Annotated in this window: 46 protein-coding genes (2 of these 46 running past the window's edge); 17 read left to right on the plus strand and 29 right to left on the minus strand. The window is 65.2% G+C overall.

What is annotated here, in order from left to right; translation table 11 throughout:
- Positions 1 to 214 carry the 3' portion of a TonB-dependent receptor gene (locus PEM_RS13295; protein ID WP_005418534.1) on the plus strand. Its footprint begins 2,174 nt before the window's first position, so the window shows 214 of its 2,388 coding nt (coding positions 2,175-2,388); the start codon falls outside the window, past its left edge; it ends in the stop codon at positions 212 to 214.
- A gap of 104 nt (positions 215 to 318) precedes the next feature.
- Here the strand turns inward: PEM_RS13295 and PEM_RS13300 are convergent, their stop codons facing one another.
- The 3 genes from PEM_RS13300 to PEM_RS13310 all read right to left on the minus strand — a co-directional run bounded on the left by PEM_RS13300 (position 319) and on the right by PEM_RS13310 (position 2,408).
- Positions 319 to 1,170: a hypothetical protein gene (locus PEM_RS13300; protein WP_240431549.1), complete on the minus strand. Its 852-nt coding sequence runs from the start codon at positions 1,168 to 1,170 to the stop codon at positions 319 to 321.
- A gap of 156 nt (positions 1,171 to 1,326) precedes the next feature.
- Positions 1,327 to 1,824, minus strand: a complete 498-nt coding sequence (locus PEM_RS13305) for a hypothetical protein (protein WP_109814736.1) — start codon at positions 1,822 to 1,824, stop codon at positions 1,327 to 1,329.
- 149 nt (positions 1,825 to 1,973) lie between these two features.
- On the minus strand, positions 1,974 to 2,408 hold the full coding sequence (locus tag PEM_RS13310) for a hypothetical protein (protein WP_240431550.1): 435 nt from the start codon (positions 2,406 to 2,408) through the stop codon (positions 1,974 to 1,976).
- Positions 2,409 to 2,889: 481 nt separating this feature from the next.
- Between PEM_RS13310 and ybaL the strand changes: the two genes are divergently transcribed.
- On the plus strand, positions 2,890 to 4,587 hold the full coding sequence (gene ybaL / locus PEM_RS13315) for a YbaL family putative K(+) efflux transporter (protein ID WP_053501185.1): 1,698 nt from the start codon (positions 2,890 to 2,892) through the stop codon (positions 4,585 to 4,587).
- A 672-nt stretch (positions 4,588 to 5,259) separates the two neighbouring features.
- Here ybaL and PEM_RS13320 read toward each other — a convergent pair.
- A complete protein-coding gene (locus PEM_RS13320) occupies positions 5,260 to 6,546 on the minus strand; it encodes an aminotransferase class I/II-fold pyridoxal phosphate-dependent enzyme (protein WP_111127264.1) in 1,287 nt (428 codons plus the stop codon).
- A gap of 180 nt (positions 6,547 to 6,726) precedes the next feature.
- Between PEM_RS13320 and PEM_RS13325 the strand changes: the two genes are divergently transcribed.
- From PEM_RS13325 to PEM_RS13335, 3 genes are all read left to right on the plus strand, one after another.
- The gene (locus tag PEM_RS13325; RefSeq protein WP_005418539.1) at positions 6,727 to 7,464 is read left to right on the plus strand and encodes a response regulator transcription factor; all 738 of its coding nucleotides are present in this window, start codon (positions 6,727 to 6,729) and stop codon (positions 7,462 to 7,464) included.
- Positions 7,461 to 8,750, plus strand: coding sequence for an ATP-binding protein (locus PEM_RS13330; protein ID WP_119706112.1), 1,290 nt, complete (start codon positions 7,461 to 7,463; stop codon positions 8,748 to 8,750). The genes PEM_RS13325 and PEM_RS13330 overlap by 4 nt, the downstream gene beginning before the upstream one ends.
- A gap of 140 nt (positions 8,751 to 8,890) precedes the next feature.
- Positions 8,891 to 9,691: a MipA/OmpV family protein gene (locus PEM_RS13335; RefSeq protein WP_069139331.1), complete on the plus strand. Its 801-nt coding sequence runs from the start codon at positions 8,891 to 8,893 to the stop codon at positions 9,689 to 9,691.
- A 39-nt stretch (positions 9,692 to 9,730) separates the two neighbouring features.
- On the opposite strand, the gene PEM_RS13340 is transcribed toward PEM_RS13335, so the two are convergent.
- From PEM_RS13340 to PEM_RS13350, 3 genes are all read right to left on the minus strand, one after another.
- Positions 9,731 to 10,282, minus strand: coding sequence for a hypothetical protein (locus PEM_RS13340; RefSeq protein WP_240431551.1), 552 nt, complete (start codon positions 10,280 to 10,282; stop codon positions 9,731 to 9,733).
- Positions 10,283 to 10,375: 93 nt separating this feature from the next.
- Complete coding sequence (clpB, locus tag PEM_RS13345; protein ID WP_005418568.1) at positions 10,376 to 12,961, minus strand: ATP-dependent chaperone ClpB; 2,586 nt, start codon at positions 12,959 to 12,961, stop codon at positions 10,376 to 10,378.
- Between the two features lie 181 nt (positions 12,962 to 13,142).
- Positions 13,143 to 13,964, minus strand: coding sequence for a DUF3014 domain-containing protein (locus tag PEM_RS13350; protein ID WP_111127262.1), 822 nt, complete (start codon positions 13,962 to 13,964; stop codon positions 13,143 to 13,145).
- Between the two features lie 169 nt (positions 13,965 to 14,133).
- Here PEM_RS13350 and PEM_RS13355 point away from each other — a divergent pair, with 169 nt between their 5' ends.
- The gene (locus tag PEM_RS13355; RefSeq protein ID WP_111127260.1) at positions 14,134 to 14,844 is read left to right on the plus strand and encodes a glutathione S-transferase; all 711 of its coding nucleotides are present in this window, start codon (positions 14,134 to 14,136) and stop codon (positions 14,842 to 14,844) included.
- 165 nt (positions 14,845 to 15,009) lie between these two features.
- Here PEM_RS13355 and PEM_RS13360 read toward each other — a convergent pair whose 3' ends face one another.
- From PEM_RS13360 to PEM_RS13375, 4 genes are all read right to left on the minus strand, one after another.
- A complete protein-coding gene (locus PEM_RS13360; protein ID WP_111127258.1) occupies positions 15,010 to 16,620 on the minus strand; it encodes a hypothetical protein in 1,611 nt (536 codons plus the stop codon).
- Between the two features lie 596 nt (positions 16,621 to 17,216).
- Positions 17,217 to 18,935, minus strand: coding sequence for a thiamine pyrophosphate-dependent enzyme (locus PEM_RS13365; RefSeq protein ID WP_005418578.1), 1,719 nt, complete (start codon positions 18,933 to 18,935; stop codon positions 17,217 to 17,219).
- A gap of 109 nt (positions 18,936 to 19,044) precedes the next feature.
- Positions 19,045 to 19,902 (minus strand): SH3 domain-containing protein, encoded by an 858-nt coding sequence (locus tag PEM_RS13370; RefSeq protein ID WP_111126879.1) that lies wholly within the window; start codon positions 19,900 to 19,902, stop codon positions 19,045 to 19,047.
- A gap of 36 nt (positions 19,903 to 19,938) precedes the next feature.
- Positions 19,939 to 20,421 (minus strand): DUF3574 domain-containing protein, encoded by a 483-nt coding sequence (locus PEM_RS13375; RefSeq protein ID WP_021202058.1) that lies wholly within the window; start codon positions 20,419 to 20,421, stop codon positions 19,939 to 19,941.
- A 213-nt stretch (positions 20,422 to 20,634) separates the two neighbouring features.
- Between PEM_RS13375 and PEM_RS13380 the strand changes: the two genes are divergently transcribed.
- From PEM_RS13380 to otsA, 4 genes are all read left to right on the plus strand, one after another.
- Positions 20,635 to 23,070 (plus strand): TonB-dependent receptor, encoded by a 2,436-nt coding sequence (locus tag PEM_RS13380; RefSeq protein WP_111126877.1) that lies wholly within the window; start codon positions 20,635 to 20,637, stop codon positions 23,068 to 23,070.
- Positions 23,071 to 23,277: 207 nt separating this feature from the next.
- Positions 23,278 to 24,036, plus strand: coding sequence for a trehalose-phosphatase (gene otsB, locus PEM_RS13385; RefSeq protein ID WP_061480563.1), 759 nt, complete (start codon positions 23,278 to 23,280; stop codon positions 24,034 to 24,036).
- A gap of 41 nt (positions 24,037 to 24,077) precedes the next feature.
- On the plus strand, positions 24,078 to 25,859 hold the full coding sequence (locus PEM_RS13390) for a glycoside hydrolase family 15 protein (RefSeq protein ID WP_053499222.1): 1,782 nt from the start codon (positions 24,078 to 24,080) through the stop codon (positions 25,857 to 25,859).
- Positions 25,856 to 27,220 carry an alpha,alpha-trehalose-phosphate synthase (UDP-forming) gene (gene otsA, locus PEM_RS13395; RefSeq protein ID WP_065178921.1) on the plus strand — a complete coding sequence of 455 codons (1,365 nt, stop codon included), beginning with the start codon at positions 25,856 to 25,858 and terminating at the stop codon, positions 27,218 to 27,220. Before PEM_RS13390 ends, otsA begins: the two co-directional genes overlap by 4 nt.
- 71 nt (positions 27,221 to 27,291) lie before the next feature.
- Here otsA and PEM_RS13400 read toward each other — a convergent pair whose 3' ends face one another.
- From PEM_RS13400 to rluD, 4 genes are read right to left on the minus strand one after another with little or no spacing between them, the layout of a single operon-like run.
- Complete coding sequence (locus PEM_RS13400; RefSeq protein WP_005418590.1) at positions 27,292 to 27,729, minus strand: thiol-disulfide oxidoreductase DCC family protein; 438 nt, start codon at positions 27,727 to 27,729, stop codon at positions 27,292 to 27,294.
- Positions 27,704 to 28,210 carry a DUF4166 domain-containing protein gene (locus PEM_RS13405; protein WP_111126798.1) on the minus strand — a complete coding sequence of 169 codons (507 nt, stop codon included), beginning with the start codon at positions 28,208 to 28,210 and terminating at the stop codon, positions 27,704 to 27,706. Before PEM_RS13405 ends, PEM_RS13400 begins: the two co-directional genes overlap by 26 nt.
- A 20-nt stretch (positions 28,211 to 28,230) precedes the next feature.
- A complete protein-coding gene (gene pgeF, locus PEM_RS13410) occupies positions 28,231 to 29,001 on the minus strand; it encodes a peptidoglycan editing factor PgeF (RefSeq protein ID WP_111126800.1) in 771 nt (256 codons plus the stop codon).
- Positions 29,001 to 29,990 (minus strand): 23S rRNA pseudouridine(1911/1915/1917) synthase RluD, encoded by a 990-nt coding sequence (gene rluD / locus PEM_RS13415; protein ID WP_083297626.1) that lies wholly within the window; start codon positions 29,988 to 29,990, stop codon positions 29,001 to 29,003. The genes pgeF and rluD overlap by 1 nt, the downstream gene beginning before the upstream one ends.
- 113 nt (positions 29,991 to 30,103) lie before the next feature.
- Here rluD and PEM_RS13420 point away from each other — a divergent pair, with 113 nt between their 5' ends.
- Both PEM_RS13420 and PEM_RS13425 read left to right on the plus strand, forming a co-directional pair.
- Complete coding sequence (locus PEM_RS13420; protein ID WP_032960726.1) at positions 30,104 to 30,991, plus strand: outer membrane protein assembly factor BamD; 888 nt, start codon at positions 30,104 to 30,106, stop codon at positions 30,989 to 30,991.
- Between the two features lie 199 nt (positions 30,992 to 31,190).
- Positions 31,191 to 32,396 (plus strand): lipase family protein, encoded by a 1,206-nt coding sequence (locus tag PEM_RS13425; RefSeq protein WP_111126802.1) that lies wholly within the window; start codon positions 31,191 to 31,193, stop codon positions 32,394 to 32,396.
- Positions 32,397 to 32,510: 114 nt separating this feature from the next.
- Here PEM_RS13425 and PEM_RS13430 read toward each other — a convergent pair whose 3' ends face one another.
- The 3 genes from PEM_RS13430 to sucC all read right to left on the minus strand — a co-directional run bounded on the left by PEM_RS13430 (position 32,511) and on the right by sucC (position 36,395).
- Positions 32,511 to 34,145 carry an NAD+ synthase gene (locus PEM_RS13430; protein ID WP_069139321.1) on the minus strand — a complete coding sequence of 545 codons (1,635 nt, stop codon included), beginning with the start codon at positions 34,143 to 34,145 and terminating at the stop codon, positions 32,511 to 32,513.
- Positions 34,146 to 34,325: 180 nt separating this feature from the next.
- The gene (sucD, locus tag PEM_RS13435) at positions 34,326 to 35,201 is read right to left on the minus strand and encodes a succinate--CoA ligase subunit alpha (protein ID WP_111128013.1); all 876 of its coding nucleotides are present in this window, start codon (positions 35,199 to 35,201) and stop codon (positions 34,326 to 34,328) included.
- Positions 35,202 to 35,225: 24 nt separating this feature from the next.
- The gene (gene sucC, locus PEM_RS13440; RefSeq protein ID WP_005418614.1) at positions 35,226 to 36,395 is read right to left on the minus strand and encodes an ADP-forming succinate--CoA ligase subunit beta; all 1,170 of its coding nucleotides are present in this window, start codon (positions 36,393 to 36,395) and stop codon (positions 35,226 to 35,228) included.
- 408 nt (positions 36,396 to 36,803) lie between these two features.
- On the opposite strand from sucC, the gene PEM_RS13445 reads away from it, so the two are divergent.
- Entirely contained in the window at positions 36,804 to 38,417 is a 1,614-nt protein-coding gene (locus tag PEM_RS13445) for an ATP-binding protein (protein WP_061480577.1), read from the plus strand.
- Positions 38,418 to 38,477: 60 nt separating this feature from the next.
- On the plus strand, positions 38,478 to 39,851 hold the full coding sequence (locus tag PEM_RS13450) for a sigma-54 dependent transcriptional regulator (protein WP_065178929.1): 1,374 nt from the start codon (positions 38,478 to 38,480) through the stop codon (positions 39,849 to 39,851).
- A gap of 208 nt (positions 39,852 to 40,059) precedes the next feature.
- On the opposite strand, the gene pilB is transcribed toward PEM_RS13450, so the two are convergent.
- The 3 genes from pilB to PEM_RS13465 form a co-directional block, all read right to left on the minus strand.
- A complete protein-coding gene (gene pilB, locus PEM_RS13455; protein ID WP_065185262.1) occupies positions 40,060 to 41,790 on the minus strand; it encodes a type IV-A pilus assembly ATPase PilB in 1,731 nt (576 codons plus the stop codon).
- 224 nt (positions 41,791 to 42,014) lie between these two features.
- Positions 42,015 to 42,422 carry a pilin gene (locus tag PEM_RS13460; RefSeq protein ID WP_111128014.1) on the minus strand — a complete coding sequence of 136 codons (408 nt, stop codon included), beginning with the start codon at positions 42,420 to 42,422 and terminating at the stop codon, positions 42,015 to 42,017.
- A 102-nt stretch (positions 42,423 to 42,524) separates the two neighbouring features.
- Positions 42,525 to 42,932: a pilin gene (locus PEM_RS13465; RefSeq protein ID WP_111128016.1), complete on the minus strand. Its 408-nt coding sequence runs from the start codon at positions 42,930 to 42,932 to the stop codon at positions 42,525 to 42,527.
- A 356-nt stretch (positions 42,933 to 43,288) separates the two neighbouring features.
- Between PEM_RS13465 and PEM_RS13470 the strand changes: the two genes are divergently transcribed.
- The 3 genes from PEM_RS13470 to coaE are packed head-to-tail and all read left to right on the plus strand — an operon-like array spanning position 43,289 to position 46,042.
- A complete protein-coding gene (locus tag PEM_RS13470; protein ID WP_111128017.1) occupies positions 43,289 to 44,548 on the plus strand; it encodes a type II secretion system F family protein in 1,260 nt (419 codons plus the stop codon).
- A 7-nt stretch (positions 44,549 to 44,555) separates the two neighbouring features.
- Positions 44,556 to 45,419: an A24 family peptidase gene (locus PEM_RS13475; RefSeq protein ID WP_005418626.1), complete on the plus strand. Its 864-nt coding sequence runs from the start codon at positions 44,556 to 44,558 to the stop codon at positions 45,417 to 45,419.
- Between the two features lie 11 nt (positions 45,420 to 45,430).
- Positions 45,431 to 46,042 (plus strand): dephospho-CoA kinase, encoded by a 612-nt coding sequence (gene coaE / locus PEM_RS13480; protein WP_111128019.1) that lies wholly within the window; start codon positions 45,431 to 45,433, stop codon positions 46,040 to 46,042.
- 1,267 nt (positions 46,043 to 47,309) lie between these two features.
- Here the strand turns inward: coaE and PEM_RS20310 are convergent.
- From PEM_RS20310 to PEM_RS13520, 8 genes are all read right to left on the minus strand, one after another.
- Positions 47,310 to 47,501 (minus strand): hypothetical protein, encoded by a 192-nt coding sequence (locus PEM_RS20310; RefSeq protein WP_134955241.1) that lies wholly within the window; start codon positions 47,499 to 47,501, stop codon positions 47,310 to 47,312.
- A 443-nt stretch (positions 47,502 to 47,944) separates the two neighbouring features.
- Positions 47,945 to 52,474: an RHS repeat-associated core domain-containing protein gene (locus tag PEM_RS13490; RefSeq protein WP_240431552.1), complete on the minus strand. Its 4,530-nt coding sequence runs from the start codon at positions 52,472 to 52,474 to the stop codon at positions 47,945 to 47,947.
- A gap of 705 nt (positions 52,475 to 53,179) precedes the next feature.
- Entirely contained in the window at positions 53,180 to 53,566 is a 387-nt protein-coding gene (locus tag PEM_RS13495) for a hypothetical protein (RefSeq protein WP_100473728.1), read from the minus strand.
- A 529-nt stretch (positions 53,567 to 54,095) separates the two neighbouring features.
- Positions 54,096 to 55,466: a HAMP domain-containing sensor histidine kinase gene (locus PEM_RS13500; protein WP_032954439.1), complete on the minus strand. Its 1,371-nt coding sequence runs from the start codon at positions 55,464 to 55,466 to the stop codon at positions 54,096 to 54,098.
- On the minus strand, positions 55,429 to 56,106 hold the full coding sequence (locus tag PEM_RS13505) for a response regulator transcription factor (protein WP_005410804.1): 678 nt from the start codon (positions 56,104 to 56,106) through the stop codon (positions 55,429 to 55,431). The genes PEM_RS13500 and PEM_RS13505 overlap by 38 nt, the downstream gene beginning before the upstream one ends.
- 162 nt (positions 56,107 to 56,268) lie before the next feature.
- Positions 56,269 to 56,730 carry a hypothetical protein gene (locus PEM_RS13510; RefSeq protein ID WP_111128023.1) on the minus strand — a complete coding sequence of 154 codons (462 nt, stop codon included), beginning with the start codon at positions 56,728 to 56,730 and terminating at the stop codon, positions 56,269 to 56,271.
- 115 nt (positions 56,731 to 56,845) lie between these two features.
- Positions 56,846 to 57,316 carry a hypothetical protein gene (locus PEM_RS13515; RefSeq protein WP_005418647.1) on the minus strand — a complete coding sequence of 157 codons (471 nt, stop codon included), beginning with the start codon at positions 57,314 to 57,316 and terminating at the stop codon, positions 56,846 to 56,848.
- Positions 57,317 to 57,410: 94 nt separating this feature from the next.
- On the minus strand, positions 57,411 to 57,671 hold the 3' portion of the coding sequence (locus PEM_RS13520; RefSeq protein ID WP_005418649.1) for a hypothetical protein. The gene runs 219 nt beyond the window's last position; 261 of the gene's 480 nt are visible here — the last part of the coding sequence; its start codon lies off the right edge, out of view; it ends in the stop codon at positions 57,411 to 57,413.

The following is a 57,671-nucleotide window of genomic DNA, read 5'->3' on the forward strand; positions in this document are numbered from 1 at the left end:
CTACGGCGATGCCTGGGTGGTGGATGCCTCGGCCAGCTACAAGCCGAGCAGCAACTGGACCCTGACCGTGGGCGCCGACAACCTGCTGGACAAGTACCCGGACCGCACCGAAGACCTGCAGAACTCCACCTTCGGCATGCTGCCGTACAGCAACTACTCGCCGTTCGGCTTCAACGGCGCGTATGTGTACGGGCGGATCAAGTACACCTGGTAAGCGAGTCTCTGGTAGTGCCGGCCGCTGGCCGGCAACTCCTAGCCACATCTCTCACACCCGCCGGAGTGATCCGGCGGGTGTTTTGTTATGTGCTGCGGGCAAGATCAGCCGCGCGGCTGGCAATTGGACGTGCGATGACCTTCTGCGATCATACGGACAGACTCGAGACAGTTGTCCAGACTGTCAAAATTCACGCTCACTTGAAGACCAGGCAGCGACCACCTCGCGCTGCCAAACGTTCCTTCATCAAGCCAACGACTGGCTCGTTGATCCATGCGCTCTTCGAGAATGGACGGCGGATCATCGAATTGAAGGCCGAATGGCAGCGGCCCAGCCCAGGCTCTTGAGTTTCCCAGTCGATCGCGGACGAAACTGATGCCGGTGCATACCGGATGGCTACCGGGCACGCCCTGCCTACTGTCAAAGTAAAGGATGAAGCCATGCTCGTCGGCTCTATCAACGACCTCGCTGCTCGCCTCCGCCATCAGACTCGCAAGACCAAGGTCCCGGAACGCGACCTGGAAATCGGGGTCATTGGTCGATCTGCCGAGGACAGCGAGCACCTGCTCCGCCGAAGGGTACTCGCGCGTTGCCGGTGCGCAAGCCAATGGATGCATGGGAATTCCCAAACTGATATCAAAGATCCCACACGCTCCTGCCTGTTTGATGCATCCAGCCTGATACGTCAGACGGATGCGGTAGTCAGGCAACCACCACGCGTCACGCCTGCCGGCGTGCAAGCTGTCCCCAAAGCCCGCCGTGGCGAGCCTTTCGCGCGCTGTCGTCCTATCGTCCTCCCATTGCAGGCCAAACAGCAGGTCGCCTTCGTACCTGCGCATGACATCCGGAATGCCGGCCGTCACCGCAACGTTGGTGAAGATCAGCTCACCGCTCTTGCCGTGCGAAGCAATGGATCGCCCGTTCCAGTAGTTGCGCTCGCTGAAGGAGAACAGCATGCCCCGCGCGCTCACACGCACAATCGCCTCGTAAGGGCTTTTGGCAGGACGGGCCAGCTCTGGCCTTCGCCTGACGCCAAGCCACTGCAGCATCGTTGAGACGGCTGGGTCAGTGGCGCTTCTGCCAAACAGGGCCGTTATCGCCTGTAGGTCCATTCATTCCTCTTGTGGCAGCCCCAGGCTGACGCAGCGGACTCCTCTTTCACCGTCGTAGTCGACAGCCAGCTCCAGCTTTCCGAGCATCCATGCGTCGACATTGCCAGACAGACCAAACACCATTGGCGCCCCCAGATCGGCAGATGCGTCCGACCTGATCTGGTCCCTGGACATCAGGAAGTTCAGGCCGAAAGGCATCGGCCCTTCATACTGGGTGCCGGTGTCATTTCGCCAGCCCCAGAAGATCACGTCGGTGAGCATCCAGGGGCCATCATCGATGTCGTGATAGGCGGTCTCTGAGACCAGACCGGCATCCTTGAATTCAAGCTGCAGTCCAGCAGCGTCATCTGCCCAGATCCGGTGACCACTGACACCCAGGCGGTAATCATCCAGATTCTGAAGCTGGATTCCGATCCTGGAAAAGATGGTTTCGAGCTCCTTCGATTCCGAATCTCTACCGATCGCGGCGATGAACTCTTCAACGGTGGGATGATTCATGAAATTCCGCCTATCTGTATGGGCGAGATGCGCCTACGTAGCGCTTACGGATGGTGATCGCTACGCTTGATGGGGATGCTCAACGAGATGCAGCGAATCGAGTCATCTGGACCAGAGAAATCAACCGCAAGCTCCAAGCCACTGATGCACTAGACATCCACCTCACCATCAAGTCCCATTTCAACAGCATTCCCTGCACTCAACGCGGCGAGTCGCTCCCTTACATGCTGGCGCAGCATGGAAAAGCTCAGTCCACAGGGCAACGGGCCTGAGTAGGCAGGCTTCTCCTTCCTGACTTTGTTCTTCTTACTCACTCTCGCTCCCCAGAGCGCTACGCTTGTCAGTACCCAGGGCCCTTCGTCCAGGTCGTGGCAAGGAATGCCCACCAGCAGCCCGACGCCCTTGAATTCCAACTGCAGCGTATTTTCCTCGTCAGTCCAGAACCGCATTCCCGCCAACTTCAACGGATAGTGACGAAAGTCACGCTCACCAATTTCCAGATCAAGGATCAAGCGGGACAGGGGCGCCGAGCTTGTGTCTTGACCTATCGCCTGAATCACTACGTCAATGGCGGGAAGCTTCATGTGGTCGTTCGCCCATGCGGTCTGGAGAGAGCAGGCCCCTCTGATTGGTCAGCAGAACGGAGTAGCGGACACATGGTGACGTGTTCCGGACTCGAGGAACCCTCCGCCAGATTGCAAACTTCAGCCCCGTCGCCTGCGCCTCCCGGCCGGCCACCGGCCCTTGGATGCTGTCGCATCGACTGAAAACCTTGGCGCACAGGGGCAAAGGGTCCTGCGATGGCACCGCCGCGTATCGAACCCATCCCCTTCCCGTGCCTTTCTCGGCTGGCGTCGGCCTGGCTGCGGTTCACTGTCCAGAGCCACTGGCCACCCCAAATAGGTCCGATCCCGACAGCGCCACCCTCGACCGCCCCGCACACGCCAGGTCGGACGCCGACCACTGATGGCTCCGCCCACGCAACGATCCGATACGCTGGCCGGGTTTGCCGTATCTGGCCTCATCGGTGAAAATCGGGGCACCCCCGATTTCCTGCGAGTGCCGATGCACCATGACACCGACCTGATCAACATCGTGGCCGTTGGCCTGGGGCTCGCCTTCATCTTCGGCGCGCTGGCCAACAAGCTCCGCTTGTCTCCCCTGGTCGGTTACCTGGTTGCTGGCATCTGCGTAGGCCCGTTCACCCCCGGCTTCGTCGCCGACCAGGCGCTGGCCAACCAGCTGGCCGAACTGGGCGTGATGCTGCTGATGTTCGGCGTCGGCCTGCACTTCTCGCTGAAGGACCTGATGGCGGTCAAGGCCATCGCCATCCCCGGCGCCATCGGCCAGATCGCGGTGGCCACCCTGCTCGGCTGGGGCGTGGCCTCGCTGATGGGCTGGCCGGCCATTCACGGCGTCATCTTTGGTTTCTCGCTGGCCACGGCCAGTACCGTAGTACTGCTGCGGGCGATGGAGGAACGCCGTCTACTGGAAACCATGCGCGGCAAGATCGCGGTCGGCTGGCTGATCGTGGAAGACCTGGCCTGCGTGCTGGCACTGGTGATGATGCCGGTGATGGCCGGTGTGTTCGGCCCCGACGCGGCCAAGGAGTCGCACTCGCTGGGCAGCGTGCTGGCCGACATCGGCTGGACCTTCGTGCAGCTGGGCCTGTTCGTGGCGGTGATGCTGGTGGTCGGGCGCCGGGTCATCCCTTGGATCCTCGAACGTATCGCCGGTACCGGTTCGCGCGAACTGTTCACCCTGTCGGTGCTGGCAATCGCGCTGGGGGTGGCGTTCGGCTCGGCGATGCTGTTCGGCGTCTCGTTCGCGCTGGGCGCGTTCTTCGCCGGCATGCTGCTCAACGAATCGGAACTGAGCCACAAGGCCGCGCACGATTCGCTGCCGCTGCGCGATGCGTTCGCGGTGTTGTTCTTCGTCTCGGTCGGCATGCTGTTCGACCCCAACATCCTCGTCCAGCATCCGTGGCAGGTGCTGGCCACGGTGCTGATCATCATGTTCGGCAAGTCGGCAGCCGCGTTCTTCATCGTGCGTGCGTTCGGCCACCCGACCAGCACTGCGCTGACCATCTCGGCCAGCCTCGCCCAGATCGGCGAGTTCGCCTTCATAATCGCCGGCCTCGGCGTGGCGCTGCAGATCCTGCCGAAGGAAGGCCAGTCGCTGGTGCTGGCCGGCGCGCTGGTATCGATCATGCTCAACCCGCTGGTGTTCGGCCTGCTCGACCGATGGCAGGCCAAGCAGGAAAAGCAGCCGCAAACGCCGGAGCCGGAGGAGGCGACCGGCCCGTCGCGCGACCTGCATGACCATGCCATCGTGATCGGCTATGGCCGGGTGGGCAGCGAGCTGGCCCAGGTACTGCGCGATCGCGGCGTGCCGGTGCTGGTGATCGATGACAACAAAGAGCACGTCGAGCAGGCGCACGCCAGGGGCCTGGCAGCGATCCGTGGCAGCGCCGCCGCCGACCGGGTGCTGGCCGAGGCCCATCCGGAGCGGGCCAAGATCGCAGTGCTGGCGATCCCACAGCCGCTGGAAGCCGGCGAGGCACTGGCCAAGCTGCGTGCGATCAACCCGGACCTGACCCTGCTGGCACGTGCGCACAGCGATGCCGAAGTGAAGCATCTGCTGGAGCATGGTGCCGATGGCACGGTGATGGCCGAGCGCGAGCTGGCCTATTCGCTGGCGGAGATGGTCATGTCCACGCCGCCGTACCGGAATCTGGGGCAGCACAGCATTCCGGTGGTATGAGGGGTGTGCTTGCGGCGGGGCTTGCAGCCCTGCACCTGCCAAGGCAACGGCAAAGGCAAAGGCAAAAGCTGACTATCCGTGGGATGGCGGGGTGGGTCCGCTTGCAGGGGCCGCTGCAAGTACCCCTCCGGGGCCCGGCCCAGCCGCTGGCGGCTGTGCGTTCGGGCGCTTGCGAAGCAGTGCTTCGCAAGCAAAGCGCCCTCACCCATGTAAGCTCGGTCGCCGCTTGCTCGTGTGCGCAATCCTGCGCACACGGCAAGACCGGGGTTGGGCGTCCTGCCCAACCCGCCCGAGGCATGCCTCGGGCCCATGCGGCTCACGCCCCCGCAACCGGACCCACCCCGCCTTCGACAATTTCCCGCGATCTGCAGTAGATCCACGCCATGCGTGGATGCTGTTTGATGAACTGTCGGAATGTTCGATTCCGATGGTGATCCATCCACGCATGGCGTGGATCTACCAGGATTGATGCCGACCGTCGGCACATGGGGTCAGATCCGTTCTCCACAGGAAAACGGATCTGACCCCGGAAACAAAAAAATCCCCGGTCGACCCGCATCGACCGGGGATCTGGATCGCCACATTGCCACGCCTTGGAGAGGCAGTTCCACCCTAGCGCATCGCGTGGCCGGCGGTGATCGCCTGTGGCGATGACGACCAAGCGCGTGGCTATCAGGCGGCGGCCAGGGCCTGCTCCAGGTCGGCGCGCAGGTCGCCGATGTGTTCGATGCCGATCGACAGCCGCACGGTGTCCTCGCTGACGCCGGCCTTGGCCAGCTCCGCGGCATTCAGCTGGCGATGGGTGGTCGAGGCCGGATGGGTGGCCAGTGACTTCGCATCACCCAGGTTGACCAGGCGGGTGAACAGCTTCAGGGCATCGAGGAAGCGCGCGCCGGCTTCACGGCCGCCGGGCAGGCCGAAGGTCAGTACGCCCGAGCCGTGCCCACCCAGATAGCGCTGCGCGGCGGCATGCTCGGGATCGTCGGCCAATCCCGCGTAGCGCACCCAGGCGACCTTGTCGTGCGCCTTCAGGAACTGCGCGACGGCCAGTGCATTGGCGTTGATGCGCTCCATGCGCAGGGCCAGGGTCTCAATGCCCTGCAGGATCAGGAACGCATTGAACGGCGACAACGCGGCACCGGTATTGCGCAGCGGGACCACCCGCGCGCGGCCGATGTAGGCCGCCGGCCCCAGTGCTTCGGTATAGACCACGCCGTGGTAACTGGGGTCGGGTTGGTTGAGGCGGGCGAAACGCTTCGGCTGCGCCGCCCAGTCGAAGCGGCCGGAGTCGATGATGGCACCGCCGAGGCTGTTGCCGTGGCCACCCAGGTACTTGGTCAGCGACTGCACGACGATGTCGGCACCGTGCTCGAACGGGCGCAGCAGGAACGGCGTGGCCACGGTGTTGTCGACGATCAGCGGCACACCCGCGGCATGCGCGACCTCGGCAATGGCGGCGATGTCGGTGACGTTGCCGCGCGGGTTGCCGATCGATTCGACGAACACCGCCTTGGTGCGCTCGTCGATCAGCGCGGCGAACGCAGAAGGATCGGCCGGGTCGGCGAAGCGCGCCTGGATGGCATACTGCGGCAGCGTGTGTGCCAGCAGGTTGAGGCTGCCGCCATACAGCGCGCTGGAGGCGACGATGTTGTCACCGGCCTCGGCGATGGTCTGGAGGGCATAGGTGATCGCGGCCTGCCCCGAGGCCAGCGCCAGCGCACCGATGCCACCTTCCAGTGCGGCCAGGCGTTGCTCCAGCACGTCGGTGGTAGGGTTCATGATGCGGGTGTAGATATTGCCGGGCACCTTCAGGTCGAACAGATCGGCGCCGTGCTGGGTGTCATCGAAGGCATACGCCACGGTCTGGTAGATCGGCACCGCCACCGCGCGGGTGGTCGGGTCGGGACGGTAGCCGCCGTGCACGGCCAGGGTTTCCAGTTGCCACTGCGGTTCGCTCATTGCACCAGGCTCCATCCGGGGAAACCGCCACCATAGGCCAGCCCGCGCCCGCCACTGAAAGCCACTGGCGATGACGCCCGTACCGGCGGTTATCAGGTTGGCCGCGATTCAGGCAGTCGTCATGGGGCGCTGCTAGGCTGCGCCGCCGGGCGCTGCTGCCCGGGCACGGAGGCCCCACCCATGCAGCCATCGCCCTGGCATCCCACCACCAGCAGTTCGCCTACGTCGGTCATGCTGGTAGAGGACGACCGTCGCCTGGCCGAACTGGTGAGCGACTACCTCCACCAGCATGGCTTCGCTGTGCAGCACATCGCACGCGGCGACCTGGCCGGCGCCGCCTGCCGCCAGCACGCGCCGGAGCTGGTGGTGCTGGACCTGATGCTGCCCGGCCTGGGCGGCATCGACGTGTGCCGCCAGATCCGCAGCTTCTCCGATGTGCCGATCCTGATGCTGACCGCCTGCGAGGACGACATCGAACAGGTGCTGGGCCTGGAATCGGGCGCCGACGACTATGTGCACAAGCCCATCGAACCACGCCTGCTTCTGGCCCGCCTGCGCGCCCTGCTGCGCCGCCGCCACGGCAGCAGCAACACCGGCACGCCCAGCCGGCTGATGCACGGTGAACTGCTGATCGACCGCATGCAGCGTGAGGTACACCTGCACGGTGCCACGGTGGACGTGGGCACCACCGAATTCGAGATCCTGTGGCTGCTGGCCAGCCAGCCGGGGCAGATCCTGTCCCGTGACCAGATCCTGCAGGCGGTGCGCGGTATCGGCTTCGACGGCCTGGACCGCAGCGTTGACGTCTGCATCGGCAAGCTGCGTCGCAAGCTCGGCGACGATGCGCGCGAGCCGCGGCGGATCAAGACCGTGTGGGGCCGCGGCTACCAGTTCAATCCGTCGGCCTGGACGGCATGAAGCGGCTGTTCCTGTGGCTGTGGTTCATCACCGGCGCCTGTTTCCTGGCCTCGGTGTTCTTTCTCAACCGGGTGCTCGACAGCATCTATACGCCCGTGCAGGATCGCGTTTTCGTCCAGCAGGTGCGCGGGCAGGTGTACGCCCTGCGCAGCGGCCTGGCCGGCCTGGACGGTAGCCAGCAGCGTGAGCGCCTGCAGCAGTGGCAACCGCACTATGGCATCGCATTGACCCTGCTCGACAAGCCTCCCGCGCTGACCCCGCAGGAACAGGCAGCCGTGCAGGCCGATGGCTTCATCGTGCGCGATCAGTACCAGCAGGTCCTGCTGCCCATCGAAGGCATCGATGGTCGCTGGTTGCACCTGCGCGTGCCTGGCGCGGTGCAGATGACCACGTACATGACCATCGCGGCCTACCTCAGCATTCTGCTGCTGGTCGGCGCCAGCCTGTACGCCTGGGTACGCCTGCTCTGGCGCGATCTGGAAGCCCTGCGCGTGCATGCCGACCGCATCGGCGCCGGCGATCTGCAGGCACGCGCGCAGGTCTCGCCACGCTCGCAGATCCGGGTCATCGTCGACCATTCCAACCGCATGGCCGCGCGCGTGGCCGAACTGGTACAGCGCCAGCGCGACCTGACCCATGCGATCTCCCACGAACTGCGTACGCCGATCGCGCGCGTGGCCTTCGGCCTGGACCTGATGCAGGACAGCGATGACCGCGAGCGCCGCGAACGACTGGCGCAGGGCCTGCATGGCGACCTGGCCGAGCTCAACCGGCTGGTCAGCGAACTGCTGGCCTACGAACGGCTGGAGCATCCCAGCGAGGGCGAACCGATGCAGCGGATCGAAGCCAACGACTGGCTGCAGGCCTGCCTGGCCGATGCCCGCCGCGATGCCGAACGTGCCGGCCTGGTGCTGCGCGTGCAGCCCAGCGCCCTGCCTCGGCTGGAAGCGGAACCGCGCCTGCTGCAGCTGGCGCTGAGCAATCTGGTCGGCAATGCCCTGCGCCACGCGCGCTCGCAGGTGGACGTGTCGCTGGTGAGTGTGGGCGGGCGCGCCTGCCTGCGCGTGGACGACGACGGCCCCGGCATCGCCGAGGCTGACCGCGAAAAGGTGGTCCGCCCGTTCACCCGCCTGGATGACAGCCGCAGCCGCGACACCGGCGGCTTCGGCCTGGGCCTGGCGATCGTCGGCCGCATTGCCGCACGCCACCACGGCGAACTGCGCATCGGTCGCGCCGCCCTCGGCGGCGCACGCCTGGAAATGCACTGGCCGCTGGCTGCCAGCTGAACGCCCACGGGCGCAATTACAGTTGATTACAACTCCCGCACAACTGCGGACGGATCGGTCGCCGGCGTATCGCCACGCTAGCGACCCTGCAGCACTCGCCGGATGCGCGCGCTGCTTTCCTCCCATTGTCGAGAGTTTCCATGTCCCAGCTTCGCCGTTCCCCCGCCCTGCTCCACCTGGCCCTGTTGCCGCTGTTCGCCGCCCCGATCGCCCACGCCAAGGATGACCACTGGACCTTCGAGCTCGCCGCCGGCGGTGGCGTGGCGCCGCGCTACAGCGGCAGCGAGGAGTACCGTGCGACGCCTTCGCTGTCCTTCGATGTCACCTCGCCGGGGGGCTGGTTTCTGGGCACCAGTGGCATCGGCTGGGGCACGACCCTCGGCGAGCACACCCGCGTGCGCGCCTATGTCGGTGCCAGCGGTATCCGCAGGGACAAGGATTCGCTGCTCGGCGGTTCGGACTTCCTGCGCGGCATGGGCGATATCGATACCCGTCCCCTGGTCGGTGTCTCGGCTGGATATACGCTGGGCGAGGCCGTGCTGAGCGGCTCCTGGCAGTTCACCCGCAAGGACGAGGACAAGGCTGAGAACGGACTGGCTACCCAGCAGATCCACCTGAACCTGAGCATGCCGCTGTTCGACCTGGCCGGTGGCGTGGTCAGCGGCAGCGTCTCCACCGACTACGGCAACCGTGGCTACATGCAGACCTGGTACGGCGTCAGTCCGGAACAGGCCGCGCGCACCGGCTTTGCCGAGCACAAACCGAAGGCGGGCCTGGTCAGCGCCGGTGTCGGCCTGAAGTGGAGCCACCGCGTGGGCCGTAATGGCAACTGGTACATCTCGGCCGAAGGCACGCGCCTGCTCGGCGATGCCGCCGACAGCCCGATCGTGCAGAAGGCCAACCAGTTCGGCGTGATGAGCGGCTATACGCACCGCTTCTGATGCATGAAGGGCGCCGCGGGGCGCCCTCTTTCGCTGCGATCAGTGGCAGGCTTGTGCGGCGCCGCTGCCGCACAAGCCGACCTCGCGCAGCCAGCCGATCCACTGCACGACGTCGTCCTTCTCCGGCTCGGCGCGGAACGACTTCTGCACGGTGTGGAAGCCCTGCCTGCCCTGCATGCCCTTGATCCAGGTGAACTCCGGTTTGCCGGTGCCGGGGTTCAGCGGGCAACTGAGCATCAGCAGCGCGAATGGCCGTCCGCCCTCCTCGCCTTCGCGGATCCAGTGGCTCTGCGCTGCCGGACAGGCCACGCGCCACCCCGCCTCGATGATGCCGAGGAACTCGCGCGGACTCACATGGCCACTGTTCGGCGCATCATTGACAGTGACCATGTCGGTCCAGTCCTGCACGGTCTGGCCCTGCGGCACGTACTCGGTGATGCGGTTGCCTTGTGCGTCGGTGCTCTGGTGGGCCTGCTGGTAACCCTTCATCGGCGGCAGCTGGACCTGTTCGACGGCTGCAGCGTGTCCAGAAACAGCAGCGAGCGCCAGCGCCAGCGCCATGCAGAGTGAAACCCTTCGGGTAACGTCCATGCGGTTCTCCTCGTCCTTGCGAAAGTGAAACGGGATCATTGTGCCTTGCCAGGGCTTTGGTGGCGCGCCAGCCAGGGCAGGAGCGCCACCGGTTCAAGCCTTGGCGAAGACCAGGCGTCCCCCGTCGTTGCCGACTTCGATGGTGTCACCGTTGACGAAGGCACCGGACAGGATCTGCTGCGCCAGCGGATTCTCCAGCTGCGACTGGATCGCGCGCTTCAGCGGGCGCGCGCCATACACCGGGTCGAAGCCGACGTTGCCGAGCAGATCGAATGCCGCATCGGAGACCGCCAGCTTCAAACCGCGCTCGGCCAGGCGCTTCTCCAGCCCGCGCATCTGGATGCGTGCGATCTGCTTGATCTGCTGCTTGTCCAGCGGGTGGAACACGACGATGTCATCCAGGCGGTTGATGAACTCCGGACGGAAGTGCGCCTGCACCACGCCCATCACGGCCGCCTTCATCTGCGTGTAGGCCTCCGGGCTGTCGTCGCTGCTCATGTCCTGGATCTGATGCGAGCCCAGGTTCGAGGTCATCACGATGACGGTGTTGCGGAAGTCCACCGTGCGGCCCTGGCCGTCGGTCAGGCGGCCATCGTCCAGCACCTGCAGCAGGATGTTGAACACATCCGGATGCGCCTTCTCCACCTCATCGAGCAGGATCAGCGAATACGGGCGACGACGCACGGCCTCGGTCAGGTAACCGCCTTCCTCGTAGCCGACGTAGCCCGGGGGCGCACCGATCAGGCGGGCGACGCTGTGCTTTTCCATGAACTCGCTCATGTCGATGCGGATCATCGCGTCGGCACTGTCGAACAGGAACTCGGCCAGCGACTTGCACAGCTCGGTCTTGCCGACGCCGGTCGGGCCGAGGAACAGGAACGAGCCGGCCGGACGATTCGGATCGGACAGGCCGGCACGCGAGCGGCGTACCGCATCGGAGACGACCTTGATCGCCTCTTCCTGGCCGACCACACGGTTGTGCAGCACTTCTTCCATGCGCAGCAGCTTGTCGCGCTCGCCTTCGAGCATCTTGTTGACCGGGATGCCGGTCCAGCGCGAAACGACCTCGGCGATCTCCTCATCGGTCACGCGGTCCTGTACCAGCTTGAAGTCCTTGTGCTCGGCTTCCTGCGCGGCGGCCAGCTGCTTTTCCAGTTGCGGCAACAGGCCGTACTGGATTTCGCTCATCTTGGCGAAATCCTGGCGGCGCTGCGCAGCTTCCAGCTCCAGCTTGGCCTGCTCGACCTGTTCCTTGATCTTGGTGGCGCCCTGCAGCGCCGCCTTCTCCGACTTCCAGATTTCATTGAGATCGGAGAACTCGCGCTCCAGCGCATCGATGTCCTTTTCGAGATCGGCCAGGCGCTGCCGCGAGGCTTCGTCCTTTTCCTTCTTCAGCATCTCGCGCTGGATCTTCAGCTGGATTACCCGGCGTTCCAGGCGATCCAGCTCCTCCGGCTTGGAATCGATCTCCATGCGCAGTCGCGAGGCGGCTTCGTCCATCAGGTCGATGGCCTTGTCCGGCAGCTGGCGGTCGGTGATGTAGCGGTTGGACAGCGTGGCGGCAGCCACGATGGCCGGGTCGGTGATTTCCACACCGTGGTGCACGGCGTACTTTTCCTTCAGCCCGCGCAGGATCGCGATGGTGTCCTCCACCGTGGGTTCGCCGACGAACACCTTCTGGAAGCGGCGCTCCAGCGCGGCGTCCTTCTCGATGTATTTGCGGTACTCATCCAGCGTGGTCGCGCCGATGCAGTGCAGCTCGCCACGCGCCAGGGCGGGCTTCAGCATGTTGCCGGCATCCATCGCGCCATCAGCCTTGCCGGCGCCGACCATGGTGTGCAGCTCGTCGATGAACAGGATGATCTGTCCTTCGTTCTTGGCCAGGTCGTTGAGCACGCCCTTCAGGCGCTCCTCGAATTCACCGCGGAACTTGGCGCCGGCGATCAGCGCGCCCATGTCCAGCGACAGCACACGCTTGCCGCGCAGGCCTTCGGGCACTTCGTCATTGATGATGCGCTGGGCGAGCCCTTCCACGATCGCGGTCTTGCCCACGCCGGGCTCGCCGATGAGCACCGGGTTGTTCTTGGTCCGGCGCTGCAGCACCTGGATGGTGCGGCGGATTTCCTCGTCACGGCCGATCACCGGGTCGAGCTTGCCGCTCTCGGCGCGCGCGGTCAGGTCGATGGTGTACTTCTCCAGCGCCTGCCGCTGCTCCTCGGCGTTCTCCGACTGCACGTTCTCGCCGCCGCGCAGCTTGTCGATAGCCGCCTGCAGGCGGGTCTTGTCGGCACCGGCGGCGCGCAGCGCCATGCCCAGCGTGCCGCCGTCTTCCAGCGCCGCGAGCACGAACCACTCGCTGGCAATGAAGGCATCGCCGTGCTGCTGGGCCAGCTTGTCGGTCTGGTTCAGCAGGCGCCCCAGGTCATTGCCCATCGAGACGTTGCCGGCCTGGCCAGACACCTTCGGCAGTGCATCCAGCGCCTCGGTCAGGCGCTCGCGCAGCACCGGCACGTTCACCCCGGCCTGGGCCAGCAGCGGGCGCGTGCTGCCGCCCTGCTGGTCCAGCAACGCGCTGAACAGGTGAACCGGTTCGATGATGCTGTTGTCGCGGCCCACGGCCAGCGACTGTGCGTCCGCCAGCGCCTGCTGGAAACGCGAGGTGAGCTTGTCCATCCGCATTGCGAATCCTCATCGGTCATCAGGGCCGGCCCGCGCCGGCGATGCTGGGAAGATGCGGTTGCCCCACCCCGTTTCAAGGGTGGCTGCGACTGCACCCCGAGGCCAGTCAGCCTGCGGCCAGCATGCCGGAACGGGTGTGGTCGGCGCGTTGATCCCGATCAGTTCCGCGCGGTGCGCGGACTCAGCCGGTGATCGCGCTGCGGATCGCCCGCAGCTGCTGCTTGACCGCCCGCGCCTGCACGGCGTCCATGCGCAACAGCGCCTTCTGGCCTATCGAGCGCGACTGCAGGGTGGAATCGACGAAGCGGTAGCGACCGCGCTCATCACGCTGCACCAATGGCGCCTGCACCAGTTCCGGGGTCTCCAGCAGATGGTCGATCACCGCCACCAGACGGTCGTTGAAGTAGCCCTCGGGCCGGCCCAGGTCGACGTAGGCCTGCTGGATCAACGGATAGAAGCGCTTGTACGCCGTAGCCGTTGCCGCTGGATCCAGCGCAGTGAAGGCCTGCACATAGGGCGCGTAACGCGCCGAGTTGCTTGCCGCAATGCGTTCCCCTCCCTCGCCAGGCTCGACCTGCAGGTTGCCCGGCAGCGGCCGTGCGGCCAGCGCCGTCGGCGGCACGCTTGGTTTGTCCAGGTTGTCGACCTGGGTGACCAGGCGCTGGATCAGGTGATCGCGCAGCAGCAGGGTCATCGGGCCCTCGCCCTGGAACAGCTGGCTCAATGCGCCCCAGGCAGCCGCATCACTGTCGGCCAACTTGGGCAGCGCCGGGTCAGCGGCGGCCTCGGTGTCCAGCGGATGCCTGATCGGCGGCGGTGCTGGCGCGGGGTCCGCGGCCGCCTGCGGTTGCGGCGGTGCGCTGGTGCTGGCGGGGGTTGAGTGCACCGGCACCGAAGCACCGTCTGCCAGGTGCCTCAGCTGATCGCGGAACAACCAACCGCCCGCGCCGCCGATCACCACCACACCCAGCACCCAGGGCCATACCGCCTTTCCACTCTGCATGATGCAGCACCTCGTTTCACACGCATGGAGAAGGTGTGACCCCACCGGTTCCAGCCGGTTCCCTGCCTGTTCCGCTGCCGTTCGGCTTCGGCCCACGCCAAAGCCGCGCTCACGCCTGCTTTGCGTGCCGCGCGCGAGGCTGTGGGCCTTGTCCTGCGGAGACACTGCCATGCAGTATGCGCTGTACTACTGGACCGGTATCCAAGGCCGTGGCGAGTTCGTGCGCCTGGCGCTGGAAGATGCCGGCGCCGACTACATCGACATGGCGCGGGTGCACGGTGATGCGGTGATGCAACCGTTTCTCGACGGCAGCAGTGACGGGGCACAGCCCTTCGCGCCGCCGTTCCTGAAGGCCGGTCGCCAGGTCATTGCGCAGGTTGCCGCGATCCTGGACTTCCTCGGCCCGACGCTGGATCTGGTGCCGCAGGCCGCATCGAGGCGGATGCAGGCGCTGCAACTGCAGCTGACCATCGCGGATCTGGTGGCCGAGGTGCATGACACCCACCATCCGATTGCCGCATCGAAGTACTACGAAGCGCAGAAGACCGAGGCCAAGACACGTGCCGCGTCGCTGCGCAGCGAGCGCCTGCCGAAGTTCCTGGGCTACTTCGAACGGGTGCTGGCCGCCAACGGTGGCCGCCATGCACTGCGCGAGCATTCGTACGTGGATCTGTCGCTGTTCCAGCTACTGAGTGGGCTGGACTACATGTTTCCACGCCGCATGCAGGCACTGGCGTCCACCCTGCCCCTGCTGCGCGCGCTGCAGGCGCGGGTGGCGAAGCGGCCGAACATCGCCGCCTATCTGGCCTCGGAACGACGTCTGGCGTTCAACACGAATGGCATCTTCCGCCACTACCCGGAGCTGGACGCCGAGCGGTAGTGCCGGCCGCTGGCCGGCAGAGCGCGCTGTAAGCATTCGCCGCCTGCAACACGCCCCTGTAGAGCCGAGCCATGCTCGGCTCAGAGCAGCCGAGCGCAGGCTCGCCTCTACAGAGCACCAGAAGTGGAAGAAGCGGTAGCGCCGGACCATGCCCGGCGTCACCGGTCAATGATCGGTGCGATCGCCCAGCGGCTTCACCGGCTGCTTCTGCAGCGACAGCAAGCCCAGCAGCACCGCCAGGGCCACGTAGGCACCGGCAAACTGCACACTGATGATGCGCGCCAATCCTTCCAGCTCCCACGGCAGGTAGATGCCGCCGCGCGGATCCACCGAGTGGATCAGCCCGAACAGTGTCAGCACCGCCGCCACCAGCAGGAAGCCGCAGGCACGGCGCAGGCGGCCATCGACCATCGCCGCCACCGCCGAAATCCACAGCATGGAGGTGATGATGAAGCCGTTGCCGAGGGTGAAGATCACCGCCAGCTCCGGCAGGCCGTGGCCGTCGAGCTTGGTCAGCAGCTGGGGCAGCTGATCCGGTGTGATCCAGCCGGGTGCCTTGATCGCCAGCAGGTAGGCCACCGACGGCAGGAAACCGAACACCATCGCGCCGGTATGGTGGCGCGGCGTGGCCTGGAAGGCCTGGGTGGTGATGTCGATGGCCACGTACACGATGATCGGTGCCAGCACCGCCAGCGGCAGCCACTGCACCAGCCCGGAGATGATGCCAAGCATGCCGCCGATGCCGACGAACAGGCCAGTCAGCAGCGTATAGCCGCTGCGCGCGCCCATGTGCTTGTACGCAGGCTGGCCGATGTACGGCGTGGTCTGCGCCACGCCGCCACAGACGCCTGCCACCAGCGTAGCCACCGCTTCCACCAGCAGGATGTCGCGGGTGCGGTAGTCGTCGCCGGCTGCGCGCGCGCTTTCAGAAACATTGATGCCGCCGACCACCATCAGCAGGCCGAACGGCAGCAGCAGCGGCAGGTAGGTCATCGCGGTGGGCAGGCCGTCGAGGAAGCCCAGTGTCGGCAGCGGCAGCACCACCTGCGGCGGCACCCACTCCGGCACATGGAATCCCGGCGCGCCCAGCCCGGCCAGGCCCAGGCCGTAGTACAGCGCGGTGCCGAACACGAAGGCCAGCAGCACGCCCGGGCCACGCACCGGCAGCTTGCCCTTGGCGATCAGCACATACAGCAGCAGGCCCAGCGTGGTGAAGCCGACCAGCGGCGAGCGCAGCGTTTCCAGCAGCGGCAGCAGGCCCATCAGCACCAGCGCGATGCCGGCAATGGAACCCAGCAGCGCGGCACGCGGCAGCGCGCGGGTGACTGCTTCACCGAAGAACGACAGAACGAACTTGAGCACGCCCATGATGACCAGCGCCGCCATGCCCAGCTGCCAGGTGGCGATGCCCGCCGCGTGCGGGTCCATGCCCTGCTGCTTGAACGCGATGAAGGCCGGGCCAAGCACCAGCAGGGCCATGCCGATGCTGGTGGGGGCATCCAGGCCGAGCGGCATGGCGGTGACGTCGTCACGGCCGCTGCGCGCGGCCAGCCGGCGTGCCATCAGGGTGTACAGCAGATTGCCTATCAGCACGCCGAAGGCCGTGCCTGGGAACATGCGGCCGAACACCACGTCGGCGGGGAACTGGAAGATCCCGACCAGGGCCATGGCGATGAAGCCGAGGATGGAAAGGTTGTCGACGACCAGGCCGAAGAAGCCGTTGAAGTCGCCGGCGACGAACCAGCGACGCGGTGCGGCGGAAGCGGGAGCGGACATGGAAGGGGCGGTGGGGGTGGGGACCGCCGATGGTAGGCCCAGCGGCGCCTGGGCGCCAATTCCGTCGTGGAATGATGGGTTCCAGCCAACGGCGGGGCCCCTCGTGGCTGGGTTGGTCGCGGACGGCGATTTCCTGGGTTAGGCCGGTCGGGTAGGTGGCGCGGGGGACGCCGTAAACCCATCCCTGGGGGCTTGGCCGCGGCATCCATGCCGCGGACTGATCTGGCCCCCTGAAAACGGACGCCATGAAGCCGTTTCAGGCGGCAGCCCGGACATGGGCCCGAGGCATGCCTCGGGCGGGTTGGGCAGGACGCCCAACCCCGGTCTTGCCGTGTGCGCAGGATTGCGCACACGAGCAAGCGGCGACCGAGCTTACATGGGTGAGGGCGCTTTGCTTGCGAAGCATTGCTTCGCAAGCGCCCGAACGCACAGCCGCCAGCGGCTGGGCCGGGCCCCGGAGGGGGACTTGCAGCGCCCCCCGCAACCGGACCCACCCCGCCATCCCACGGATACCCAGCTGTTGCTGTTGCTGTTGCTGTTGCTGTTGCTTCGACCTTCGCCTCCGCAGATGCAGGGCGCAGACCTGCATCGCCCCCCTACTTCTTCAGGAAGTTGTCCACCAGCAGATGCTTCACGTCATCGAAGCGACCGTTCAACACTGCCTTGGCCGCATACAGCGCCGTGCCGGCGACCTGCTTGGCCTCGATCTGTGGTGGCATCACCAGCTCGGCGCGGCTGGTGTGCACATCCAGCAATGCCGGGCCGCGCTGCGACAGGAAATCCTGCACCGCTTCCTCCAGATCCTCGCTGCGGGTGACCGTGCGGCCATGGAAGCCGATCACTTCGGCCAGTCGGCCGAAGTCCGGGTTCTTCAGGTCGGTGTAGTTATCCAGAAGGCCTTCCACCTTCTGCTCCAGCTCGACGAAGTTCAGCGAGCCGTTGTTGAACACTACCACCTTGATCGGCAGATTCTCCTGTACCGCAGTCAACAGGTCGCCCAGCAGCATCGCCAGGCCACCATCGCCGGACAGTGAAATCACCTGCCGGCCGGGGAAGGCCTTCTGCAGTCCCAGCGCCTGCGGCATCGCGTTGGCCATCGTGCCGTGCAGCAGGCTGGTCAGCGTGCGGCGGCGGCCGTTCACGCGGATATGGCGCAGCACCCACACCATCGGCGAGCCGCCGTCGGCGGTGAACAGTGCATCCTCGGTAGCGTGCTTCGAGAGCAGCGCGGTCAGGTGCTGCGGATGGATCAATTCGCCTTCGCCCGGCTGCTCTTCCTGTTCGCGCTTCTTCAGCGCCTTGTCGCGATGCTCGATGCACTCGTCCAGGAAACTGCCGTCCTCGCGCGGCGGCAGCATCGGCAGCAATGCATCCAGCGTCGGTGCGATATCGCCGACCACGCCGAGGTTCACCGGGTGGCGGCGGCCAAGGTGGCTGCCATCGCGGTCGACCTGGATGATGGTGGCCTTGTCCGGGTAGAACTGGCCCCAGGCGAAGTCGGCGCCGAGCAGCAGCAGCGTGTCGCACTCCATCAGCGTGTGGAAGCCGGACTCGATGCCGAAGATGCCGGTCATGCCCATGTTGTACGGGTTGTCCGGCTCGACGAAATCCTTCGCGCGCGAGGTATGCGCGATCGGGGCCTGCAAGCGCCGGGCCAGCTCCAGGAGCTGCGCGTGCGCACCCTGGCAACCGGCACCGGCGTAGATGCCGATGCGCTTGCCCTGCCCCAGCAGCTCGGCGATGCGCTGCAGCTCGGCGTCGGAGGGGCGCAGTACCGGCTGGGTGTAATGCACCGAGAACGGCACGTCGTGCTTCACCTCGGCCTGGCTGATATCGGCCGGCAGGATCACCACCGCCACGCCACGGCGGCTGATCGCGGCCTGGCAGGCCAAGGCCACCACGCGTCGCGCCTGCTCCGGGCTGTGCACCTGCTCGCAGAACACCGTGCAGCTGCCATAGACCGCCTTGAAATCCACTTCCTGCGGGAATTCCATGCCCAGCTCGCTGGTCACCACCTGGCTGGCGATCAGCACCATCGGCGCACGGTTGCGGTTGCTCTCGAACACGCCGTTGATGAAGTGCAGGCCACCGGGACCACAGGAACCCGCGCAGGCGGTCAACTCGCCGCTCACCAGCGAATCGGCGCCGGCAGCGAATGCGGCCACTTCTTCATGGCGCACATGCACCCAGGCGATCTCGCTGCCATGCATCGCATCGGTCACATGGTTGAGCGTATCGCCCACGATGCCGTAGCAACGGCGGACACCGGCCTGCTGCAGGGCGTCCACCACGATTTCGGCTACGCGCTTGCTCATCGGATACATCCTCGAACGGGGGAACGTCCGAGGCTAGACCCGATGAAGTGATGCCTACGTGGGCAAGTTGCCCATCGCCTCAATGTGCAGACTGCGGGTAGACCTCTCGTCAATCATTGACGTTGATCCAACCCTCCACTGCACCGCTTTTCGGGTTGCGGTAGCGCAGCTTCACCCAGCCGTCCTGTTCATCCTGCAATTCCACGCGATCGCCCTGCACCAGGTAACGCTTGGTGCTGGACGCACCAGGCCGGTCGAACAGGAACAGCCGCGCGGGTACCACGGTGGCCTGCTGGCCGCGCAACGGTCCATCCGGCGGCGCGCCCAGGCCATCGGCAATGGCACTTTCCAGCACACGGCCAGCGGGATCATAGGTGCGCCAGACGGCCAGCGGACCCTGCTCGTCGGTCTGCTCCCACTGCAGCGCGGCGTTTACCGTATCGCCCAGCATCAGCACGCTCTCGGCGCGGTACAGATAGAGTGTCGCGCCTGCAAAGCGATACTGGTCGGTGTACCACATCGGGCCGCTGCGGCAGCTGCTGGTCAGGGTGCGGCTCAGGTGGTCGACCATCAGGCCCATCAGCTCGCCGCAGCTCTCCCTGCCGTGGGTTGCAGCCCGCAGCGCGCGGAACCCGGCACTGGCGGGATCGAACCGGTACACCGCCACCGCTTCGTTGACCATGCCGACCGGGGCGCGTGCGACCAGTTCCGGGTAACCATCGGAATCGACATCTTCGAGCGACCATCGCGAAGTGCCGTCGGCATCCGCCGCGCCGGCCAGCGTCTGCCGCTTGCCCGACGGTGACAGCTGCACGGCAATGCTGCCGTCCTGCAGGGGATCGGCCTGTGCCTGCACGTGCGCGGCCACCTGGAAGCGCAAGGTTTCGCCGTCGTCCCCACCGGCGTGCGCCGTCGGTGCCAGCGTGCTGGCCAACACCAGGCCCAGCAGGCATTCCCTGTAGTTCATCATTGCTCCCTGCGGCACCGCAGCGGCACCTTCAACTCAGAACGATACCTCGACCGGCTGCCGCGACCACAGCACCGACTGATGCCTGGTCTGCTGCTTCCACGCCAGGCGGATCGCTTCGATATCGGCGCGGCGCTGCGGGGTGTCCTCATGCAGCACCACCAGCACCTTGGTGCGCAGGCGGTTGGGCGCGGCATCGCCGCGGAACAGCCACTGGCCATAGGCATCGAACACGGTCAGGCCATCCGGGAAGCGCGGGGTCACTTCCTTGTCCAGGAAGGTGCGCCACTGCGCGTCGCTGATGGTGTCGGCCTGCGGGCGGTTGCCGGCGCCCTGTTCCTCGCCCACGCCGAAGTACAGCTCGCTGCGCACCCAGCCGTGCGCGGAAGACGGGCGCGCGGCGTCGCCCTTCAGTTCGGCGGTAGTGGCCGTGGCATAGGCGCTGGGCGCCTGCGATGAGAGGCTGGCGCAGCCGCTGGTGGCCAACAGCACGGCGAAGACGAGGCCAAGGTGTTTCATCGGTACAGCTCCGGGGAAGGGGGACAAGGCGAGCCGGCAGCGTACAGCGCCACCGGCCCGGCGTGCTGATGCCACCCGGGCATCAGCTCATGCCGGACCGGCAGGGCTTGCATCCGCACCGGTCATCACGCGAAGATAATATATCGCTTCATCCGGATGGATGTAAGTGAAAATATCTCCCCTTCCCCCGTCGTCGTTGTTGCTGGAGCCCCCATGTCCGCCCGCCTGCTCGCGTCGCCGCTCGGCCTCGCCATCACCCTCGCGCTTTCCTCCGCCGCCGCCCCGGCCCTGGCCCAGGACGCCACCAACCTGGATACGGTGATCGTCACCGGCACCCGTGCCGCCGACCGCACCGTGCTCGAATCCACCTCGCCGGTGGATGTGCTCACCGCCGAGGACATCCGCAAGGCGGGCGTGGTCAACGGTGAGCTGGGCAGCGCGCTGCAGGCGCTGCTGCCGTCGTTCAACTTCCCGCGCCAGTCCAACTCCGGTGGCGCCGACCATGTGCGCGCCGCGCAGCTGCGTGGCCTGTCGCCGGACCAGGTGCTGGTGCTGGTCAACGGCAAGCGCCGCCACCACACCGCGCTGGTCAACACCGACAGCAAGATCGGCAAGGGCACCACCCCGGTCGATTTCAATTCGATTCCGGTCAGCGCGATCAAGCGCATTGAAGTGCTGCGCGATGGCGCCGGGGCGCTGTACGGCTCGGACGCCGTGGCCGGCGTGATCAACGTGATCCTCGACAACGGCGGTGACGGCGGCGAGATCGAGGCGAGCTACGGCGCCAACCACACCGACCTCAAGCCGATCGGCCGCACCCTCACCGATGGCCAGACCGGCAACCTCAGCGCCAAGGTCGGCACTTCGCTGGGCGAAGACGGCGGCTTCCTGCGCGTCGGCCTGGAATACAAGCACCGCAACGGCACCAATCGCGCCGGCTTCGACCAGATTCCGCCATGGGACCAGACCCCGGGCAACCTGGCGCTGCAGGGCAAGCGCAACTATGTGCTGGGCGATGGCAAGAGCAAGGACATCAACCTGTGGCTGAACACCGAGATCCCGGTGGGCCAGACCTCGACGTTCTACGCGTTCGGTACCTTCAACCAGCGCGATACCGAAGGCGCCAACTACTTCCGCTATCCCGATGGTGATGCCAACTGGAAGCAGGTCTATCCGAACGGCTACCGGCCGATCTCCGAAGGCGAGAACCGCGACGTACAGGCCGTGGCCGGCGTGCGCGGCCAGTGGGGCGAGTGGAGCTACGACGGCAGCCTGGATTACGGCCAGAACGACTTCACCTACCGCCTGCGTGATTCGCTCAACGCGTCGCTGGGCCCGACCAGCCCGACCCGCTTCAAGACCGCCGACTACGAGTACGCGCAGACCGTGGGCAACCTCGACCTGAGCCGCGTGTTCACCCAGAGCGACAGCATCAGCCACACGCTGGGCCTGGGCGTGGAAGCGCGCCATGAGCGCTACCAGACCCGCCCCGGCGACCCGGCCAGCTATGCGGCGGGCCCGTACACCGACCGCCCGACCGGCTCGCAGGCCGGTGGCGGCCTGACCCCACAGGACGCCGCCACCCTGTCGCGCGACGTGGCCAGCGCCTATGCCAGCCTGTCCAGCCAGTTCGGCGAGAAGTTCTCCACCGATCTGGCCGCGCGCTACGAGCACAACGACGACTTCGGCGGCGAGCTGACCGGCAAGCTCGGCCTGCGCTACGAGTTCACGCCGGCGTTTGCATTGCGCGGTGCCATCTCCAACAACTTCCGCGCACCTTCACTGGCGCAGATCGGCTACGAATCCACCTCCACCGGCTATAACGCTGGTGGCCAGCTGGTGCAGGGCCGACTGCTGTCGGTCAACAATCCGATCGCGCGTGGCCTTGGCGCGCAGGACCTGAAACCGGAAAAATCCCTGAACACGTCGCTGGGCTTCACCAGCCGCATCGGCGAACACTTCGACCTCTCGCTGGACTTCTTCCAGATCGACATCGACGACCGCATCGCACTGTCGGAGAGCATCACCGGTGATGCACTGACCGGCTACGTGGCCGCCAACTACGGTGTCAGCGGCCTGCAGAGCGCCAGCTTCTTCGTCAACGCCGCCGATACCCGCACCCGTGGCGCCGAGCTGGTGAGCAACTGGCGCCAGTCGCTGGGCGATGGCCAGCTGCTGTTGACCGGCACCTATGCGTATACCAAGACCACGCTGAAGAACGTGCTGGCCACGCCGGCACAGCTGCAGGCGCTGGACCCGGATTATGTGCTGTTCGGGATTGAAGAGACCAACACGCTGACCGATGCCACACCGCGTACACGTGGCAGTTTCTCGGCTGCCTGGAGCAACGACCACTGGTCGCTGAGCAGCCGCGTGAACCGCTACGGCAGCGCCACCCGCGTGTTCAACTTCGGTGATGGCTACATCCCGCGCCAGACCTACCAGGCCAAGTGGCAGCTGGACGCGGAAGTCGAATACCGCATCAACCCGCAGTGGAGCGTGGCCATCGGCGGGCAGAACCTGACCGACAACTATCCGGATCGATCCAACAGCGATATCCACTACTTCGGCAACCTGCCGTACGACGTGCTGTCGCCGATCGGCAGCAACGGTGCGTACTACTACGGCCGCGTCCGCTATACGTTCTGATTGCATTGGACCAATCACTCCCGGTGGGTGCGGACCGTTGGTCCGCACTGCCTGGCTTCCATGCAAGCCTCCCCTTCGTGCCGACCAACGGTCGGCACCCACCGGAGGTGATCGCTCTGGGTGGGTGCCGACCGTTGGCCGGCACTAGCCCGATCCGTAGCCTGCCCTCGACCCCACGTACACGCCCGCGCTGGCAAGCTGGGCTTCATGGCTGAACCGCTCCCCCTGCGTCCGCCGCCGCCATTGCTGGATGACGCCTGCGCGTTGTTCCTTGATGTCGACGGCACCCTGATCGAATTCGCTGCACGCCCGGATGCCGTGCAGCTGCTGCCGGATGTGCGCGAAGCCATCGGCCGCATCAGCGACCGCCTGGAAGGTGCCGTGGCACTGGTCAGTGGTCGCCCGCTCGAACAGCTGGATCAACTGTTCGCTCCGCTGCAACTGCCTGCTGCGGGCCTGCATGGCCATGAACTGCGTGGGCAGGATGGTCGCGTACTGCGCGACGAACACGACGACGACACCGCCGAATGGCTGCACGCACTGCACCAGCAGGCGATGCGCTTCGCCCACGGCCATCCCGGCGTGCTGGTGGAAGACAAGGGTGTCGGCCTGGCTCTGCACTGGCGCGGCGCGCCGCATGCAGCCAGGGACGTCCGCGCCTTCGCCGACCGCCACGTGCGGGGCCGTGCCAGCTACCGCCTGCAACCCGGCGACCATGTAGTCGAATTCGTGCCCGTCGGCACCGACAAGGGCCGTGCGGTGCTTCGGATGATGCAGTACCTGCCCTTCCGCGGTCGCCTGCCGGTGTTCCTCGGCGATGACCTGACCGATGAGTTCGGTTTCGATGCCGCCAACGGCCAGCATGGCTGGAGCGTGCTGGTGGGTGAACGTGAACCCAGCGCGGCGGTGTTCGCGCTGCCCGACATACGCAGCGTGCACGCCTGGCTGCGTGAGAATGCCTATTGACCCGGCCTACCCCCACGGCCGCAACCGAGATGTACCGCGTGATGACCCAACCCGATCTTGATCTGGGCGTGGTCGGCAACGGCAGCTTCGGCGCCCTGGTCGACAAACGTGCCCGCGTTGTCTGGAGCTGCCTGCCCACCTTCGACGGCGACCCTACCTTCTGCGCGCTGCTCGGCCCCAACCAGCAGACCGGTGGCGACTTCGCCATCGAGCTGGAAGACTTCGCCAGCAGCGAGCAGGAATACCTGACCAACACGGCGATCCTGCGCACCGTGCTGCGCGACATGCACGGCGGCGAACTGGAAATCCTCGACTTCGCCCCACGCTGGCGCCAGAACGACCGTTTCTACCGCCCGGTCAGCCTGATCCGCCAGGTGCGTCCGCTGGCTGGCAGCCCGCGCATCACCGTACGCGCACGCCCGCTGGCGGACTGGGGCGCGCGCGTTCCGGAATCCACCTGGGGCAGCAACCATGTGCGCTGGGTGCTGCCCGAACACGTGCTGCGGCTGACCACCGACGTGCCGGTGCGCTTCGTGCGCGATGGCCTGCCGTTCGTGCTCAACCATCCCATCCACCTGATCCTGGGCGTGGATGAATCGCTCAACCGTTCGATCAGCGGCTATGTGCAGGAGGCCTTCCAGCGTACCCGCGATTACTGGCGCGAATGGGTGCGCTACCTGTCCATTCCGCTGGAATGGCAGGACGCGGTGATCCGCAGTGCGATCACGCTGAAGCTGTGCCAGTACGAGGACAGCGGCGCGATCATCGCGGCCATGACCACCTCCATTCCTGAAGCCCCCGGCAGCGTGCGCAACTGGGACTACCGCTACTGCTGGCTGCGTGATGCGGCGTTCGTGGTGCGGGCGCTGAACCGCCTCGGCGCCACGCGCACGATGGAACAGTTCCTCGGCTACATCTTCAACCTGGCCACCACCGACGGCACGCTGCAGCCGCTGTACGGCATCGGCTTCGAAGCCAAGCTGGACGAAGATGAGGTCCCCAGCCTGTCCGGCTACCGCGGCATGGGCCCGGTACGGCGGGGCAATCTGGCCTGGGTGCAGCGCCAGCACGATGTCTACGGCAGCGTCGTGCTGGCGTCCACGCAGCTGTTCTTCGACCGGCGCCTGCAGGACCCGGGTGATGCGCACACCTTCGCCCGCCTCGAACCCCTCGGCGAGCAGGCCTTCGCCCTGCACGACGTACCCGATGCCGGCCTGTGGGAGTTCCGCGGCCGCACCGAGGTACACACCTACACCAGCGCGATGTGCTGGGCCGCCTGCGACCGCCTGTGCAAGATCGCCGTGCGGCTGAAGCGCGATGACCGCGCCCACTACTGGCGCACACGTGCCGACACCATCCACGCGCGCATCATGGCCGAATCGTGGAGCGAAGAGCTGGGCCACTTCACCGATACCTTCGGTGGCCATCGCCTGGACGCCTCGCTGCTGCTGCTGGCCGACATCGGCTTCATCGACGCGATGGACGCCCGCTTCATCGCCACCGTCGAAGCCATCGGCCGTGACCTCAAGCACGGCAATTCGCTGTACCGCTATGTCGCTCCGGATGACTTCGGTGAGCCGGAAACCAGCTTCACCATCTGCACGTTCTGGTACATCGACGCACTGGCCGCCATCGGGCGCCTGGACGAGGCGCGCGAGATGTTCGAGCTGCTGCTGAAGCAGCGCAATCACCTGGGCCTGCTGTCGGAGGATCTGGCCTTCGACACCGGCGAGGCTTGGGGTAACTTCCCGCAGACCTATTCGCATGTCGGCCTGATCACCGCCGCGATGCGCCTGTCGCGGTCCTGGCAGGAGGCATCGTGAGTCGTCTGGTCGTGGTATCAAATCGTGTGGCCGTGCCCGGCGAGAACCGCGCAGGCGGCCTGGCGGTCGGCCTGCTGGCCGCCCTGAAGGAGCGCGGCGGCCTGTGGTTCGGCTGGAGCGGCAAGACCGTAAAGGAAGGCAGCGGCACGCTGCACCGGCAGAAGGACGGTGACATCGACTACGTCACCATGGACCTGAGCAAGCGCGAGGTCGATGGCTACTACAATGGTTTCGCCAACCGCACGTTGTGGCCATTGCTGCACTTCCGGCTGGACCTGGTCGACTACGACCGCGGCACCCGCGAGACCTACCACAAGGTCAATGCGCTGTTCGCCGACAAGCTCGCACCATTGCTGCGCGAGGACGACATCGTCTGGATCCACGACTACCACCTGATCCCGCTCGGCGCACTGCTGCGCGAGCGCGGCATCGGCTGCCGCATCGGCTTCTTCCTGCACATTCCGATGCCGTCGGCCGACCTGCTGCAGGCCATGCCCGACCACCTGCGGTTGTTCTCCGCGCTGTACGCCTACGACCTGGTCGGCTTCCAGACCCAGCGCGATGCCGATCGCTTCCAGACGTACCTGCGCCTGTTCGGTGGTGGCCGCGTGCTCGACAACGGTGAGCTGGAAGCACCCGGTGGGCGCCGATTCCGCGCGGCGGCCTTCCCCATCGGCATCGACACCGACCTGATCGCACGCCAGGCCGGCACCGCCGCGACCAAGGCCGCAGTGAAGAACCTGCGCAGCAGCCTGCGGGACCGCCAGCTGGCGATCGGCGTGGATCGCCTGGATTACTCCAAGGGCCTGCCCGAACGCTTCCTCGGCTTCGAACGCTACCTGCAGCGTCACCCCGACCAGCGCGGCTCGCTCACCTACCTGCAGATTGCGCCGGTCTCGCGCGGCGATGTCACCGAGTACCGGCAGCTGCGCAGCCAACTGGAACAGATCGCCGGCCACATCAACGGTGGCCACGCCGAGCCGGACTGGACGCCACTGCGCTACGTCAACCAGAACTTCACCCATGCCACGCTCACCGGCTTCTACCGAGCGGCGGCGGTCGGCCTGGTCACGCCGCTGCGCGATGGCATGAACCTGGTGGCCAAGGAATACGTGGCCTCGCAGGACCCGGAGGATCCCGGCGTGCTGGTGCTGTCACTGCTGGCCGGCGCCGCCGACGAATTGAAGCAGGCACTGCTGGTGAACCCGCACGACCTCGACGGCGTGGCCGACGCAATCGCCACTGCAGCGACGATGTCGCTGAGCAGGCGCAAGGAACGCTGGCACGCGATGATGGAACATCTGCGCACCTACGACATCAACCACTGGCGCCGCAGCTACCTCGACGCGCTGGAAGGCTGAAGAAAAAAGGGGACGGAGGGGATTAAGTCGTTTATGCACAAACGACTTAATCCCCTCCGTCCCCTTTTTCGTCAATCCAGGAACCGCGCGGCCTGTTCCGGTGCGGGTAGATGGCAGGTGTCATGCCGACCGAACCAGCGGTAGCGGTTGCGTGCCAGCGCGCGATACGCCGCATCACGCCAGCCGCGCGGCACGAGCCGCAGCACGCCGGCCAGGCGCCAGGCGCCGCCCAGCCCCGCAAGTACGCGCAGGATCGCATCGGTGTCGGTCCAGGCACCCTGTGCATCCAGCAGCAGGAACGACATCGGGTCCTGCGGATCCAGCCCGTGCGCGCGCAGCATCGCGCTGCCCTTCTGCCCCTGCATCGCTGCAAAGCGGTAGCGCCCCCTGCGGTCGAAACGCAGCAGGAACCGCACCCAGCGATTGCACAGTGCGCACACGCCATCGAACACGACCACCGCGCTGCCCGCCTCGGCGGCAGCGTCACTGCGGTTCGAGCCAACCTTCATAGCGGATCAGGGCTCCGGCCCAGGGCAGCGTCACATCGACCAGGAAAGTGTAGCGCTCGCCCTGCCAGGCTTCACGGCAGCGCACACCGCCGAACCAACGCGTCGGCAGCGGCAGCAGCCCGAACGCCCAGACCCGACGCACCGACCAGTCGATACCACCGTCGCGGGCCTGCAGCGCGAACTCGAAGCGCACCGCGCCCAGCTGCTCGCGCAGATGCCCGTCGTGCGCCCACAGCCGCGACACCATTGGCCAGCGGCCGAACCGCCGCGCCCACTGCTCACCCTGCCGGTAGCGGTTGAACGCCACCTCGGTGGGCAGCGCGTCACCGTCCTGTGGCAACCGCGCCAACGCAGCCAGCAGCGGCACCAGCCAGTGCCGCCCCCTCACGATGCAGGCCTGCCCTGCGTAGCGGCACGGCAACGGCGCGGCATGCAGCGCCTGCACCGGTCCTGCCAGGGTGGCAAAGGCCGGCCCCAGCACACGCGCGAACAGCGGCGCAGTCAGGGCGCGATCCAGGCCAGGGTCGCCATGCGCCCGGTGCGACGATCGCGCCGATGCGAATACAGGTCCGGGTCGGCCATCGTCGACACCGTGCCACCATACACCTGTGCCGGGTCCATCCCCGCAGACTGCAGGCGCTGCCGCGCCAGCGCGAACAGGTCCACCTTCCAGTGTCCGGGACGGGTCGCGACGAACGCCCGCTCAGCAGCGGGATCATGGCCGACGAAGGCGTGATAGACCTCCTCGCCGATCTCATAGTCGGACGGCCCGGCGGCCGGGCCCAACCAGGCCCGCAGCTGCGCCGGCGACGTCTGCATGGCGGCCACCGTGGCCTCCAGCATGCCGTCGGCCAGCCCCCGCCAGCCGGCATGGGCCGCGCCCACCTCGCTGCCGTCTGCGGCGGCGAACACCACCGGCAGGCAGTCGGCGGTCAGGATCGCCAGCACCACGCCCGGCACCGAGGTTACCGCCGCGTCGGCCACCGGCTCGCTCGCGCCGGGCGCCGGCGGTGCATCGAAGCGCAGCACGGTGCTGCTGTGCACCTGGCGCAGCCAGTGCGGTGCCGACGGCAGCGCCAGCCCCTGCTGCAGCAGCTGGCGGTTGTGCTCAACGTTGGCTGGGGTATCACCATCGGCCGCGTGCCGGTTGCCCAGGTTGAACTGCGCGAACGGCGCCGGCGAGATGCCCGCACCGTGCCGGCGCGTGGTCAGCGCATGTACGCCTGCGGGCGCCGGCCAGTCGGCCTGCAGCAACGGCAGCGCGGCCGCCATCACCAGCGGTCCCGCTCGCGGGCGGCGAAGGCTTCGCTGTCTTCGCGCAGCACCTTCATCAGGTGCAGCATGTCCTCCGGCACCGGCGCGGTGTTGCGCACCGGTTCACCGGTGATCGGGTGCATGAACTCCAGGGTCTCGGCGTGCAGGGCCTGGCGCTTGAAGCCGCGCAGCGCGGCCACCAGCTCGTCGCTGGCACCCTTGGGCAGCTTCAGCGCGCCGCCATACAGCGGGTCGCCGATGATCGGATGGCGCACGTGCGCCATGTGCACGCGGATCTGGTGGGTACGGCCGGTTTCCAGGCGGCACTCCAGCGCGGTGTGTGCCCGGAAGCGCTCGCGCAGGCGGTAGTGGGTCACCGCTTCCTTGCCGTCCTCACGCACCGCCATCTTCAGGCGGTCGCGCGGGTGGCGGTCGATCGGGGCATCGGCAGTACCACCGGCCACCAGTGCGCCCATCACGATGGCCAGGTACTGACGGTGCACGTCACGTGCCGCCAGCTGCTCGACCAGCGCGGTCTGCGCTTCCAGGGTCTTGGCCACCACCATCACGCCGCTGGTGTCCTTGTCCAGGCGGTGCACGATGCCGGCGCGCGGCAGCACCGCCACCGACGGATCGCGGAACAGCAGCGCGTTGACCAGGGTGCCGCTGTGGTTGCCGGCACCCGGATGGACCACCAGGCCGACCGGCTTGTTGATCACCAGCAGGTGCTCGTCCTCGAACAGCACGTCCAGCGGGATGTCCTCCGGCTGGGCATCGGTCTGGGTTTCCAGCACCGCGTTGAGGGTCACCACCTCGCCGCCGCGCAGCGGATCGCGCGGGCGCACCTGGGCACCGTCCAGCAGGACCTCCCCGGCCTTGATCCACTCGGTCAACCGCGAGCGCGAGTATTCGGGGAACAGTTCGGCCACGACCGCGTCGAAACGGCGGCCGGCGGCGGTGTCGGGGACGATGGCCTGGCGGGCCGATTCAGAGGGTTGTTCAGACATGGCAGGGGGCATTCTTTGAAATTTTGGGGTCCCGGCGGCCGGTTTCAGTCGCTGGACAGGACACTAGGCTATCATCGACCCTTCGTATTCCAGCCGCGTCCCGCCTCGACCCCATGATCCGACGCTCCGCCATGCTCTCCGCGCCCGTCCGCCTCACCGCCCTGCTGCTGGTGCTGGTCATCGCCGCAACCGGCTGCCATCGCGGCGCCAAGAAGGGTGATCGCCCCGATGAAGGCGTGCCGGTCGAACAGCTGTACGAGAAAAGCCACAAGCTGATGCAGGGCGGCAACTGGAGCGGCGCGGAAGCCAGCTTCCGCCGTCTGGTGGCCCAGTATCCGTACGGTCCGTACACCGAGCAGGCGATGATCGAAACCGCCTACGCCCAGTACAAGGCCGGCAAGCACGATGACGCGGTGTCCAGCATCGACCGCTTCATCCGTACCTACCCGACCCACCGCAACATTGCCTATCTGTACTACCTGCGCGGCCTGGCCAACTCCAACCGCAGTACGGTTTTCCTGCGCCGCGTATGGTCGCTGGATGCCAGCCGCCGCGACCTGTCCACGCCGCACCAGGCGTACTCGGACTTCAACATCGTGGTTGATCGTTACCCGAACAGCCGCTACGCCGCCGATGCGCGCCAGCGCATGCTGGAGCTGCGTGACGTGTTCGCCCAGCACGAGCTGGACAACGCGCTGTACTACATGCGCCGCGGCGCCTGGGTGTCAGCCGTGGGCCGCGCCAACTACCTGCTGGAAACCTACCCGCAGAGCGCCTTCCAGTACGACGCCGTGGCCGTGCTGGCCGATTCCTACACCCACCTGGGCAACAAGACCCTGGCCGACGACGCCCGCCGCGTCCTGCAGCTGAACCAGCCGGACCACCCGTGGCTGGAAGGCAAGTGGCCGAAGTACCCGTGGATGATCCGCAAGCTGAACCCGTTCGCCGGCGAGAAGTCCGCCAGCACCGGCCAGCGCAACGCGCGACTGGAAAAGAAGTAAGCGAGGGCCCCGAAAGGGGCCCTTCTTCTTTGTAGAGTCAAGCCATGCTCGACTGCTTTCCTCGTCCGCCTCCCCGCGCCGGGGCCGGCACCTAGGAATGCTACGAATCCACGGCGGATGCGACGCCGGTCGCAGCCTGCCCGGGCACGGCCATCCACACTGCAGCGCCACGGCCACACCGGCCATCACGGAGCGCCCCATGGCCCGTCTGCCCTGCTGCAGTATCCGCCCTCTGTCCTGCCTCCTCGCCATCGCGCTGCTGGCGCTGACCTCGGCGCCGCCGGCCGCCGCACAGGACGCAGCGGGCGATCTGCTGTCCGCAGCCCCCTATCGCGCCACCTGGGTGCCGTCCCAGGCCGCCCAGGCCTACAAACTGCACTACCGCACCCCTGACCACCGCGGGCAGCTGGCCGAAGGCACCGGCCTGCTGTACCTGCCCGCCGGCACGCCGCCCATCGGCGGTTGGCCGGTGGTGTCGTGGGCGCATGGCACCCAGGGCATTGCGGATCGTTGTGCGCCCTCGGTCTCCGGCCCCTACCAACCCGAACGCGACGGGCGCTTTCTCGATCGGTTCCTGGCACAGGGCTATGCAGTGGTCGCCGCGGATTACCAGGGCCTCGGAAGCTCAGGCGACCATGCCTATCTGCATGTGCGCACTGCCGCGCGCAACGCCATCGACATGATCAAGGCCAGCCGCCAGTACCTCGGCAACGGGACGCTGTCGCCGCGCTGGGTCTCGGTCGGCCATTCGCAGGGCGGTGCCGCCGCGCTCACGGCGGGCCACATCGCCCCCACCTATGGTGGACCGTCGCTGCAGTACCGCGGCAGCTTCACCACCGGCACGCCCACCGCAGTCGAACTGACCGCGCTGGTGATGAAGCCGGACAACCGCACCGCCAATCCGGGCGCGCTCAACGCGTATCACGCGTATCTGCTCGATGGCCTGCTGCAGGTCGCGCCGCAGATCGACCGCGTCCTCAGCGATGAAGGCCGCGCGCGGGTGGCGGTGGCACGCGAGCAGTGCCTGGGCGAACTGGCCACCACGCTGGACGGCGCCGACACCGGCAGCATGTTCACTGAGCCGCTGGCCAGCGTGCCGGGCATCTGGGCGGTGCTGTACGACTATCTCGGCGTACCGCGCCGCGGCTTCAGCCAACCGCTGATGTTGGGCCATGGCAGCCAGGACCGCGATGTGCCCTACCTGACCACCCTGCTGTACGCCGCTGGGCTGGCCCTGCGAGGCGAGCCGGTCGCGTTCCGGCGCTACCCCGTCGACCACCGGGGCACGCTGGACGCAGCGGCGGCCGATGGCCTGCGGTTCGTACGTGCGCGACTGGGGGACGATCCCTTCAACGACGCTGCGGAAACCGCCGGTCTCGAACAGTTGCTCGACGGAGTCCGGTAGATCCACGCCAAGCGTGGATGATCTTCGACCATCGTGCGGACCAAGCTCCGCACCCACCGGGGAGGGGCCAACGGGTTGCCGGCCAGCGGCCGGCACGACCCGCCAAGCGCTGCCTCAGCCCTTGTAGCCGTTGCTGATCGGGTAGCGCCGCTCGCGGCCGAACGCGCGGCGCGAGACCTTCGGCCCCGGCGCGGCCTGGTGCCGCTTCCACTCGCTGATGCGCACCAGGCGCAGCACGCGGTCGACCACGGCTGCGTCGTAGCCGGCGGCCACGATCTCGCCGCGCGACTGCTCCTGGTCGATGTAGCGGTAGAGGATGCCGTCCAGCACGTCATAGGCCGGCAACGAGTCCTGGTCCAGCTGGTTCTCGCGCAGCTCGGCCGACGGCGGGCGACTGATCACCGCCGGCGGGATCACCGGTGCGCCGCCCACGGTATTGCGCCACTTGGACAGGCCGAACACTTCGGTCTTGTACAGGTCCTTCAGTGGCGCATAGCCACCGCACATGTCGCCGTAGATGGTGGCGTAGCCGACCGCGTACTCGCTCTTGTTGCCGGTGGTCAGCAGCAGGCCACCGAACTTGTTGGCCAGCGCCATCAGGATCACGCCGCGGCTGCGCGACTGCAGGTTCTCTTCGGTCACGTCCGGCGCGGTGCCTTCGAACATCGGCGCCAGCGATTCCATCAGGCCCTTGAACGCCGGCTCGATCGACACAGCCTCAAGCTTCACCCCCAGCGCCCGGCACTGCTCGGCGGCCAGGTCGTTGGACAGGCCGGCGGTGTAGCGCGAGGGCAGGCGCACGGCGGTCACGTTCTCCGCGCCCATCGCATCCACGGCCAATGCCAGCACCAGGGCCGAGTCGATGCCACCGGAAAGGCCCAGCCACACCTTCCTGAAGCCGTTCTTGCGGCAATAGTCCTGGATGCCACGGGTCACCGCGCGCCAGGCCAGCGCGTCCATGCTCTCGTCGCCGTCGTCCATCCACACATGCGGCATGAAGCGGCGGGTCTCACCGTCATACTCCACCACCAGCCACTGGTCGACGAAGGCAGCAGCGGCCGGGTGCACCGTGCCATCACCATCCGCCACCACCGAAGCACCGTCGAACACCAGCGCATCCTGGCCGCCCACCACGTTGAGGTAAGCGATGGCCACCCCGCTCTCGCGGGTACGCGCGGCCAGCACGGCGTCGCGCTGGGCGTGCTTGCCACGCTCGTAGGGCGAAGCATTCGGCACCACCACCAGCTGCGCACCCGCGCGCGTGGTGTCGGCCAGCGGCTCGGCGAACCACAGGTCCTCGCAGATCAGCAGGCCGACCGGAATGCCATTGACCTCAAACACGCAGCTGCCACCATCCGGATCGACGTCGAAGTAGCGGCGCTCGTCGAAGACCGCGTAGTTGGGCAGTTCGCGCTTGCGGTAGGTCTGCTCGACCAGGCCGTCACGCAGTACGCTGGCAGCGTTGTAGACCACCGCGCCAGCCGCCTGCGGCCAGCCGACCACGGCGGTGATGCCACGGCAGGCGGTGGCGATGCGGGTCATCGCCTGCTCGCACTCGTACAGGAAACCCGGGCGCAGCAGCAGGTCCTCCGGCGGGTAGCCGCTCACCGCCAGCTCGGGGAACATCACCAGCTCGGCGCCGTACTCATCGCGCGCCTGGCCGATCATCTCGATGATGCGCTCGGTGTTGCCGGCGACGTCGCCGACTGGGAAGTCGAACTGCGCCATCGCGATGCGGATCGAAGCCATGGGAATCCAGCCTGTGGTTGCAATGCTTCCATTGTAACGCCGGGGTCAGATCCCTTTTGCATGGCAAAAGGGGTCTGACCGCATGCCAGACGCAGAAAGGCCGCCCAAAGGCGGCCCTTCTGTTTCAGGCAGCCGGCCAGCGGCCGGCTCTACAGCGTCGTCTGCGCGAGGCAGTCGATCTTATTTCATCAGCTTGGCGATGGCGGCGCCCAGGTCGCCCGGCGAACGGACGGTGACCACGCCAGCCGCTTCCATCGCGGCGAACTTGCCTTCCGCGGTGCCCTTGCCGCCCGAGGCGATCGCGCCCGCGTGACCCATGCGCTTGCCGGCCGGAGCCGACGCACCGGCGATGAAACCGACGACCGGCTTCTTCACGTGGTTCTTGATGTACTCGGCGCCGGCTTCTTCGGCGTCACCGCCGATCTCGCCGACCATGATGATGCCTTCGGTCTGCGGGTCTTCGTTGAACAGCTTCAGGCAGTCGACGAAGTTCAGTCCGTTGATCGGGTCACCGCCGATGCCGATGCAGGTGGACTGGCCCAGGCCGACTTCGGTGGTCTGCTTGACCGCTTCATAGGTCAGGGTGCCCGAACGCGACACGATGCCGATCTTGCCCGGCTTGTGGATGTGGCCCGGCATGATGCCGATCTTGCACTCGCCCGGCGTGATGACGCCCGGGCAGTTCGGCCCGATCAGCACGGTGTCCGGGTAGGAACGGGTCAGCACGTTCTTCACGCGCAGCATGTCCAGCACCGGGATGCCTTCGGTGATGCAGACGATGACCTTGATGCCGGCAGCCGCAGCTTCCAGGATCGCGTCGGCCGCGAACGGCGGCGGCACGTAGATGACCGAAGCGTTGGCGCCGGTGCTCTGCACGGCGTCGGCAACGGTGTTGAAGACCGGCAGGTCGATGTGGGTGGTGCCACCCTTGCCCGGGGTCACGCCGCCAACAACCTGGGTGCCGTACTCGATCATCTGAGTGGCGTGGAAGGTGCCCTGCTGGCCGGTGAAGCCCTGCACGATCACCTTGGTGTTCTTGTTAATCAAAACAGACATGGGAATTTCCTTCGGTGTCGTGGATCAGGCGGCGTTCTTGACCGCTTCAACGACCTTCTTGGCGCCGTCGTTGATGTTGTCAGCCGGGATGATGGCCATGCCGCTGTCACGCAGCAGCTGCTTGCCCTCTTCCACGTTGGTGCCTTCCAGGCGCACCACGACCGGAACCTTGACGCCCACTTCCTTCACGGCGGCGATGATGCCTTCGGCAATCATGTCGCAGCGGACGATGCCGCCGAAGATGTTGACGAAGATGCCTTCAACCTTGTCCGAGGACAGGATCAGCTTGAACGCTTCGATGACGCGCTGCTTGTTCGCACCGCCGCCCACGTCCAGGAAGTTCGCCGGCTCGCCGCCGTTGAGCTTGATGACGTCCATGGTGGCCATGGCCAGGCCGGCACCGTTCACCATGCAGCCGATGTTGCCGTCCATGGTGACGTAGTTGATGTCCAGCTCCGAAGCGGTCACTTCGGTTTCATCTTCCTGGGACTTGTCGCGCATCGCGACCAGTTCCTTGTGGCGGAAGTTGGCGTTGTCGTCGCTGTTGAACTTGCCGTCCAGCGCGTACAGGTTGCCATCGTCCAGGATCGCCAGCGGGTTGATCTCAACCAGCGCCAGGTCCTTCTCGTTGAAGATGCGGTACAGGTTCACCATGATGTTGGCGAACTGGCCGGCCTGCTTGGCGGTCAGGCCCATCTTGAAGCCGATGTCACGGCCGTGGTAACCCTGCACGCCCTCGACGAAGTCCACGTTCAGGGTGTGGATCTTGTCCGGGGTCTCGGCAGCGACCTGCTCGATTTCCATGCCGCCTTCGGAAGAGGCGATGTAGCTGATGGTGCGGGTGCCGCGATCCACCAGGACCGACAGGTACAGCTCCTTGACGATCTCACCGGCGGTGGTCACCAGCACCAGGTTGATCGGCAGCTCGACGCCGGCGGTCTGGTAGGTGGCCATCTTGGTGCCGAGCATCTTGGCCGCTGCGGCCTTCACGTCGTCGACGGTCTTGCAGAACTTGACGCCGCCAGCCTTGCCGCGGCCGCCAGCGTGGATCTGCGCCTTGACCATCCAGGGGCCCTGGCCCAGCGACTGGGCGACTTCAACCGCCTCGTCCGGGGTCGCCGCGACCTTGCCGGCCGGGACCGGGATGCCGTATTCGGCAAGCAGTTGTTTTGCCTGGTATTCGTGGAAATTCATGCGTCACCGTGGGAATAGGAACGACCGCACGCAATTCCTCAGGGCCCCCTGGAAGAGGCACCGGCACGGACCGCGGCGGGCCCACTATTGTGGCCGAGCCGGCGCCGGGGCGCAAAGAAGTCTGTACAAAACGCCAGACCCGGCCAGATTTCCGCCGTCATTCAGGCAGTTGCGCCCGGGGGCCGGCTGGCCAGCGGTATCCACCCCAGGCCAAATGCGCGATCCGGGCCGCAGCGGCGGGCCCCTGCCGGGGGCCCTATACTGGTCAGCCAGGGTGTGTAGCGTCGGGGGTGCTCGACGGTTTTCCACCGCAGGCCACATCGAAGCGACGTACCGCCCGGCCTCAGGGGACGCCGGGCAGGCCCGCCGCAGATTCCAGACCCAGGCAGCCAGAAGGGGAGTTCCGGCGTGTCACCCAGTGCTTCATTGATCGACCGCATCGAATCGATTCCGCGGCGTGAGCTGTATTTCTTCGCGCTGTACCGGGTGCTGATCGCTTCGGTCATCGCCGCCCTGCTCTACAGCCCGCTGTCGGCCATGGTCGGCGAAGCCCACCACCCGCGGCTGGCCGACACCGTCGCCGCCATCTACCTGGTGCTGTCGCTGCTGGCGCTGGTGATCGGCCGCAACGAACGCTGGCTGCGCCCGATCGTGGTCAGCGGCGTGCTGGTGGACATCGTCGCCGCCACCCTGTTGTCGCATGCCCTGCCGGGTGCCAGCGCCGGCATCTCGATGTCGCTGCTGTTCAACATCGCCGCTGCCGCCACCCTGCTGCCGCTCAGCCTGGGGCTGGGCCTGGCACTGGCCGCCAGCCTCGCCACCGGCGTGGAATACACCTGGAAGCTGCTGGAAGGCGGCGATCCCACCCGTACCCTGGCCGAACTGGCCATGTTCGCCACCAGCTACCTGGCGCTGGCCTTCATCAGTTACCAGGTCGGCAGCCGCGCGCGTCGCAACCAGCAGCTGGCCAACCAGCGCGGCGACGAAGTAGCCAACCTGTTCCAGATCAACGAGCTGATCATCCGCCGCATGCGCACCGGCGTGCTGGTAGTCGACGCCGACAACCGTGTCACCCTGGCCAACGAGGCCGCCTCGATGCTGCTCGGTGACAGCGACGGCAGCGGCGAAAGCGGCCGCCTGGACCTGGCCAGCGCCGCCCCGGAACTGGCCCGTCGCCTGCAGCGCTGGCGCAACGGCTGGGCGCAGGACGAACTGCCGCTGCAGCTCAACCCCGACCAGCCCGAAGTGCAGCCCCGCTTTGCGCGCCTGCTGGCCGGCAGCGAGCTGGCCCTGGTGTTCCTGGACGACTCCAGCGTGGTCTCGCGCCGTGCCGAGTCGCTCACCCTGTCAGCAATGGGGCGCTTCTCGGCCAGCCTCGCCCACGAGATCCGCAACCCGCTGGCCGCGATCAACTACGCGGTGCAGCTGCTGGAAGAAGGCACCGGCTTCAACGAAAGCGACCGCCGCCTGCTGCAGATCATCCGCCAGCAGTGCCAGCGCACCAACGGCATCGTCGAAAGCGTGCTGGGCCTGGCCCGGCGCGAGCGCGCCACGCCCGAAAACGTCGACCTGGCCGCCTTCGTGCGCCGCTTCGTGCTGGAGTACAAGCAGGGGCAGACGCTGGAGACCGACAGCATCGAGCCGATCATCAACGACACCTCGGTGCTGGCCCAGGTCGACAGCAAGCACCTCTACCAGGTGCTGACCGTGCTGGTGCACAACGCGCTCAAGTACGGGCGCATCGGCCAGCAACCGGCGCGGGTGCGCCTGCGCGTGGCGCAGCACGAGCGCAGTGCGGTGATCGACGTGATGGATCGTGGCCCCGGTATTCCCGAGAGTGTCGCCGCGCAGTTGTTCCGGCCGTTCTTCACCACCTCCGAGCACGGCACCGGGCTGGGCCTGTACATCGCCCGCGAGCTGTGCCGGGCCAACCAGGCGCGGCTGGACTACATTCCGGTGCCCGCCGGTGGCTCCTGCTTCCGCCTGGTGCTGCCCGGCCCGCATACGTTGTTGCCCACCTGATCTCGATTCTGTGCGTCAAACATTTGTCGCTTCCAGCCCCCTCGTTTATCTTTCACGCCCATGAACGAAACCCGCAGCGCCCTCGTCGTCGACGACGAACGCGACATCCGCGAACTGCTGGTACTCACGCTCGGCCGCATGGGGCTGCGCATCAGTACCGCAGCCAACCTTGCCGAAGCGCGCGAACTGCTGGCCAGCAATCCGTACGACCTGTGCATCACCGACATGCGCCTGCCGGACGGCAACGGCATCGAGCTGGTCAGCGAGATCGCCCAGCACTACCCGCGCACGCCGGTGGCGATGATCACTGCCTTTGGCAGCATGGACCTGGCGGTGGAAGCGCTGAAGGCCGGCGCCTTCGATTTCGTCAGCAAGCCGGTGGACATCGCCGTGTTGCGTGGCCTGGTCAAGCACGCGCTGGAACTCAACAACACCGAGCGCCCCGTGCCCGGCCCTGCCGCCGAACAGGGCGCACGCCTGCTTGGCGACTCGCCGGCCATGGACGTGCTGCGTACCACCATCGGCAAGGTCGCGCGCAGCCAGGCGCCGGTCTACATCCTCGGTGAATCCGGCGTGGGCAAGGAGCTGGTCGCGCGCACCATCCATGCCCAGGGTGCCCGCGCGGCCGGCCCGTTCGTGCCGGTCAACTGCGGCGCCATTCCCGGCGAGCTGATGGAGAGCGAATTCTTCGGCCACCGCAAGGGCAGCTTCAGCGGCGCCCACGCCGACAAGCCCGGGCTGTTCCAGGCCGCGCATGGCGGCACCCTGTTCCTGGACGAAGTGGCCGAGCTGCCCCTGCAGATGCAGGTGAAGCTGCTGCGCGCGATCCAGGAAAAATCGGTGCGCGCGGTCGGTGCGGCCAACGAAGAGCCGGTGGACGTGCGCATCCTCTCGGCCACCCACAAGGACCTGGCCGAACTGGTCGAGGACGGCCGTTTCCGCCACGACCTCTACTACCGCATCAACGTGATCGAACTGAGGGTGCCGCCGCTGCGCGAGCGTCGCCAGGACCTGCCGGAACTGGCCGCGTCGGTGCTGGCACGGCTGGCCCGCAGCCATGGCCGCCCGACGCCGTTGCTGGCGCCGTCGGCACTGGACGCACTGGCCCAGTACGCCTTCCCCGGCAACGTGCGTGAACTGGAGAACATCCTGGAGCGTGCACTGGCACTGGCCGAAGAAGACCGCATCGGCGCCGACGACCTGCGCCTGCCGCAACATGCCCCGCGCACGCCCGGCAGCGCAGCACATGCCGAAGCCGTTGCCGACCTGCAGCCCGGCAACGCCGCCCTGCCCTCGTACATCGAACAGCTCGAGCGCAGCGCCATCCAGCGCGCGCTGGAAGAAAACCGCTGGAACAAGACCCGCACCGCCGCGCAGCTGGGCATCACCTTCCGTGCGCTGCGCTACAAGCTGAAGAAGTTGGGCATGGAGTAAGGACAGGGCCCGACGCGGGCCCGCCAACCTGGTAGTGCCGGCCGCTGGCCGGCAACCTCATGCATCACGGCATGCACGCATGGCGTGGATCTACCCACCAATGTGGTAGTGCCGGCCGCTGGCCGGCAACCTCATGCATCGCGGCATCCACGCATGGCGTGGATCTACTGTAGAGCCGAGCCCATGCTCGGCTGCTCTCCGGGCTACCTCAATCCTTGGTAACGCGGTTGATCTCGGCCAGGCTGGTGATGCCCGCAGCGGCCTTCTTCAACGCCGACTGGCGCAGATCGTTCACCCCGATCTGCTGCGCGGCCTCGGCAATCTGCAACGCATTGCCGCCAGCCAACACGATCGTGGCGATCTCGTCGGTCATCGGCATCACCTGGTAGATACCGGTACGGCCCTTGTAGCCCTCGGTGCACTCATCACAGCCGACCGCCTCGTACAGCTCGATACCCGCGTCCAGCTGCGCCTGGGTGAAGCCTTCGGCCAGCAGCGCATGCTCGGGCAGATTGGCCGGGCGCTTGCAGTTGCTGCACAGCCGGCGCGCCAGGCGCTGCGCGATCACCAGCGTCACCGAGCTGGTGATGTTGTACGGCGCGATGCCCATGTTCATCAGGCGCGCGATGGTCTGCGGCGCGTCGTTGGTATGCAGCGTGGACAGCACCATGTGGCCGGTCTGCGCCGCCTTGATCGCGATCTCGGCCGTTTCCAGGTCGCGGATTTCGCCGACCATGATGATGTCCGGATCCTGTCGCAGGAACGAGCGCAGTGCCGCGGCAAAGGTCATGCCGCGCTTGTTGTTCTGCTGCACCTGGTTGACACCGGGCAGGCGGATTTCCACCGGGTCTTCGGCGGTGGAGATGTTGCGCGTCTCGTCGTTGAGGATGCCCAGCGCGGTGTACAGCGACACGGTCTTACCCGAACCGGTCGGGCCGGTCACCAGCACCATGCCGTACGGCTTGTGGATGGCTTCCAGGAACAGTTTCTGCTGGTCCGGCTCGTAACCCAGCTTGTCGATGCCCAGCTTGGCCGCGCTGCCGTCCAGGATACGCAGCACCACCTTCTCGCCGAACAGGGTCGGCAGCGTGCTCACGCGGAAGTCGATCTGCTTGGTCTTGGACAGGTTGAGCTTGATGCGTCCGTCCTGCGGCACGCGCTTCTCGGCGATGTCCAGCTGCGCCATCACCTTCAGGCGTGCGGCGATGCGCTGGTTCAGCTTCACCGGCGCGCGCGCCACCATCTTCAGCAGGCCGTCGATGCGCAGGCGCACGCGGTAGTCGTCTTCATAGGGCTCGAAGTGGATGTCCGAGGCGCCCTTGCGGATCGCGTCCACCAGCACCTTGTTGACGAACTTCACCACCGGGGTGTCGTCGCCCTTGGCATCGATGCCGGAGTCGCCGCCGGCGCCGAGATCCTCGTCTCCGGCTGCAACATCGAGGTTGCCCATGCCATCGTCGTCACCGCCCAGCGCGTCGCCCAGCGTGTCATGGCTGGCATGCCACTGCTCGAGCGTGCGGCGGATCTGGTCTTCATCCACCAGGATCGGCTCCACCACCAGGTTGGTGTGGAACTTGATCTCGTCCAGCGAATGCGTCGGGTTGCTGGTGCCCACGAACAGCTTGCCGCCGCGCTTGAACAGCGGCAGCACGTTGTGCTTGCGCAGCAGCTCCTCGCTGACCAGGCTCATCGCGTTCTGGCTGGCGTCGAACGTGGACACGTCGAACAGCGGCATGCCGAACTCGACCGCATTGGCGGCCGCCAACTGGGCCGCCCCGACCACCTTGTTCTGCGCGAACCAGGTCGGCAGCGGCTGGCGGGCCGCAGCGGCCTTGGCCATCGCGTCGCGGGCGGAAGCCTCGTCGAGTGCCCCATCCTGGACCAGGCGGCGGGCCAGACCGGTGATGCCGACGAGATTGGCGGTGGTTACGGCGTTCATATGGATCCTTGGCTCATCATGGGTCAGGCAGTGCGGCGCGCCTTCCAGGGGCACCGCACAGGGCAGCAGAACCTGCCGCGACCCGCTGGCCGACGACGACGCCAATCCTTCAGCATGACTGCCTCGCCCGGCACTCCCAGCCCGGCAGGCACGATCCTGACTCCCCCGGGGATGATAGCCCCGTCAACGGCCCGCCAACATCCCATTGGCAGGCCGAAGTGTGATCAACAGCCGTTTGGGCGATAGCGCGCTTCGAAGGCGCTGCCGTCGCAGGTCCAGGTGCCGTCGGCTGCGCGGCGGAGGATGAGGTCTTTGCCGTTGATCGGCGGAGCCCCACCTACTGTGCAAGTCACGTTGCCCACCCCTGAAGATGCAACCTCGGCATCAAGAGCGGTGCAGCGCTCCGAAACCCTTAACCCAATGTAGTCAGCAGTAATCAAGCTGGCGTCGCGACTGTCTTGAACGACCGTTTCAATCGTGGTTTTGCCTGGCCTGATTTCGGCAAGAGCGGACGTCAACTGGGACTTCGCCACGTAGTCCTGATACATCGGCAAAGCGATCGCCGCCAAGATCGCGATGATCGCAACTACGATCATCAATTCAATCAATGTGAAACCTCGAATTTTGCGCATTCCTCACTCCCCCTGAGTGCGACGAGTCCGGTGGCGCCGTCACTGCCACCAAAAAAGAGGCCCCGACTAGGCGGGGCCTCTGCACAGCTGGGAGCTACCTAATTAGGCGCTCTTGCAGCCGCTCGGAATGTACTTCGCTTCCGTGATCGAGGTGGTGCAGGTCCAGGTGCCGTCAGTATCAGCGCGCTTCAGGGTGATGGTTTCATCCTTGATCTTCGGGCTGCCCGCCAGCGTGCAAGCGATGCTGCCATCAGCGCCGTCGGTCACTTCAATGGCGGTGCAACGCTCAGAAACCTTCAGACCGATTGCAGCAGCATCAGCGATGGCCTTGCCTTCGTTGATGGCAACTTCGAACTGGGTCTTGCCCGGGGTGATTTCAGCCAGGCCAGCAGTCACCTGCGACTTGGCCACGTAGTCCTGGTACATCGGCAGAGCAATGGCGGCCAGGATGGCGATGATCGCAACGACGATCATCAGTTCGATAAGGGTGAAGCCCTTCTGGTTCTTCATTTTGGTACATCCCCAAGATAAGTGGTGGTTGATTTCAGAGCACAGGATCGGTCTGGCCAGTGGCCAGCTGAGCGGGTCCTGCCCCCTGCGGGTGGATCAACGCAGGTTGCGTGCCAACCCCGGCACGCCTCCCCCTGGATTTCCCCGCGCCCATGATGGCAGCTATTTCACGGATGGGAACCCCCTGGATGCGAATCTGCGATGGACGCGGCAATGTGACGCAGTGCGTCACCTTTGGTCGGCACCCGGCACGAATTCGCATCATGGGCCCCTTGGCAACTGCCCAGACGGGCATGAACCCGCTACCATCAGGGGCTAGATGCCCGCCTGGGGATGGCGGGCCTTGGGGAGCCGATATGTCTGTCAGTCGCAGTGCGATCAAGAAGGAGCCCGTGGCGCGCAGCACCACGGAGCTGCAGCCGTTTGTCTGGGAGGGGACCGACAAGCGGGGCGTGAAAATGAAGGGAGAGCAGGCCGCGAAGAACGCGAACCTGCTGCGAGCTGAGCTGCGCCGCCAGGGCATAAACCCCGGTGTGGTCAAACTGAAGTCTAAGCCGCTGTTCGGCGCGGCCGGCAGCAAGATCTCGCCAAAGGACATCGCGTTCTTCAGCCGCCAGATGGCCACCATGATGAAGTCCGGTGTGCCGATCGTCGGGGCACTGGACATCATCGCCAGCGGGCACAAGAACCCGCGCATGAAGAAGATGGTGGAGTCGGTCCGCACCGACATTGAAGGCGGCTCGTCATTGTACGAGGCCGTCAGCAAGCATCCTGTCCAGTTTGACGAGCTCTACCGCAATCTCGTACGTGCTGGCGAAGGTGCCGGCGTGCTCGAAACGGTGCTGGATACCGTCGCTACCTATAAAGAGAACATCGAAGCGCTGAAGGGCAAGATCAAGAAGGCGATGTTCTATCCCGCCATGGTCCTGGCGGTTGCCCTGCTGGTGAGTGGCATCCTGCTGGTCTGGGTGGTGCCGCAGTTCGAGGACGTGTTCAAGGGATTCGGTGCGGACCTGCCCGCCTTCACCCAGATGATCGTGAACATGTCGAGGTTCATGGTCTCGTGGTGGTGGCTGATCCTGCTGGTCATCATTGGTTCGATCGTCGGCTTCATTGCCGCATATAAACGGTCGCCGAAGATGCAGCACAGCATGGACCGGCTGGTCCTGAAGCTGCCGGTCATCGGGCAGATCATGCACAACAGCTCGATCGCTCGCTTCGCCCGTACCACCGCCGTCACCTTCAAGGCCGGCGTGCCCTTGGTGGAGGCCCTGGGCATCGTGGCCGGCGCAACGGGCAATACGGTTTACGAACATGCCGTACTGCGCATGCGCGACGACGTGTCGGTCGGTTACCCGGTCAACATGGCCATGAAGCAGACCGCCCTGTTCCCGCACATGGTCATCCAGATGACCGGGATCGGCGAAGAGGCCGGTGCCCTGGACGCCATGCTGTTCAAGGTGGCCGAGTACTATGAGCAGGAGGTCAACAATGCCGTTGACGCCCTGAGCAGCCTGTTGGAGCCGATCATCATGGTGATCATTGGTACCATCGTCGGCGGCATGGTCATCGGCATGTACCTGCCGATCTTCAAGCTCGCTTCCGTCGTCGGATAATCACTACATGGCATTTCTCGACCAGCATCCCGGCCTCGGCTACCCCGCCGCGGCCGCCCTGGGGCTGCTGCTGGGCAGTTTCCTCAACGTCGTCATCCTGCGCCTGCCCAAGCGGCTGGAGTGGCAGTGGAAGCGCGATGCGCGCGAGGTCCTGGAAGAACCGGACTTCTACGAGCCCCCACCACCGGGGATCGTGGTCGAGCCCTCGCACTGCCCGCACTGCAAGCACAAGCTGAGCTGGTACGAGAACATCCCGCTGTTCAGCTGGATCATCCAGGGCGGCAAGTGCCGCCACTGCAAGGCGCCGATCTCGCTGCAGTACCCGCTGGTCGAGGCCCTGACTTCAGTGCTGGTGCTGGCCTGCGTCTGGCAGTTCGGCTTCGGCTGGCAGGGCTTTGGCGCCATCGTGCTGACCTGCTTCCTGATCGCTTTGTCCGGCATTGACCTGCGCACCCAGCTGCTGCCCGACCAGTTGACCCTACCCCTGATGTGGCTGGGCCTGATAGGCAACATCGACAACCTGTACATGCCGGCCAAGCCTGCATTGGTCGGCGCGGCGGTGGGTTACCTGTCGCTGTGGATGGTCTGGTGGCTGTTCAAGCAGCTGACCGGCAAGGAAGGCATGGGCCACGGCGATTTCAAGCTGCTGGCCGCCCTCGGCGCCTGGTGCGGGCTGAAGGGCATCCTGCCGATCATTCTGCTGTCGTCGGTGCTGGGCGCCATCATCGGTTCGATCTGGCTGTACACCCGGGGCCGTGACCGCGCCACGCCCATTCCGTTCGGCCCCTACCTGGCCATCGCAGGCTGGCTGTACTTCATGTGGGGCGCGCCCGTGGTCGAGCAGTACCTGGTGTTGAGCGGACTGCGCTGAGGGGAATCCCCATGAGCCGGTATGTAGTGGGCCTGACCGGCGGCATTGCCGCCGGCAAGAGCGAGGTGACCCGGCGCTTCGAGGCGCTGGGCATCGTGGTGGCCGACGCCGATCTGGCCGCCCGCGCGGTGGTCGCTGCCGGCAGCCCCGCCCTGAACCGCATCGCCGAGCGCTTCGGCGCCGACATGCTGCAGGCGGATGGCAGCCTGGACCGGGCGCGCCTGCGTGCCCACGTGTTCGCCGACCCGGCCGAACGGGCGGCACTGGAAGCGATCACCCACCCGGCCATCCGCCTGCTGATGCAACAGCAGTGCGAGCAGGCCGCCAGCCCCTATGCGATTGCCGCCATTCCGCTACTGACCGAGGTCGGTGGGCGGACCGCCTACCCGTGGCTGGACCGGGTGCTGCTGGTGGATGCACCCGAAGCCGTGCAGCACGCCCGGCTGATGCAGCGCGACGGCATCGACGCCGCACTGGCCGACAAGATGATCGCCGCCCAAGCCAGCCGCACGCAGCGGTTGGCACTGGCCGATGATGTGGTGGTCAACGATGGCCACCCGGAAGACCTGCAGGCGCAGGTGGAAGCGCTGCATGAGCGCTATTTGGATTTGGCTGGGGGCTGAGCCGTCCGCATTGCGCGGAAGCGCTTTCACACACAACTTGGATCTCCTGAGATATTTCATCCACTCATCTCGATCGGCCTCGGCGTCCCTTTTTCCGCCTACGCCTTTCCGCAGATCCTTTTCCGTGCCAAACCACAATGGAAACAAAAATGAACATCACCCCCGCAACAACCCAGGAAAAGCCCATCAACTTGTTATAGACCGATTGCCCGAACAAACGAATCAAGGCGCTATACAGACCGCAGTTCGCTCGGCAAGGACTTGTCCCAATCAATGCATCGTCCATGACCGCCACGCCATAGACGACCATCAGCACACCTACGAGACATCCGAAAAGACGCACGGCAACCATCTATCTTCCTGTGTGCGCACCAAAGACTCTGCTATGGGCGCGAAGAACGCCAATCTCTTGGTGGATGAATCAAGCCCCTCAGCTCTACGGCTCAAGAATTCCTGATCGCCCTCGCTCGATCAAAGTGAAGTCGTACTCAGCGTCTGCACAGTGCAGCAGACCGAATCCAGGCGCTCGCAACAACGCACCTCGTCCGAGGTACCGCCACTCTTCCGCGGAAAAGCCAACTGCATAAGACTCATCATCGATCACGGCAACCACGATCCCGCGCGTTCCGCCACCAAGATCAACGGTGTCGCCAAGTAACACCTTTTCCCCATGTGGGTAGTTCATAGGAAGCACTCAGGAAAGTCCATGAATGTCGACGAGATCAGAGCGGGCTTCGAGCTCAAGCATGCTTCGGATAGCGCCATACGGGGCGGCCGATTCGGATCTCCATTGTCGGCCACCAACAGGACCGAGCTAGACATACGGATCGAAATCCAATGAGACTCCACTAGACGCCATCAGTCTGATCACGTCACAAGAAAGATTGAAACCCGGCCACACCCCGCGCTGACTCGATAGGCGTACTCCCACCTCCAGCGCCCACACCTTCGCCTCTCCTCCCACCTTCTCAAGGCCGCGCTGCAACGCTTCATGAACTCCCCCTTGGATGTCGCCAGTTCCACATTGCTGGCGCTCGACTCTGGAAAGGATGACTTCTTCACCACTTACAGGAGAGTCACCAACGAGAACGACAACCAGCTCAGGTCGCGTCGATGGAGCACATTCCTCCTCCAATTCCAAACCATCTGCGCCGCCGTCTCCAGTCAACTCGGGATCAAAACTTAATGAGGCAGATATAGATGCCATCTTTTCAAGGGTTGCGGAAGAGAGATTTAGACACGCCCTATCTCCCTCGCCTACCCGAACTCACACGGTGATCTCAGGAGCCTGATGGGTCGACTCAGCCAGGATTGCCGCTCCGCGACATTCAATGACTTTCCTGATCAGAACATCCGCAGCATCCAGCTCATTCACTTCGCGCGACAGCGGCGCCATCAAGTCACAGCTCGCACAGCCAGTTACCGAAGCCGTCAATTTCACTTCAATCTCAGGATGCATCACTTCCACCGATGATTGGCAACTTCCACGAATAGAGCAGCGGATTATACGAACACCAGAATGATGCAATCGAAGCTTCGCTGCGGACCGAGCCGCTTGCAATGCGCGGAAGCCCTTTCGCGCATGACTTGGATTTACTGAGACATTCCATCCACTCATCTCTATCGACGTCGGCGTCCCTTCTTCCGCCTACGCCTTTCCGCGAGTCCTTTTCCGCGCCAAACCACAACGGAAACAAAAATGAACATCACTCCCGCAACAATCCAGGAAAAGCCCATCAATTTGTTATAGATCGACTGGCCGAACAAACGAATCAAGGCGCTATACAGACCACAGTTCGCTCGGCAAGGCCCTGTCCCAATCAATGCATCGTCCATGACTGCAACGCCATAGACGACCATCAATAGACCCACAAGAAAGCCGAATATCCGCAGGACCACCACTTATCTGCGCCCCTTCCAATTGATTAACGTGTCGCGCACTATCTCAATGATATCGGCAGACTCGACCTCGGGCCTTGATAGAAGTGGCGGATACGGATTTGTATAGTAGGCGCTCGCACAAGAGCAGCCGCGCGCATGAACCTGCGCCACAGTTGGATCAGACGGAAATCCGCCCACCATTACGTCGCCACTGGTACAGCGGTCCTGAGATGCCCTGCAAATTTCAACGGCACAATACTGGGTGTAGTCATGCTCACTCACAAGACTTGCCGCGTTCTCCAATGACCCCACGTCCTCAGGCGAAAGCCCCCGTGAATAGATGGGCGAGGAGAGTGAGTTCGATTGAACCGCTCTTACTTGCGCACGAAGCGCCTGCCTTCTCTGTGCTGAGTTCCCGCCCCCATGTCTATTCATGTTCGGCGGGGCTCCGCCTCTCAGCCCCAGTGGGTCCACTAGTGACAACGGATCTCCTTCGACATAGGAAAACGTTGACAACCCACCCCATAGTCCAATGGGATCACTCTGCAGATATCGTCCCGTCTCAGAATCATAGTCGCGGCGGTAGTTGTAGAAGAGTCCATTTGCATCCGTGGTCTGTTGCCCCGGAAAGCGCAGCGCCAGCTCGAACGCCACACCGTCTCCGTCCGGATCGGCATTCGGAATCTGGTTGCCGAACACTTCACTCTTACTGCTCCACTCCCAGATCGCCGAATCGCGCGCCGGGTCGATCACCACGCGCGGCGTGCCCAGATGATCCGGCTGGACATAGGCCAGCTCCGGAACACCGTTACCCCGCACATTGATCAGCGCCACCGGATAGTTTTCCAGCCAGATGGCTTGCTGCTGTGCCTGGCCCGTGGCCGAATAGTTGCCCAGCCACTTCCCCGCTTCGTCATACAGGGTGATCTGAGCAGCGCCACCGGCTGGGGTGCGCAGCACGCGCTCACCGCGATGGTTGTAGGCGTAGCTTTCCAGCACAGCTTTGCCCTGCTTCACCGCGTTCATGCGATTGGCATCGCTATAGGTGAACGCCTTGCTGCCGATGCTGGTGGTGTTACCCGCTGCGTCATGGCTACGTGCCTCGCCATCCACCGCGGTCAACCGGTGGCTGGTTGCTGGATAGGTGTAGCTGGCGGTACCTGCCGAGGTGGTCAGCGCGGTCCGATTACCGGTGGCGTCATAGGCATAGGTTTCAATCGGCGTGCCGGTTGCACCATCCCGGGTCTGAGTCAGGCGGCCCAGCGCATCGTAGCCATATCGCGCCAGCGTGGTCGTCCCGGTGCCGTCCTTGACTTCAACAATATTCCCATCCGCGTCGTAGCCGAATCCGATGGACAAGCCTCCGGGCGCCGCGTCATACACCCGAGTCGGACGGTAATCGGCATCCAACTCCCGAAGCAGATGGCGGCCGTTACCGTACGCCCAACCCGTCATCGGGCCAAACGGTGCGTACGTGATGTTGGTAACGACCACCTTCCGAGCCTGCCCTGGAAGCGTCAGTCCTACCTCACTGGCACGGCCCAGATTGTCGTAGGCATAGTCGGTGATACTGCCATCCGGATAGGTCAACCGCTCCAGCCTCCCCGCCTTGGTGTAGGAGTAGCGCAGAGTCAAACCAACCCCGTCGACCGTCTGTACCTTGCGTACCAACTGACCGAAACGGTCATAGCAGTATGCCGTACTGCCACCCGCATGCAGCACCTGACCCACGCGCCCCTCGCCGAAGCGCTCACCAGCCGGGCAGACCGCAGGGGCAGCATCATAGGCGTAGACCACATCCAGATTCGGGTCCGCATAAGTGATGCTCTTGAGGCGGTTAAGCACATCGTAGCTGTAGGTCGCTTTCACACCGCGCGCATCGGTGCGCGTCGTGCGATTGCCCATAGCATCCACCGTGAAACCGTCACTGCCAGTATCGGGACTAAGCTGGCCCTGGGGAGCACCAAAACCATCGTATGTGTACTGAGTGGCAAGGCCCTTGGGATCGACGACCTGCTCTACCTGCCCGTTGGCGGAATAGGCATAGCGGACTTCGGCATTGATCCCACCCGCGTCTTGAATCTGCACTTTGGGGCGATCTGCACCATCATAGGTACTCTTTGAAACAACACCCAGCGGACTCTCGGTCTCCAGCACGTTGCCATTGGCATCATGACGGAAGAGGAAAGGCTGTCCGTCAGCACCCACCTGTCGGGTCATCTGGCTATGGGTGTCGAACTGACGATCCCCAAACCGCTTCAACGCACCACTACTGTCCCGAACTTCTTCGCGGACGCGGTTGCCAGCGGCGTCCAGGATGTAGGTGACACGGTTACCGGCCGCGTCCTCGATGGCCACCAGTCGATCAGCCGTGTCATAGACCATGCGAACCCACACACCATCTGGCCCGGTGACACGAGTCCGCTTGCCCGTTGAGCTGTACTCATAAAGGCTGATGCGGTCATTGGCCGGCACATCGCCCTTGAGCGTCTCCGTCAGAACGCGCCCCATCGAATCGAACAACCGCTCGACTACGGAACCATCGATGCCACGAATCTGAACCGGGTTACCGAGCGCGTCATACTCCAGCAACTCGGTGCGCTGACCCAACGCATTGACGATTGCCCGCAGGTCGCCCTTGCGATGGGAACATGCGCCCCCTGCGTCACAGCCCGGATCATTTGCGCCGAAGTACTCAAACTGCGTGACATTGCCCGCCGGATCCTTGATCGAGCGCTGAAGGCCCACGAGGGGGCACAGCATTGCATTGGCGGCCACATCTGCATCCGTGCAATACGCACGTGCCGTCTGCCGGACATTGCCAGGCGCAACGGGTAGGGAGCCACACACGTAATCCGTGCCCTGCGTTGCATCGTACTGGCATGAATAGAGAGCACGCCCCGCTGTATCCAGCACTTCTCTATCAAGCGAAACGAGCTGTTCATCGCCAGCGTTCTTCTGGCTCACACGTTGTTCAATCACCCTGTTGCCCGAATCACGGACCGTCCGCGTCACCCGCCCCAATGATTCCTCTGTCGTCGTCAGCACCTGCGAAACCGGGCCACTACTGGAGTCAGCGTAGGCGTATGACGTCCGATTCCCCAGCGCGTCCTGCGTATAGGAGGGTCGGCCATTTGGCGTAAACCCGAACGACTTGCTCCCGTTTGAGTCCGTGGTTTGGGTGATCTGCCGGAACTTCTCACCGCCAATGAAGTTCTGACGGACCTCACCCAGGCTGTTCACGGTCGTCGCCGAGCCATCACTGTTGTAGTTAATGGTGATGGCATCCACAGACTGCCCCGCCGACCAGAGATGGCTCCCCGTGACCTTGGCCTTCTCGTTGTACGAGAACGTTGCGTACCGCACGCCGCCTTCGACGATGCCCGTCAACAGGTTACGCCCCGCCGCCGGGGCGAGCCCAGGCTCCGCGTACAGATACTGTCGAGAGGTGCCATCGGGCCTTACGACCCCTGTAAGGTTATCGAAGTCATCGTAGGTGTATGTAGCCGCTGAGCCGTCGGGGAGCGTAATTGAGATCAGCCTGCCACGTTCGTAGGCGAAGACCAATGACCGACCCAACCCATCAACGGCTCGCCGCAGTCTGCCATTCGCATCGTAGTGAAGCGAGACGCCGTTCTTTGGATCAGGGTCGCCGATCGCAATCAAACGTCTCTGCGCATCGAAACGCCGTGTTGATCCTGACGCCTCAATGAGCTCGAAGCCACCGTCAGGAAGCTTCCTGAGCATCTCTGCAGAAGCGCGATCCCCGCGTCCGGACAGATACGTCTCCAGGTAACCTCTTTCTGTGAAGCGCCCGGTGCCATAAACAGTCGTCAGCATTCCCATGTAAGTATGGGACCAGTTCACGCCCAACTCGGGTGAGATCTGGATCTGCCCCAGCGAGTGATAGGAACGGACGAAGTCCTTCCCTGCAAACTGGAAATCCACTTCAAACCGTGCTTTATCGCCCGTGGCGGGAAAACACGGATTGCAGTTTCCAGGCGCCGATTCAGTCTGCGTTATGTTGTACACATAGATTGCCTGCGCCGGCATAGTCGGCTCGCACAGTAGAGGCCAATCCAAGCCAAGTCCGCCCGGGACGTACGCAGGATTGTCAGCATGCTTCGGCTGGAAACCCGCTGGGCAATCAAAATGCTGAATCTTCGCCAGCGAGAAGTTACGCAGGGAAGGAGGCTCGTTACCATTACCCCAACCCGGGCACCAAACGGTGTAGTTGTACTTTCGATTCGCCGCTCCCGGCAGAGCCGACGAGAACGAGATTGAGCCGTAGCCATAAGTTCGACGAACACTCGCATAATCCGGTGCGTAGCTTCCCTCGAAACCTTCCTCAACATGAGGACAAGCTGGCCAAGTTGCTCTGAAGTTCGCCAACATCCCCTTGACCGCTTCTTCCTCATTTGCGCATTTTGTGGCGTTGTAAGGATCGATCGCTGGGGAGCAGATGCCTTGACGTGAGTCCCAACCCGATATCACGTAGCCGGGCGGGTACAGGACACTGGGGGAATGATCATCTACGGTATAGCGGATCATGAAGACCGGACCACTCGCAGAATCCATGTACTGATGTGTCTCGCGCCTACGCCAGAGGTTGCCGTACGAACCGGCATTTTCCCGAAGCTCGGCCTCCGCCTCATAAAGGCTTGAGAAACACCTTTCGTAGCAGTATCTCGTTACCCGCTCCTGAGCGTTAGCATTGAGGGAGAAGATCCCACCTAGCATCAGGATCAAGACAGGAAATCCGAAAGCCGCTACAGCCCGGCATAGATGCGCAGCCCGATCTTTCAATGAGGCCACCGAGGCGATCTGCCGCATTGCGGCCAGCGCACATCCGGTCGAATCTAAACACAGAACACCCACAACCACCTCCTTGTGGAAAAAGCGAAAGAAAGCAATGCTACAAGGGCGCACCTAATTCCAAGCATTAGCCTTGCGATGGCCTGTGCACGGCTTCCTTCTGACTCTACACAGGAGACGCTTCCTGTGAAACCTTGGTGCCGCATCCAGACGCAGAGCATTGGACTGTGGCAATTGAGCTGCGATCCCCTCCCGCCTCATCGTGGCAAGCGAGTTCATCGCATATCCCCATCGTTAGGGGCAGCAAGACGTAACGGCAGTTTGTGGCCGCCCGACCGCCCCGAAGCAGCGCGCGAAGCGGCCACAAGCGGACCACAGAAAGCGTACGCGCGACCCAAGGCAGTTGCGGCAGCAGATCGCGCATCCACGCATTGCGTGGACCTACTCCAGCTGCAGGCGGGCATAGCGGGCCAGTTCTCGTGCGCCAAGCAGCAATCCATCTACGACATCCGGGCTGAGCTGCTGGTGGGCACCGCCCTGTTCGCGGGCCGCCTCGGCGGCGTGCAGCACCTGCATGAGTGCATTCAAGCCGGCCAGGGTGCGGCTGAGGCCGGCCATGGTGGCCGCCTGTGCCGGGCTGAGGCCCTGTGCTTCCAATCGCCGCCCGTCGGCTGCATCGCGACCGTCCATGCGGGCCAGCAACGCAGGCAGCAGATCCTTGGGATCATCGAGCAGGGTTTCGACGCGTTCGGCGACGTCGGCCGGCAGCAGGTCGGCGGCTTCGCCGATCAGGGCGTGCAGCTGGGGGAACAAGGGGCGTGCGGACATAGTGAATCTCCTCGCAGACGACGAGCCACCTGCGGATGCGAGGTGGCGGACGGTGCGGGTTGGCGTACCGGAGACCCAACAACTCAAGCGCGAGGAAAAAGACTCCAGCGGATTCTGATGAATCCCCACGCACCATCCGCCGAAACAAGGCAGCCGATGCATTTTCCGTGATGAGCCGCAGCACACCCGGAGCGCTTGAGTTGAAGGTTTTTTTCAGGACGCCAATCCCGGCCAGGGCACCTGCCCCGGCCGACCCATCTGGCCATCACGCAGCGCTGTGATCTGTAAGGAAATTCTCAAGCCGCAGTTGAGGGTGCGAATGCGTGCATGCGGACACGCACGCGGCGTGGCGGCGATCACGGTGATGTCGTGTTGGGCTTCTGGCCCTGGGTTCCTGCGAGGGGGATTCGGTGGCACAAGCGACACTGGGCGCTATACGGCGCCGGCCGGATTCGTGCCGACCAAGGTCGGCACCTACCAAAGCAGAGCCATTGCCGACCAAGGTCGGCACCCACCAAAGCAGAGGCCCTTACAACGGCTTCGGCGAGAATGTCAGGGTGGCGATCACGCCGCGCTCGCCACCGGGGCGCACGCTCACCTGCCAGCCATACAGATCGCACAGGCGGCTGACGATCGACAGGCCGATGCCACCGCCCTGCGAATGGCCGGCATGCGTGCCGCGATAGCCGCGCTGGAACAGCTTGGCGGCATCCTCTTCGCTCAGCCCCGGTCCGCTGTCGGTCACCGACACCGAATTGCTGCCGACAAAGACGCGCACTTCGCCATCCTGCGAGTACTTCACCGCGTTGCCGATCAGGTTGCCCAGCGCCACCGACAACGCGGCTTCCGGCGCATCGATCACCAGGTTGCGCTCGCCTTCCAGTGCCAGTTCCAATGGCTTGCCGCCCAGCTGTGCACGGTGGGCGTCCAGCAGCTGTTCGGCTACGCGGGCGACGTTGCTGGTGCCCTGCCCGCGTTCGTTGCGCGACAGCAGCAGCAGTGCGCCGATCAGGTCGCTGCACTGTTGTTCGGCGCGCTGGATGCGCTGCAGACGCTGCAGCACCTTCTCATCCAGGCCGGGCCGGGTCAGCAGCAGTTCGGTGGCGCCACGGATCACCGCCAGCGGCGTGCGCAGCTCGTGGCTGACGTCGGCATTGAACTCACGGTCGCGCTGCACCACTTCGGTCAGCCGCGACGAATAGTCATCCAGCGCCTGCGCCAGTTGCCCCACTTCGTCATCGGGGAAACGTGGCGCCAGCGGCTCGGGCTCGCTGGTGCCGCCGCGATAGGCGCGCAACCGCGCGGCCAGGTCCGAGACCGGCTTCATCACCTTCGACGCCGACCACCAGCCCAGCACCAGCGACAACAGGCTGAACACCAGCACCGACAGCACCAGCGCGCGGTTGAGCTGCTGCCCGCCACGCACGCTGTCGGTCATGTCGTAAGCCAGGAATGCCCAGGCGTCGGGCGTCTTGCGCACGGCCAGCTTGTACGAATAGCGCTGGCCGCGCTCATCCACGCCGCCCATGTTGTACAGGCCATCCTTGAACTCGTACCAGTCCGGCTCTTCCTCGCGCAGCGCCTCGAACTTGTCAGGCTTGATCAGGCGCGCACGCATCTGCTGCACGGGCAGGTCAGGGTTGCGATCCGGGCTCTCGTAGAACCGCCGCACGTACTCGTTGATGTTGCGGTTCATCACGTCTTCCACCAGCTGGTTTTCCACGCGCATGCGGGCCCAGTTGGTGGCGAACGCGAACAGTGTCGTCAGGCAGAAGCCCAACAACACGAACGAGACGATGATGCGGCTGCGCAGGCGCCGCCGATACGGCGAACGCCGGCGCTCCCCCTTGGTTGCCACGGAATCAGGCTTCCGGGGTGGCGATGCGGTATCCGATGCCATGGCGGGTCTGGATCAGCGGCACTTCAAACGGCTTGTCGACCACCGCACGCAGGCCGTGGATGTGGACACGCAGCGAATCCGAGTCGGGCAGCTCTTCGCCCCAGACGCGGGTTTCCAGCTCCTGGCGGGTGACCACGGCCGGCGCGGCTTCCATCAGGGCCTGCAGGATCTTCAGCGCGGTCGGATTGAGCTGCAGCAGCTTGCCCTGGCGACGCACTTCCAGCGTGTCCAGGTTGTATTCCAGATCGCCGGTTTCCAGCACGCGGGTCTGCACGCCCTTGCCGCGGCGCGACAAAGCGTTCAAGCGCACTTCCACTTCCTGCAGCGCGAACGGCTTGATCAGGTAGTCGTCGGCACCAGAATCGAAACCGGCCAGCTTGTTGTCCAGCGAGTCGCGGGCGGTCAGCATCAGTACGGGGGTCTGCTTGCGCGCTTCGTTGCGCAGCTTGCGGCAGACTTCAATGCCGTCCATGCCCGGCAGGTTCAGGTCCAGAACGATGGCGTCGAACTCGTGGACCACCGCCAGGTGCAGGCCGGTCACGCCGTCGGCGGCGAAGTCCACGGTGTGGCCACGATCCTCAAGGTAGTCGCCAAGGTTGGCGGCGATGTCGCTGTTGTCTTCGATTACGAGAATGCGCACTGGGACCTCTGGTTCTTGAAGGGTCGTCGGGGGGCCAGGCCCACCTGCTCAGGATGCCCCTGTGCGGGTGGACGCGACGTCTACCTGCTGAACGATACAGGTTCCATTCTTAACATTTCGTACCGGAGGGACGACACCGGCAAACGCCCCCGGGGCGAGCGCTCAGCGGCTGATGCGCTGCTGGTCGGTCAGCGCCCGGCGGCTCTCTTCCTGGGCTTTGCGACGCTGGGCCACGGTCAGGCAGACGCTGGTCGGCATGTTGCTGCCGGTCAGGCGCTCGCGGCGGCAGATCATGCGGCTGTCGGCCTGGGCGCGGGTCATGATGGTGTTGACGATCTCCTGCTCGTTGAACAGGTCGTTGCGCTCCTGCGGGGCCAGCTCATCCAACTTCTCGCGGCCATTCATCTTGATCCGGATCCGGTTCAGCGCCTGTTGCACGCGGCTCTTGTCCTCCAGCCCGATCTCGCTGTAGTCCTCGCTGCCCATGGCCGTTTCAACGCGGCGGATCTGCTCGGATACCGGGGTGAAGGAATCCATCTGCACGGTGTCCTTCTGCGCCTTGGCCTGCACGGTGACCACCAGGCCGAGCGACAGCATCAGGGCGAGCGTAGTAGTGCGGTACATGACGAGCTCCATGTTCGTCCATGAATAGGGTCTCGACTTTACGGTTCCGCCGATGCGTCCACACGGGACGCACGGCAGGGTGACCGATGGCGGCCTGCGACCGGTCCAACCACGGTTACGGCTTGTAGTTGTTGAAACGCTGGTTGTCGTTGAGGGCCTTGCGGCTGTCTTCCTGCGCCTTGCGGCGCTGGGCCACGGTCAGGCAGACGCTCTGCGGCATGTTGCTGCCGGTGGTGCGCTCGCGGCGGCAGACCATGCGGCTGTCGGCATGGGCGCGGGTCATGATCGTGTTGATCACTTCCTGGTCGTTGAAGATCTCGGTGCGGTCCTGCGGGCTCAACTGCTCTACCCGTTCGTGGTCGCCCATCTTGATCTTGATACGGCCCAGCGCCTGCTGCACACGGCTTTTGTCTTCCAGCCCGATCTCGCTGTAGTCCTCGGTGTTGATCGCCGTCTCAACGTTGCGGATCTGTTCGGCCACCGGTGCGTTGGCGTCGAACTTCACCTGCCCTTTCTCGGGCTTGGCGTGCGCGGTGGTGGCCAGTGCCAGGCCCAGCATCAGGGCGAAGGGGGTCATGCGCTGCATTGTTACCTCCAGGTTCTTCCATGAGTGGAACACCGACCCTGCGGTGCCACCGATACGCCGTTACGGCACCCCAGTGGACCGAAAGGCGGTGCGGTCAACGCCCGGCGGGCGGTGGGCTGAGCGTGTTGTAGCTGCGCTGGTCGTTGATCAGCGCCTTGCCTTTCTCTTCGATCCGGCGCCGTTCGGCCACGGTCAGGCAGCGGCTCCTGGGCATGTTGCTGCCGGTGGTGCGTTCGTACCTGCAGATCTGCCGGCTGTCGTCATGGCCACGCGCCATCAGGGTGTTGATGCGTTCCTGCTCGTTGAAGACCTCGGCCTGCAACTGCGGCGGCAGCTCCTGCACGGTCTGGCGTTC

It is taken from the genome of Stenotrophomonas sp. Pemsol (assembly GCF_003586545.1).
In the GTDB taxonomy this organism is placed as follows: domain Bacteria; phylum Pseudomonadota; class Gammaproteobacteria; order Xanthomonadales; family Xanthomonadaceae; genus Stenotrophomonas; species Stenotrophomonas sepilia.

What these genes read in the sequence shown, in the direction of transcription:
- PEM_RS13300 (WP_240431549.1), bottom strand. Translation starts at nt 1,170, where the DNA reads ATGCTGTTCTCCTTCAGCGAGCGCAACTACTGGAACGGGCGATCCATT.
- PEM_RS13305 (WP_109814736.1), bottom strand. Translation starts at nt 1,824, where the DNA reads ATGAATCATCCCACCGTTGAAGAGTTCATCGCCGCGATCGGTAGAGAT.
- PEM_RS13310 (WP_240431550.1), bottom strand. Translation starts at nt 2,408, where the DNA reads ATGAAGCTTCCCGCCATTGACGTAGTGATTCAGGCGATAGGTCAAGAC.
- ybaL (WP_053501185.1), top strand. Translation starts at nt 2,890, where the DNA reads ATGCACCATGACACCGACCTGATCAACATCGTGGCCGTTGGCCTGGGG.
- PEM_RS13320 (WP_111127264.1), bottom strand. Translation starts at nt 6,546, where the DNA reads ATGAGCGAACCGCAGTGGCAACTGGAAACCCTGGCCGTGCACGGCGGC.
- PEM_RS13325 (WP_005418539.1), top strand. Translation starts at nt 6,727, where the DNA reads ATGCAGCCATCGCCCTGGCATCCCACCACCAGCAGTTCGCCTACGTCG.
- PEM_RS13330 (WP_119706112.1), top strand. Translation starts at nt 7,461, where the DNA reads ATGAAGCGGCTGTTCCTGTGGCTGTGGTTCATCACCGGCGCCTGTTTC.
- PEM_RS13335 (WP_069139331.1), top strand. Translation starts at nt 8,891, where the DNA reads ATGTCCCAGCTTCGCCGTTCCCCCGCCCTGCTCCACCTGGCCCTGTTG.
- PEM_RS13340 (WP_240431551.1), bottom strand. Translation starts at nt 10,282, where the DNA reads ATGGACGTTACCCGAAGGGTTTCACTCTGCATGGCGCTGGCGCTGGCG.
- clpB (WP_005418568.1), bottom strand. Translation starts at nt 12,961, where the DNA reads ATGCGGATGGACAAGCTCACCTCGCGTTTCCAGCAGGCGCTGGCGGAC.
- PEM_RS13350 (WP_111127262.1), bottom strand. Translation starts at nt 13,964, where the DNA reads ATGCAGAGTGGAAAGGCGGTATGGCCCTGGGTGCTGGGTGTGGTGGTG.
- PEM_RS13355 (WP_111127260.1), top strand. Translation starts at nt 14,134, where the DNA reads ATGCAGTATGCGCTGTACTACTGGACCGGTATCCAAGGCCGTGGCGAG.
- PEM_RS13360 (WP_111127258.1), bottom strand. Translation starts at nt 16,620, where the DNA reads ATGTCCGCTCCCGCTTCCGCCGCACCGCGTCGCTGGTTCGTCGCCGGC.
- PEM_RS13365 (WP_005418578.1), bottom strand. Translation starts at nt 18,935, where the DNA reads ATGAGCAAGCGCGTAGCCGAAATCGTGGTGGACGCCCTGCAGCAGGCC.
- PEM_RS13370 (WP_111126879.1), bottom strand. Translation starts at nt 19,902, where the DNA reads ATGAACTACAGGGAATGCCTGCTGGGCCTGGTGTTGGCCAGCACGCTG.
- PEM_RS13375 (WP_021202058.1), bottom strand. Translation starts at nt 20,421, where the DNA reads ATGAAACACCTTGGCCTCGTCTTCGCCGTGCTGTTGGCCACCAGCGGC.
- PEM_RS13380 (WP_111126877.1), top strand. Translation starts at nt 20,635, where the DNA reads ATGTCCGCCCGCCTGCTCGCGTCGCCGCTCGGCCTCGCCATCACCCTC.
- otsB (WP_061480563.1), top strand. Translation starts at nt 23,278, where the DNA reads ATGGCTGAACCGCTCCCCCTGCGTCCGCCGCCGCCATTGCTGGATGAC.
- PEM_RS13390 (WP_053499222.1), top strand. Translation starts at nt 24,078, where the DNA reads ATGACCCAACCCGATCTTGATCTGGGCGTGGTCGGCAACGGCAGCTTC.
- PEM_RS13400 (WP_005418590.1), bottom strand. Translation starts at nt 27,729, where the DNA reads ATGAAGGTTGGCTCGAACCGCAGTGACGCTGCCGCCGAGGCGGGCAGC.
- pgeF (WP_111126800.1), bottom strand. Translation starts at nt 29,001, where the DNA reads ATGGCGGCCGCGCTGCCGTTGCTGCAGGCCGACTGGCCGGCGCCCGCA.
- rluD (WP_083297626.1), bottom strand. Translation starts at nt 29,990, where the DNA reads ATGTCTGAACAACCCTCTGAATCGGCCCGCCAGGCCATCGTCCCCGAC.
- PEM_RS13420 (WP_032960726.1), top strand. Translation starts at nt 30,104, where the DNA reads ATGATCCGACGCTCCGCCATGCTCTCCGCGCCCGTCCGCCTCACCGCC.
- PEM_RS13425 (WP_111126802.1), top strand. Translation starts at nt 31,191, where the DNA reads ATGGCCCGTCTGCCCTGCTGCAGTATCCGCCCTCTGTCCTGCCTCCTC.
- PEM_RS13430 (WP_069139321.1), bottom strand. Translation starts at nt 34,145, where the DNA reads ATGGCTTCGATCCGCATCGCGATGGCGCAGTTCGACTTCCCAGTCGGC.
- sucD (WP_111128013.1), bottom strand. Translation starts at nt 35,201, where the DNA reads ATGTCTGTTTTGATTAACAAGAACACCAAGGTGATCGTGCAGGGCTTC.
- sucC (WP_005418614.1), bottom strand. Translation starts at nt 36,395, where the DNA reads ATGAATTTCCACGAATACCAGGCAAAACAACTGCTTGCCGAATACGGC.
- PEM_RS13450 (WP_065178929.1), top strand. Translation starts at nt 38,478, where the DNA reads ATGAACGAAACCCGCAGCGCCCTCGTCGTCGACGACGAACGCGACATC.
- pilB (WP_065185262.1), bottom strand. Translation starts at nt 41,790, where the DNA reads ATGAACGCCGTAACCACCGCCAATCTCGTCGGCATCACCGGTCTGGCC.
- PEM_RS13460 (WP_111128014.1), bottom strand. Translation starts at nt 42,422, where the DNA reads ATGCGCAAAATTCGAGGTTTCACATTGATTGAATTGATGATCGTAGTT.
- PEM_RS13465 (WP_111128016.1), bottom strand. Translation starts at nt 42,932, where the DNA reads ATGAAGAACCAGAAGGGCTTCACCCTTATCGAACTGATGATCGTCGTT.
- PEM_RS13470 (WP_111128017.1), top strand. Translation starts at nt 43,289, where the DNA reads ATGTCTGTCAGTCGCAGTGCGATCAAGAAGGAGCCCGTGGCGCGCAGC.
- PEM_RS13475 (WP_005418626.1), top strand. Translation starts at nt 44,556, where the DNA reads ATGGCATTTCTCGACCAGCATCCCGGCCTCGGCTACCCCGCCGCGGCC.
- coaE (WP_111128019.1), top strand. Translation starts at nt 45,431, where the DNA reads ATGAGCCGGTATGTAGTGGGCCTGACCGGCGGCATTGCCGCCGGCAAG.
- PEM_RS20310 (WP_134955241.1), bottom strand. Translation starts at nt 47,501, where the DNA reads ATGCATCCTGAGATTGAAGTGAAATTGACGGCTTCGGTAACTGGCTGT.
- PEM_RS13490 (WP_240431552.1), bottom strand. Translation starts at nt 52,474, where the DNA reads ATGATCCGCTATACCGTAGATGATCATTCCCCCAGTGTCCTGTACCCG.
- PEM_RS13495 (WP_100473728.1), bottom strand. Translation starts at nt 53,566, where the DNA reads ATGTCCGCACGCCCCTTGTTCCCCCAGCTGCACGCCCTGATCGGCGAA.
- PEM_RS13500 (WP_032954439.1), bottom strand. Translation starts at nt 55,466, where the DNA reads ATGGCATCGGATACCGCATCGCCACCCCGGAAGCCTGATTCCGTGGCA.
- PEM_RS13510 (WP_111128023.1), bottom strand. Translation starts at nt 56,730, where the DNA reads ATGTACCGCACTACTACGCTCGCCCTGATGCTGTCGCTCGGCCTGGTG.
- PEM_RS13515 (WP_005418647.1), bottom strand. Translation starts at nt 57,316, where the DNA reads ATGCAGCGCATGACCCCCTTCGCCCTGATGCTGGGCCTGGCACTGGCC.